The sequence below is a fragment of the Vibrio cincinnatiensis genome (assembly GCF_022113815.1).
Taxonomy (GTDB): domain Bacteria; phylum Pseudomonadota; class Gammaproteobacteria; order Enterobacterales; family Vibrionaceae; genus Vibrio; species Vibrio cincinnatiensis_A.
Genome location: NZ_SGOM01000008.1, coordinates 1 through 57,671, shown reverse-complemented (window position 1 = coordinate 57,671; position 57,671 = coordinate 1). Strand labels below are relative to the sequence as shown.

Genomic DNA, 57,671 nt, shown 5'->3' with positions numbered 1-57,671 from the left:
GAGATTTCAACTTCACTCATACCTAATGCCAACCCCATTCGGCGCATAATATCCCCGATTAAAGTACTTTCTGCTCCATGAGCTTGTAGCATTTGTCCAGCTTGAGCAATTAAACGAGAAACGGCCCTTTGTTTAGATGTCATGATTCCTTTCCTAACGACCTAGAGAAACAACCGTTCTATTTTGCAATAATTTTCATCACAACAACATGATTTAGAATATAAAAAAGCCGCAATCAAAATTGCGGCTAAATATTTTCAGTATTTAACAAGCTAACGATAAGGTTCAGAAATTACTCTCGAACATAGATAACATGCCCGTCATCTTCTTCGTCATCCCAATCGTCCCAATCATCATCTTCTTCAGTGACAACATCGTGGCCCGCCATCGCGTCTTTATGGTAATCATCCCACATAAACTCAACTTTTTGCTCAGCCGATAACGCTTCCTGCTCACGAGGAAGTGTTTCCATAAAGTCAGCCAGCTTCATGCATAACTCTTTGGTTCCTTGACGATTAATAGCAGAAATTTTGAAATATTGATCTTCCCAGCCCAATGCATCAAGCACATTTTGGATGATCTCATCGGCTTCATCTTCAGACATCAAATCAACTTTATTGAACACCAACCAACGAGGCTTCTGAGCCAGCTTTTCACTGTACTGCTCAAGTTCGTCCAAGATCGTGAGTGCATTTTGCACAGGATCACTTTGATCAACTGGCATGATATCGATCATGTGTAATAGCACACGGCAGCGTTCCAAATGCTTCAAGAAGCGAATGCCCAAACCAGCACCATCTGCCGCTCCTTCAATCAGCCCAGGAATATCTGCAACAACAAAGCTTTTCTCTGGAACGACACTCACCACTCCCAAGCTTGGAATCAAGGTCGTAAATGGATAATCCGCCACTTTCGGCTTTGCCGCTGAAACGGCGCGAATAAATGTCGATTTACCGGCATTCGGCAAACCCAGCATACCCACATCGGCTAATAAGAGTAGCTCTAAGCGAATTTCACGAACTTCACCTTTTGTGCCCATAGTCTTCTGACGTGGCGCTCGGTTCACTGAGGATTTAAAACGGGTATTACCTAACCCATGCCAGCCACCCTTAGCAATCATTACTTTCTTGCCATGTTCAGCCACTTCACCAATCACTTCATTTGTGTGAATATCGACCGCACGAGTACCAACAGGAACGCGTAAAACCTTATCTTTACCCCGTTTACCCGTACAATTACCCCCACGTCCATTCTCACCACGTTCGGCTTCATAGAAGCGCTGAAAACGGTAATCGATCAATGTATTGAGGTTTTCATCGGCGAGCATATAAATATCACCACCGTCACCACCGTCACCACCATCCGGGCCGCCTTTGGTCACAAATTTTTCTCGCCAAAAGCTAACAACACCATTACCACCATCGCCGGCCTGAACTTTTATTACCGATTCATCAACGAATTTCATTTCTTACTCCGCATTACTTGCGTGCAATATCATTGGATACCCATGATATCTATTTTAGCAGAAGCCTAAGGGGAGTGAGCAACACCCTCCTTTTCTGCTTAGGAACACATAACAAGTCACCCATTGATTCATAGATGCCGTGTTATCTGCTCTATCTATAAACAAAAAACCCTACCAAAATGGCAGGGCTTTTAAATTCAGCGAGAAACTAAACTTATTCAGCTTCGATGCTAACGAATTTACGGTTCTTAGGACCTTTAGTCTCGAACTTCACTTTACCATCAGATAGAGCGAATAGAGTATGGTCTTTACCAATACCTACGTTATTACCAGCGTGGAACTTAGTACCACGTTGACGAATGATAATGTTACCTGCTAATACAGATTCACCACCAAAACGCTTAACACCAAGACGTTTACTTTCTGAATCGCGGCCGTTACGAGTAGAACCACCAGCTTTTTTGTGTGCCATTGTTAAACTCTCCTAATAACTTAAGCGTTGATACCAGTGATTTTCACTTCTGTGAACCACTGACGATGACCTTGTTGCTTACGAGAGTGTTTACGACGACGGAACTTAACGATTTTGATTTTATCGCCACGACCATGTTGTACCACTTCAGCAGTCACTTTACCGCCCTCTACAAGAGGAGCACCAACTTGAATTTCTTCACCGTTAGCAACAAGAAGAACTTTATCAAATTCCACTGTTGCACCAGTTTCAACGTCTAATTTCTCTAAACGAAGAGTTTGACCTTCGCTTACACGGTGTTGTTTACCACCAGATTGGAAAACAGCGTACATATTTTACTCCGCTCTTTCCGCACAGCCTATGCTTGTAATTTGAGCAAAAAGGGTGTGCGCTAAACTAATCATCAATAGGGCGCAGATTCTACGTGAATGACGTTCCTATGACAAGCCATATTTTAAAAAAATTGGCGAAAAGCTAATCGCCAAACAAAAGTGGCGCAATCATGCCTTTAAGCCATGTATTAATCAATGTTTTTTAGTGTATTATTCAATAACTCAAGAAGAACATTATGCCTTACACGCTCTAACTTCAGCCGGATTTATAATGGATTTTAAAGCTATCCAATCGCTTACTGCCGATGACATGGCAAAAGTGAATGAAACGATACTTGCTCAACTCAATTCTGATGTCTCACTTATCAACCAACTGGGCTTTTATATTGTCAGTGGCGGGGGAAAACGCCTACGCCCCCTACTTGCCATTTTGTCGGCAAAAGCATTAGGTTACCAAGGTGAGGGGCACACGCTCGCTGCCGCCTTTATTGAGTTTATTCATACCGCAACCTTGCTACACGATGATGTTGTGGATGAATCCGATATGCGCCGAGGTAAAGCCACGGCAAATGCCATGTTTGGTAACGCCGCCAGTGTGTTGGTCGGCGATTTTATTTATACCCGCTCATTTCAGATGATGACGGAATTAGGATCCATGAAGATCCTCAAGTTGATGAGCCATTCCGTGAATGTGATCGCTGAAGGTGAAGTGCTGCAGTTGATGAATTGTAATGATCCTGATACGACTGAAGCAAGCTACATGCAGGTCATCTATTCTAAAACGGCTCGTTTGTTTGAAGCCGCCACCCAGATTGGCGCAATATTGTGTGATGCTCCACCTCTAATCGAACAAGCTCTACAAAATTACGGTAAGTATTTAGGCACCGCTTTCCAACTGATTGACGATGTCATGGATTACACTGCCGATGGTAAAGAGATGGGTAAAAATGTTGGTGATGATTTAGCCGAAGGAAAACCGACTCTTCCCCTGCTCCATGCGATGCGCAATAGTACAGGTGAACAATCTTTGATGATTAGAGAAGCTATTGAACAAGCCAATGGAATGGAAAAACTGGACGCTATTCTAGCAACGATGCAGCAAACAGGTTCTTTGGAGTACACGACGGCTAAAGCGCTAGAAGAAGCCGATAAAGCCATTGCTGAGCTGTCTATTCTGCCAGAGAGTGACTATAAACAAGCGTTAATTGCGCTGGCACATATGGCGGTAAAACGCAGTAAGTAGTCATTAAGTAAGCGCTCTATCCTCACTGTTTTTAGAGACCGATAGTCATAAAAAATGCCGCTGTAGAATCAGCGGCATTTTTATTCATTTCGACTCGCCGTTCGTTTATTTAACGAATTCGATACCAATCTCAATATCTTTATTAAGCGTTTCTAGCATGCCATCAAGAGCGGCTTGCTCATAAGCACTGAGTGTGCCATAGCTGAGAAGCTCTTCTACGCCATTTTTACCCAGTTTAACTGGCTGTGCGAAGAATGGAGCATGCTCACCATTCCCTTCCACATAAGCGTATTCAATTACAGATTCACCTTGCAGTGCTTTCACTAAAGAAAGACCGAAACGGCAAGCAGCTTGCCCCATAGAAAGCGTTGCTGAACCGCCACCCGCTTTGGCTTCAACCACTTCAGTACCCGCATTCTGGATACGTTTAGTCAGTGCTTCCACTTCTTCTGCGGTAAATTCTACGCCATCAACTTGAGAAAGCAGAGGGAGAATAGTGACACCTGAGTGACCACCGATCACAGGAACACGAACATCACCTGGATCTTTATCTTTGAGTTCAGCCACAAATGTTTCAGAACGAATAACATCCAACGTAGTAATACCGAAAAGCTTCGCTTTGTTATAAACACCCGCTTTTTTCAACACTTCCGCAGCAATAGGAACGGTTGTATTGACTGGGTTAGTGATAATTCCCACACAAGCGTTTGGACAAACAACAGCGATGCGCTCAGCTAAAGACTTTACAATACCTGCGTTAACATTAAAGAGATCCGCTCGATCCATACCCGGCTTACGAGCAACCCCCGCAGAAATCAGCACAACATCAGCACCTTCAAGTGCAGGGGTAGGATCTTCACCCGCATAACCTTTAATTGAAACAGGGGTAGGAATGTGGCTCAAATCTGCTGCAACACCAGGGGTAACTGGGGCTATATCATAAAGGGCAAGATCTGAACCAGCAGGAAGACGGTTTTTCAATAACAGGGCTAGGGCTTGACCGATGCCGCCAGCGGCACCAATAACAGCGACTTTCATCGTAGATCTCCTTGAGAGTTAATCTCTTATAAATGTTTTGGTAGGGTAGGTTTATCCGACCTCAAAAAGCTATAGCAAGTACAACTTGATTACAATCAATTAACTTCAGCTTTGCGACTTTGCGCAACTCCCTGAAGCCGTGCTACAACTTAAGGTGCGATTATGGGGTTATTATTACTTAATCACAAAAGTTTATCCCCTATCTAAACCAAAATAGACCATTTTTACAGTGACCTTTTAGACAGTTTTGTACGATAATTTGCCACTCTATCATCGGCTATGTGAAAATATGCATTCATGGTTGATTCAGCGAAAGTAAGAAGAACAATGCGCCATATGGATAAACAAGATAATTTAGTTCGTGCTTTTAAAGCGCTGCTAAAAGAAGAGCGATTTGGCTCTCAGAGCGATATTGTCGATGCCTTAAAAAATGAAGGTTTCGATAATATTAACCAATCAAAAGTGTCACGCATGTTGACCAAATTTGGGGCGGTTCGTACTCGTAATGCAAAAATGGAGATGGTTTATTGCCTCCCTGCAGAACTCGGCGTTCCTACCGTATCTAGCTCTTTACGCGAGTTAGTTCTGGATATTGACCACAACAGTGCCTTAGTTGTTATTCATACGGGCCCCGGTGCGGCGCAGCTCATTGCTCGTTTGCTGGATTCTCTGGGTAAATCAGAAGGTATCTTGGGGGTGGTTGCGGGTGATGATACTATTTTTATTACTCCTACGCTCAATATCACGACAAAGCAATTATTCACTTCTGTGTGTGAACTCTTTGAATATGCGGGTTAACCAAAGTTCATTCCGCTAATCGATAAAATTAAGATAAAGAGGTGGAAAGGTGACCTACACTGCGTGATCCACCTCACATCTTAAACAAGTTATCAATAAACATGACCTCTTTTTTAACTCTTTAGTCATCAATTACTTATCTGATTTATTAGCCAGAAAAACCCCCTTCTCTCGCCTATCAGTTTCGCTATATTATTTTACAATTCTATAATTACTTTGCCATTTTTTGCTATTATTCAGTCACTTTTTCGGTATATGGATTGAAAAAGCTTCGGTTTCTCGATGAAGAAACGCCCTAACATTCTCTATTGAATTTTGGGGTCATAACAAAAAGGAAGGGACATTCATGGTATTGAATAAAATCATTAAGATCGGTGCAATTACCGCAGCGATTATGGGGTCAAGTGCCACCTACTCTCAGGAATTTATTACCATAGGTACAGGCTCTGTTACTGGAGTTTACTATCCAACAGGAGGTGCTATCTGCCGCTTAGTGAATAAAGATCGTCAAGATCATAATATTCGTTGCTCTGTTGAAGCAACCGGTGGTTCCATTTACAACGTAAACACCATTCGAAGCGGTGAGTTAGATTTTGGTATTGTACAATCAGATTGGCAATATCACGGATATAACGGTACCAGCCAATTTACCGAACAAGGGCCAAATAAAAACCTACGGGCAATGTTTTCTCTTCATACCGAACCTTTTAACATTATTGCTCGCACCGATTCAGGAATCCAAAACGTAAAAGATCTTGAAGGTAAACGAGTTAATATAGGTAACCCGGGGTCAGGCGACCGTGCAACCATGCAAGTGGTGATGGATGCATTTGGATGGACGAATGATAGCTTTAAACTCGCCGCAGAGCTTAAAGGCTCTGAGCGTTCACAAGCCTTGTGTGACAACAAAATTGATGCCTTTATCTACATGGTTGGTCATCCAAATGGTTCAATCAAAGAAGCCACCACCTCTTGCGATGCGAAATTAGTCTCCGCAACAGGCCCACAAATAACAAAAATTGTTGCAGAACGCCCATACTATGCCTATAGCACAGTACCTGCAGGTATGTATCGTGGAACCGATACTGATGTCACCAGTTTTGGTGTTGCAGCAACATTGGTGACCAGCACAGATGTGTCCGATGAAGTGGCTTATAACGTCGCGAAAGCAGTATTTGAAAACTTCGATACCTTTACTCGCCTGCATCCCGCTTTTGCAACGCTAAAAAAAGAAGAGATGGTTAAAGCAGGGCTTTCCATTCCTCTCCATCCTGGTGCTGAAAAGTACTATAAAGAAGTGGGTCTATTGAAATAATGGCTTAGCATCCACTCCTCCTCACCATGATCATTCATGGGAGGTTAGAAAAAGCTCGGAACTATCCGAGCTTTTACCACAAACAACCCTTTGGCTTTCACTCAGTTTGTAAAGCCACATTTCTATGACTACCTAATTAAAAACCATCAATAATAAGGATAACGTACATGACGCAGGCAAATATCCCGTCACAAGATGTGCAAGAGATGGTTGCACAGGCAGATACCGGAGCAAGGAATCCTAAAGGATTGCCCGGTCGTATTTTATGGTTTGTGCCCCTTTGTTGGTCACTGTTCCAACTTTGGTATGCCTCACCCCTGCCTTTTATCTTTGACTTCGCGATTCTCAATGATACTCAGGCCCGTTCAATCCATTTAAGCTTTGCCGTCTTTCTCGCATTTACGGCTTACCCAGCATTAAAAAATTCTTCTAGAGATCACATTCCGCTCGCCGATTGGTTGTTGGCATTGGCAGGAAGTTTCTCAGCGGCTTATATTTATCTTTTTTACGCCTCATTGGCCGGACGCTCTGGAGCGCCCACTACGCCGGATATTATAATCGCGGTGACAGGTATGCTTCTGTTACTGGAAGCCACTCGCCGAGCATTAGGTCCACCACTGATGTGTGTAGCCGGGTTATTTCTCTTTTACACTTTTGCTGGCCCCTACATGCCTGACGTGATTGCTCATAAAGGCGCCAGTGTACAAAAAGCCATGTCCCATTTATGGCTGACAACAGAAGGCGTTTTTGGTGTTGCTTTAGGGGTTTCCACCTCTTTTGTCTTCTTATTTGTACTATTTGGCGCAATGCTAGATCGAGCAGGAGCTGGCGCTTACTTTATTAAAGTCGCCTTTTCTTTACTCGGCCATATGCGTGGAGGGCCAGCAAAAGCAGCCGTTGTAGCTTCAGGGCTATCCGGATTAGTGTCAGGTTCTTCGATTGCCAACGTTGTCACCACCGGAACTTTTACCATTCCATTAATGAAACGCGTCGGTTTTCCAGGTACTAAAGCAGGAGCCGTAGAAGTTGCCGCCTCCACGAATGGTCAGCTAACACCACCGATCATGGGGGCTGCGGCTTTTTTGATGGTGGAATATGTCGGTATTTCCTATGTTGAAGTCATTCGAGCAGCGTTACTGCCTGCGCTGATTTCCTATATCGCCCTTATCTATATTGTACATTTAGAAGCTTGTAAGGCAGGAATGACAGGCCTTCCACGACGCAGAACCACAACATTAATGCAAAGCCTACTCTCATTTACAGGCACTATATTGGGCCTATGTGTGTTAAGCGCCACTGTTTACTATGGTGTTGGGTGGACGAAAGAGGCATTTGGTGCTGCGGCAACACCAATAGTGGGAACCGCTCTATTGGTTACGTATCTTCTCTTAGTGCGAATCGCTGCAAAGTTTAGCCATGAAAAAGAACTCAACATTGATGAAAACATACAAGAGATCCCAGAGGTTGGTCCAACGGTTAAATCTGGCCTACACTATCTGCTGCCAATTGTTGTTTTAGTCTGGTGCCTAACGGTTGAGCGATTTTCACCTGGGCTTTCCGCATTTTGGGCGACGGTATTTATGATCTTCATTTTACTGACTCAGCGCCCCTTGATGGCTTGGTTTAATCAGACGGGGGATGCCTCCACTCAAGCCAAAGTAGGAGTAAATGATCTGCTGGAAAGCCTCGTCTCTGGTGCCAGAAATATGATTGGTATTGGGGTCGCTACCGCTGCTGCCGGAACCGTTGTTGGTGTGGTCACCCTAACGGGGATAGGCTTAGTCATGACGGACTTCGTTGAGTTTGTCTCTGGGGGCAATATTATCTTAATGCTGCTCTTTACTGCCGTGATCAGCCTATTACTGGGAATGGGCTTACCAACAACGGCCAACTATATTGTGGTTTCCACCTTAATGGCTCCTGTTATCGTCACGTTAGGTGCACAAAGTGGCTTAATTATTCCATTGATTGCAGTCCATTTATTTGTATTCTATTTCGGTATCTTAGCGGATGATACTCCTCCTGTCGGTTTGGCCGCTTTTGCTGCTGCAGCTATCGCTCAATCTGACCCAATTCGTACGGGTATTCAAGGCTTTGCCTATGATATTCGAACCGCCATTTTACCCTTTATGTTTGTGTTTAATACGCAATTATTATTGATGGGGATCGATACTTGGTGGCATCTTGCTCTCACTATAGCCTCCTCCATCATTGCGATGCTTTTATTTTCGGCCGCAACACAGCGTTGGTGGTTTACCAAGACCAAATGGTGGGAAGTGCTCGCTCTGCTACTGCTAACATTTACCTTTTTCCGCCCCGGTTTTTGGTGGGATATGGTCTACCCTGCCCAAAATATTTACCCTGGCACTGATCTTGAAACTCTTGTTGAACAAGCCCCTGTTGGTCAATCAGTAACAATGATAGTCGCAGGAGAAACCTTAACTGGAGATTACGTTTCCAAAACCGTTCTACTCCCTTTTGATGATAGAACAACCAGTGCTGCGCAACGCATTGCTTCCATGGGGCTAATGATCAATAACGAAAATAATCGAATGTTGATTGATATGGTTGAATTTGGTAGCCCAGCAGAAGCGGCGGGCATTGATTTTGATTGGGAAGTCCGTTCGGTGATTGTGGATAGTGATCGGCCGATGAAAGAATGGGTATTCCTCCCTGCAATACTATTAACTCTACTATTAGGCTGGAACCAAAAAAGGCGAGCGGCTAAACAAGCAATGACCGCTTAATATATTGATAAGAATCAGACCTATACCCAAGAAATAATGACATTCTTGGGTATAGTCTTTATGAGCACTAAACACAGAGATAATGAATTATGTATCACCATATCTTGCTTCCTGTCGATTTAAATGAACAAGGTTTTGCGGATAAAGCGGCCCAACTCGCCGTATGGCATGCCCAACAGAGTGGAGCAAAAGTTCACCTATTAACCGTTTTACCCGGTATTCATATGTCCATGGTTGCCACTTACTTTCCACGTGACGCTGCAGCAAAGATGAAGCAGGATGTGCGGGAAAGGCTAGCGCAATTTGCTCAGCAAAATATAACCGCTGACATTGACTATCAACTGCATGTCGCTGAAGGAAAACCATACACGACCATTCTGGAACATGCAGCCAAGCTTAATGCCGATCTTATTATTATGCCGAGCCATAAACGCTCAAAAATGGATAAGGTCATGTTGGGGTCGGTGGCAAGCAAAGTGGTTGAACACTCCCCCATTCATGTGCTGGTTGTCAAACCACAAGGATAATACTCAGGCGCCTAATGCGCCTTTTTTGTTCGTTATTGCCTATCACATTAATTGCTCAATTCTTCTTTTCTTTTTGAGAATAATTATCAATAATGATTACATCAAAAAGAAATAACGTTGAGTAGACATTATGAAAAAGACATTAAGCTTTGCTGCTATACACTTTACTATCGCTTTCACTGTTGCTTATGTCCTGACTGGCGATATTATTCTTGGCAGTTTGATTGCTATGTTAGAACCGATGGTGAATACCGTTGCTTTTTACTTCCACGAGCAAGCATGGACCAAACACCCGTTCTTACAACGCTATTCAGGTAAACCACAGATAAAAACAGCCAGCTTTGCTGTGATTCACTTTAGCGTTGCTTTTAGTATTGCTTACCTATTAACGGGTAGTTGGTTAGTCGGTGGGGTCATGGCCATGATTGAGCCAAGCTTTAACACTTGTGCCTACTACTTCCATGAAAAATTGTGGCAAAGTATGCATCCGCAAGCAAAAAGTTCAGATCACCACCACTGGGGCTGTGCTCATTAATTTTTAGGTGTTACAAAGGAAAATGTGTCACGCTGAGATGCTCACTTAACCCTAATTGTAGCTCTATTTTTTGCCCGTCCAACTCAATCTTGATCGGATAAAGATCATTAGGATCTGGGCTCTCTGGCTGATAATGCTTGGGAGCTTCAACCTGAAAAAGAGCACTCACCTGATCACTACGGATATCAATCGGAAGTTGATATGTGACATGATCAAACCGTACCGATGCAGAAATCAACCCAGCAGCATACGGTTTGAAAAATAAAGTAATCAGTAATTCACATCCTCCACCATAGTGCCAAATCTGTTCGGTGGTAACATGCTCTAATCGGACATGACGAATACATTGCAAATAAGGCTCTCGCCATATCCCCATTCGCTCATCGTAGCGTTGTGGTGTCAGCTTCCCCAATAAACATTGATCGACTTCTTCCTTGTCAATCAACAAATCCTCTTCTGGATAAAGAAACAAAATCTCTATTCGATTTTTACCCAGATTAAGCAAAGCACGAATCTCTTTTTTATAGACAGCCTGCGTTCCATCACAGTCAAATAAGGCAACACCATTCAAGCGAATTTCAGCATGATAATCAATGCCTTCTAACACCAAATCAATCGCAGGGTAGCTTAGAAGGTGTTCATCAACCTCAATATCATGCATCAAATGCCATTCTTGTTCTGCAATGCTTGCTTCATCAAGTGATACGGGCAAAGCCGAACTCAGTGGACCGGGAAAACAGAGATCCTCTTGAGGAATAGATAAATCAGTCAGGGGAGAAAGTTGCCAAAATCCGGCAAGGGAAAGCTGCATAATCGATATCATATCTAATGAATTTTCGCCATATATACATGACCTAGATCAAAAATACCAGCCAAGGGGCTGGTATTTATCATGCAGGAAAAGTCTTATTTACTCTTCGTCGTCGTCATCTTCTTCGTTGTATAGAGCATCTTCACCTTCGTAGTACGTGCCCCATCCATCGTAGATCACATCAAATTTTTCAGCCAGATTCACCAGCTTCTCAACTTGTTCATCAATCGCTTGAGGGTTTAAAACTGACGACATTGTCGCATCAAAACAAAGGAGTTTATTACCGTCTTCATCTTCAGTCTCTTCCGCTTCCAGAACTTCAAAACCAAGTTTAAACGCTTCCACGGCCGCTTTTTCTAATTTTTCAAAGTCCTCTGAAAAAAAGTGGTGTTCAATTTCATATAAGGCTTCTGGATCACTGCCGTCATCGAGTAGCGCTTGAATAATATCACGAGTCTCTTCTTTTTGAATTTCAATGAATGCTTCAACAGAGAGATAGTCATCTTCATGAGACATAGCTGTGGCTCCAAGTAAATAGGCTCAAATTTTTGTGCGACGAAATATCGCACGGTTCCTGACAAATTGCCACCGACAAAATGATCTTCTACCGATCTTTTCTCTCGAACTGGTCAGGAACTTATGGGTAAATCTCAGATTTTACTTATTCCGTTCCACCAACGGTTAATGCATCCAATTTCAAGGTTGGCTGCCCAACCCCAACCGGAACACTCTGCCCGGCTTTACCGCACACACCAACACCACGATCAAGACTCAGATCGTTGCCCACCATAGAAACCTGCTGCATTGCCTCGATGCCGGATCCGATCAAGGTCGCCCCTTTAATTGGATGCGTGATCTTACCGTTCTCAATTAAGTAAGCTTCGGATGCAGAAAAAACAAATTTACCCGAAGTGATATCCACTTGCCCACCACCAAAATTAGGGGCGTAAACGCCTTTTTTGACGCTGGCAATGATCTCTTCAGGCGTATGTTGCCCTGGTAACATATAGGTGTTGGTCATACGTGGCATAGGTAAATGAGCATAAGATTCGCGGCGACCATTTCCTGTTGGTGTCACCCCCATTAAACGGGCATTCAACTTATCTTGCATATAGCCCTTGAGAACCCCATTTTCAATCAATACATTATATTGACCATTCACCCCTTCATCATCGACGTTAAGTGAGCCTCGCAGATCTTTTAATGTACCATCATCTACAATCGTACATAGATTTGAGGTGACTTTCTTGCCCATTTTCCCCGCAAACATCGATGAACCTTTACGGTTGAAGTCCCCTTCTAAACCATGCCCTACAGCTTCGTGCAGTAAAACGCCCGGCCAGCCAGAACCAAGCACCACCGGCATCGTTCCCGCAGGCGCAGCAACCGCGTCTAAGTTAACTAACGCTTGGCGAATGGCTTCATCGGCATAAGCAAAGGCGATTTTTTGCCCATTCTCTTCATTAAGAAAGTAGTCATAGCTAAATCGACCGCCTCCCCCCGCACTACCACGTTCTCGACGATCACCTTTTGTTGCCAACACCGAAATAGACAAACGTACTAATGGGCGAATATCTCCAGCATAAGTGCCATCAGTGGCGGCCACCAACATCTGCTCATGTACCCCACTTAAACTGATCGATACTTCCTGTACACGGGGTTCTTTAGTACGAATATAGGCATCGAGCTGCTGTAATAATTCGGTTTTTTTTTGTTTCTGCCAACTTTCTAGCGGATTAGTGGCAGCATAATAGTGCTGATGATCGGTGCGATGAAATGCTTTTACTTGAGCGTTTTTCCCTTGTTGAGCAATACCACGTGCGGCTATCGCACTCTGCTTTAAACCATCTAATTGAATTTGATCAGAATAAGCAAAACCCGTTTTTTCTCCACTTACCGCTCTCACACCGACGCCACAATCAATATTAAATGAGCCATCTTTAATAATACTGTCTTCTAAAACTAAAGATTCATGCCAGCTAGACTGAAAATAAATGTCTGCATAATCAATATCACGAGTGACAATACTGGCTAAAGTATCAGCAATATCTTGTTCACTGAGCCCTGTTGGGGTTAGCAATGCCTCTTCTATACGGGTAATACTCATAACGGGTTCTTTTTCTCTATCAATTGATTATAAAAACGTGTGTGTTCCATAACGGGCATAGCACGGCGAATAGGCTCAGTCTGTTCAACGTCTATATCCACGACTAAGCATCCAGCCTCTTGGCCGAGTGAAGCGACGACTTCCCCCCATGGGCTGACGACCATTGAGTGCCCCCATGTTTCACGACCACAAGGATGAAGCGCCGTTTGACCGACAGCAACCACCCAGCACTGCGTTTCTATCGCTCTTGCCTGTAATAAAACTTGCCAGTGCGCTTTGCCCGTTATCGAGGTAAAAGCGGCAGGAACGAATAACACTTGTGCCCCTTGTTGGCGTAATTCGGAATATAGCTGAGGAAAACGAAGATCATAACAGATGGACAAGCCTAACATACCGAGCGGTGTATCCACTACTACCACTCGATTACCAGGAGCAAAAGTTGCAGATTCACGATAACAGCGATGCCCATCCGCTACATCGACATCAAACAGATGTAGCTTGTCATAATCCGCTATCACCTTGCCTTGAGGGTTAAACAATATCGAGGTACTAGTGATACCGTCCTCACGACGAATTGGAAAACTGCCCACCAACAGCCACACTTGATAACGACAAGCCAACGCCGATAATTGTTGCTGGATCGGCCCTTGAGCAAGAGGCTCTGCATGGTGATGATAATCTAAATGTTGCCCAAACAAGAGTGCATTTTCTGGTGTCACAACCCACGCAACCTTCTGCTTAGCCAACGACACCAACTGCTGTTCAAGGATCTGAATATTGTCACAGACCGATGCCCCCGATGTCATTTGTATCAAACCTATCCGTGCCATACTGAGCTCCCTCTGGTTATTTTTTCAGTTTTTCTGGTAACTGAAATTCCCCTTTACTGCGCGATAACTCTTTAACGGTTGGAGAATCCATTGGGCCTATCACTTGATAGTTCACTTGTGTAAAAACTTCAACAACAGGCGAGATAACCGTTGTTATCGCCAAAACATACAAAGCAGTGGCTGGAGTAACAGCAAACGCAGTCATCACCGGAATGCCCGAAGTGATATCAGGAATAAAATTTACCTCAGCATCGACCATTCGCGTATTTAAGTCCGCCATGCCTTTAATGGTCATTTCTCCGGCAATGGCGTCCATTTTTATATTATTGGTCACAAAAATACCTTGGGAAAACTCGCCACTTCCCGTGATGCGATTAAATGCCATCCCTTTATCAAAGACATCACTAAAGTCGAGCTGCATCTTACGAATGATCGAATCTAGGCTAAAAATACCCAGCAGTTTTGATGCTCCACTGACGTTAGAAATAACCCCTTTACCTAACTTAGTTTCTAAGTGGCCTTGTAAAGTATTCACTTTCATGGACCAAGGCGCACCTTGCCATTGTGTTTGGCTACTTATCTCAAACGGAGCTTTTTGAATACCAGAACTGATCCCAAATCGCTCCATTAAATCACTGTTATTTTCCCCTTTCATATCCAGGTTCATTGTGGTTTGGCTACTGTTTTCTGTTAGTGTCCATGCACCATTGATATGAATTTGATTGGTTCCACTGGCAATATCAATTCGCTTCCATTCCAAGGTATCTCCTTGACGTTGAAAATCCATATTGAGCGTACCCACCTTATAACCTTGCAACCAGAAGTCCTCTATCACCAAAGTTAAATTCGGCATCAAAGCATGAAATTGCCGGTCAAATTCAGAGATCAATGGCGCATCTTGTTTGAGTCTATCCACAAGCAATGGACTTCCATCATCGCTTTCAGCCTCCAGTTGCGGAAGGTAAATATGCAAACGTTGCAACGAGACACTCAAATCATAAGGCTCAATATAGCTGGCCTGCCCTTGAATTTCTTGGCTATTAATCTCCGCTTGCCAACCGAGATTCTTTTGGCGAGCTGAAAAGTCAACATCATGCCACTCTAACTCTGCTAACGTGAGATCTTTCACATTGAGATCAATACGTTCAGGCAGTGGAATTGTTGGTGTATTCAGTTTAGCTAAAGTGGTATGCGAAACGTTCGTCGAAGCCTGTTGCATCAGCGCCAACCATTGATCAACATTAAACTGATCGCTGCGTATTTGTGCATGATGCCCCACGACAGGGCTAATTTTAAAGCTGCCTTGCCCAAGCAAAAGATAGGTCGCGGTAAGCTCAGGGGTTGGCTGAGTAATATCAATTTCCGCTTGATATTTTGCCTCTGGAAGCTGCAAGCGAGCGGAAATAGATTGTTGATTCCCTGATGCTTGTAAACGCGCCTCTCCGGTTCGATTAAGAGATTTACTCAATGGATAAGGATAACGGCTAGCAATCGAACGTAGATTCACTTGTGTGTCAATTTGGTAGGTAAAGCCGACATCTGTTAATTGAATATCAACGCCCATTTGCCAAGGTGCATGGCCTGAAAGTGGCGCTAACCACGCCTCTCCAACATATGGTTTCAGTGGTGACGTTTCCCAGTCACCCACTAAGTCAATCGCAACATTATAGCCTTGCTGAGCACTTTCTCCTTTAAAATCAAAGGAGATTGGTTGTTCCAATAGCTGAGCAGATAACCCAGCCGCCGTGACAATATCATTATCAAAATGGATGCGTCCCGATACCATTTCTAACGTCATGGGAGGTGTATCAATTTCCACATGGTTCTGTTTTAAATCAGCCCATCCCCACGCGCGAACATCTTTATCACTATCAAATGGAATACTTAGCTGAAATTCAGAATTGACCAAACCACTCACGTCAATCGTAGTAAGGGCAGCTCCTACGGAATCGACTAATGGCGTAGCCGTCATATAGTCTCGTACCGCATTACCTTGCCCAGCAACAGCGGCACTGATATCTAACTTTCCATCACTTGCAAGCTGTGCAATTTGTCCAACGATACGTTGTGCTTTTACGCCCATCAAAGTAGCAGAGCGAGAATCAAGATACATGGCGTCATTTTCAAATAACAGATCGAGTTGTAAATCGGTAATGGTTGGCCAAGCGGTATCAAAACTAAATTTCGCCTCTTTTAAACCAACCCAAGCTTGAAAGACGCCTTGGTTATGCGTATAGGGGAAATCATTTAATGCCCCATACCAAAGTAATTTAGCTGTTTTTACTTTACCTCCCTGAATCGACGTTGAGAGGTAATCCGTCAAATCTTGCCCTAAGGCTAACGTCGGTAAATAACGCCACGTCGCCCCTGCGTTGTATAAATCGGCCTCAGCGTAGAAGGAAAGGAAAGGTGAACGTTGATGAGGAAAATCAAGACGAAACGCCCCTAACACTTGTAAATCAGGTGTCGCTGCCGTGACTTTATCAGCCCATAAAGCCCATCCTTGTTCATCTTGTTGCCAGATGAGATCAACCGATGCTTGACGAATAGGTAGTGGAGCTTGAAAAACATCCCCATAAGGAAGCTTGTCATCAATCAATGATGCGTGAATGACCGCTTTATCTGATGTCCCTGCAATATGAGCTTGCAAATGGTGCACTTCCGGCAGCAATGCCCATTGGTTGATGGCACCTTGATTCAGATTGAACGAATAACGAAGAGGCTGATCACTTTGCTTTGCAATACGAAGATCATCCAATCTTCCGCGAGGATTCAATTTGGTTAGCCAAGTCCGAGCTTCTTTTTCCTTCGGTAACAAGGCCATAAAAGGAGACAAACTTTCCAGAGCTAATTGGGAAATGTTCACTCGCCAGCCATCAGGCTGCCAATCAAACGCCACATCAAGGCTTGGCCATGGGGTATCATTGGTGCGCAAATTCAATGCATGCGCACTGACTTGCCACCCTTGTTCCGTAGGAGAAAGCTGCAATATTCCTGATTCTAATAACAGTTCGTTTTGCTTTTGACCGTGCCAAGATATTTCAGATGGTTTCAACTCAACATAACCGTCAACAGGTTGGTTATGTTTCAGGGTTGCCCAAGCATTAAAGCTAACAATGCCGCGCTCTATCCCGACTTCATCCGTTAGGTATCGAGTTAACCAAGGGCGTACTCTCAGCTTATCAGCACTCACATAAAAGTGACCTGAAATATCTCGCAGTGAGCCGTGATCTTGAAAGTCAGCCCGTACATTTAATGAATTGATTTCACTATCGACTAAACTAACGATCCCTTCTGCGCGGTGTTGTTGGCCTTGGTTTTTCCAATGCAGTTTTTCGATCTCAATCTGACGAAGATCACCCGCCATGGTTTGATAAAGAATGGTGGAATTTTGGATAGAAAAATCATCCAACTGGCGCAAAAAAAGAGTATCTAAACGCTGAAGTATTCGACCTTGTGTATTCGCTGGACGAGTCGGATCCGCTTGGCCTAATGCCAACCAATCCACGGATTGAATATCTAAGGTCAGTTGATGAATGATCAAATTGGCAACCACAGGCTGGCGCTGCAGTAGACTTTGCAATAGATCAAATTCCACATCAATGCGTTCAGTCTGAAACTGGATCTGGCTGCCATCTGGCAGATTTGCCTGTACGCCTTGTAGCGCTAATGAAGGGTGTGTATTACGCCAAAAACCACGCACATCCGAGATAACCCATTGGATTTGAGTCTGCTCACTCGCCCAATGCTGAATCTCATCTTTGAAGCGGTTCATTTCTGGCAATAACACACGTAAAGTGGTGACAGCCAAAGCCAACACCACTAACAGGCTAATCAGTAGCCATAACACCATCCGCCCAAGGCGAGTTACACTCGAAATCACCCGCAACCCTACTTACATCATGACAACATCAAATTGCTCTTGAACATACAAAGATTCCGCTTTAATACGCACTTCTTTACCAATAAACACTTCAAGTTCAGCCAGAGAATGGGACTCATCCCCTTGTAATGTTTCCGCAACCGCAGGAGAGGCATAAACAACAAAGTTATCCGCGTCATAAGCGCGATTCACCCGTGTAACTTCACGCAGAATTTCAAAGCACACGGTTTCCACCGTTTTGACTGTTCCACGTCCTTCACAAGTTGGACAAGTCGAACAAAGTACATGTTCAATGCTTTCTCTAGTACGCTTACGCGTCATTTCGACTAAGCCTAAGTGAGTAAAACCGTTAATATTGGTTTTGACTCGATCTTTACTTAATGCGGCTTCTAGCGAGATCAATACTCGTTTACGATGTTCATCAGAGGCCATATCAATAAAGTCGATAATAATAATCCCACCAAGGTTACGTAACCGTAGTTGACGAGCAATCGCCTGAGTCGCCTCAACATTGGTATTAAAAATCGTTTCTTCTAAATTCCGTCGCCCCACAAACGCACCGGTGTTGATATCAATGGTTGTCATGGCTTCGGTCTGATCAATGATCAGATATCCTCCCGATTTCAGTTCCACTTTTCGCTCAAGTGAACGCTGAATTTCATTTTCGGTATCGTACATATCGAAGATAGGTTTATCCCCTTCGTACAACCCTAATTTATCCGTCAGCTCAGGAACAAATTCAGAAGTGAATTCAATGAGGTTATCGTACTCAATGCGTGAATCGACTAAAATTTTCGTTAAATCGGTTCCAACAAAATCTCGTAAAATTCGTTGTGCCAGCCCCAATTCGCCGTATAAAGTGGAACGGGTTTTATACTTCGTCCTTCGCTCCATGACTTTACTCCACAGGCGTTTTAAGAAAGCCGCATCTTGTGCTAACTCTTTTTCATTTGCCCCTTCAGCGGCGGTACGAATGATAAAGCCACCATGCTCGTCACAGTAGTGAGCCACCACCTTTTTCAGGCGCTCTCTCTCATCTTCGCTTTCAATACGTTGCGAAACGCCTACATGACTGGCTCCGGGCATATAAACCAGATAACGGGAAGGTAAAGTGATATCCGTCGTAAGACGAGCACCTTTGGTACCGAGAGGATCTTTGACAACCTGAACAACAATGTCTTGCCCTTGCCGTACAAGCTCTGAAATATCTCGAACTTTAAACTGCTGTTTTTCGTTCTCGGATACACATTCGGTATGGGGAACAATATCAGAAGCATGCAGGAATGCCGCTTTATCTAAACCGATATCAACAAAGGCAGCCTGCATACCCGGCAACACCCGGCTGACTTTTCCTTTGTAAATATTGCCAACAATACCGCGTTTGGCTTCACGTTCTATGTGGATTTCTTGTAGAACTCCACCTTCAATCATCGCAACCCGAGTCTCACTCGGCGTCACGTTTAACAACAACTCTGCACTCATGAGCGCACCTCAATGATTAAAATTATAAAAATTCGTGCAAGAGCTGGTCAGTTTCATACAGAGGTAACCCGACAACGGCGTAATAGCTACCTTCAATCCTAGTTACAAACCTTCCACCCAATCCTTGAATTGCATAACTGCCAGCTTTATCGCATGGCTCACCGCTTTGCCAATATTGTTCAATTTCTTGCTCAGACAACGGCTTAAACCAGACATCCGTTGTGACAACCATAGAACGATGCTGTTCAGCACTGGCCACAGTGACCGCCGTCATTACTTGGTGGCGAACCTGAGACAGTTGCAATAGCATACGACGCGCATCCGTAAAATCCTGTGGTTTTTCGAGAACTTGTTCATCCAATACCACAATCGTGTCTGAGCCAATAACGATAGAATCCGGCTCCGATAAGGCCAGCCCAGCCAATGCTTTATCTCGTGATAAACGTTCTACATATTCTTGGGGAGGTTCCCCAGTCTGGCGAAATTCTTCTACATTCGGAACCACAATATCAAAGGAGTAGCCCAATTGAGTGAGCAACTCACGGCGTCTTGGTGAACCGGACGCCAAAATTAATTGTTTCTTGTTCATTTTATATGCCAATGACGCCGAACTCGGCGCAACAATAAAAACATCCATGGCCAAAGTATACAGCTAATCACCCCACTCCAAAGTGAGAGAGGATTAAATGCCACATCTTGAATGAGATACTCACCACAGAAAATAAAGACTTCTAACCCCATTGCCAGTAATGCAATAATGATCGCTTGCTGCCACAGCGCCATATTGCGTAGCACAAGAAAGTTCATCGCAACTAAATAAATGACGATTGACATCATCATACCGCGAATACCTAACGTCGAACCGAGCAATAAGTCCCACAATAGCCCCAGAGTAAATGCCGTCCCCACATTCACTCGATGTGGTAATGCCATGACCCAATAACAGGTCACCAACAATAACCAAGAGGGACGCAGTAAATCGAGTGTACCGGGCCAAGGAATAGTTTGAACCACTAAGGCTAATAAAAATGAGCCCCAAATGACCATACGACTTGTCCAATCACTGTGAGCCATGATCACTCTCCTCTGTCATCTGCTGTGGATTGGCTTGTAATACTTTTTGTTGACGATCTTCATTGGGCCAAATTAATAGCAGGTAACGTAAACGATTAAAGTCCACCACGGGTGAAGCTTTTATCGAGGCAAATTCACGCCGAGTATCTTTATCTACATGAGAGAGATAGGCAACGGGATATCCTTCTGGATAAACGCCCCCCAAACCGGAAGTTACCAACATATCGCCCACTTCCATATCGGTACTGGTTGCAATATGTTCTAACTGAATTTCATCCGTCTGCCCATTACCAGAAGCAACGACTCGAATATCATTACGAATATTTTGTACCGGTATTGCGCTATTTGGATCAACCAGTAATAACACTCGGCTATTATGGGCGGCAACGAAAGTGACTTGGCCGACGATTCCTTTTTCATTAATAACCGGCTGACCTTCATACACTCCATCTACTCGCCCTTTATCAATCACCACTTGATGACGATAAGGTGAAGTATCGACCCCCATTACTTCAGCCACGACTTTTTTCTCATCTCGAACAAAAGAGGATCCGAGCAGCTTGCGTAAGCGCTGATTTTCTTCACGATATTGATCGAGCAAGATCAAATCACTTTTGAGCGCTAACACTTCTCGTTTCAAGCCACGGTTAGACTCCATCAATTGCTGACGGGAACTAAATCGCTCGTAGAAACCATCAAACATACTGCGTGGTAAGTCCGCCGTATATTGAATGGGAGCAACCAAACTGTTGAGAAGAAAGCGAACTTGAGAAAATGCATCTAAACGACTATCAGCCAGCATGAGGCTGGCTGATACGATTACTGCAAAAAATAGACGTAGCTGAAGAGAAGGCCCTCGACCAAATATTGGCTTCATCTTAAACAATCCTAGATTTGTATTCTGGCACAGTTACCCATACCAGAAAGCCATTATTCGTCGCTAAACAGATCGCCACCATGCATATCGATCATTTCTAAAGCTTTACCACCACCGCGAGCAACACAAGTTAATGGGTCTTCAGCAATCACCACAGGGATCCCTGTTTCTTCAGTCAATAAACGATCAAGTTCTTTCAGTAATGCGCCACCACCGGTCAACACCATGCCATTTTCAGAGATATCCGAAGCAAGCTCTGGTGGGCATTGCTCTAAAGCAACCATCACCGCAGACACAATGCCTGTTAATGGCTCTTGTAAGGCTTCTAAAATTTCATTGGAGTTCAATGTAAAGCTGCGAGGCACCCCTTCAGCAAGGTTACGGCCACGGACTTCAATTTCCAGAACTTCATCGCCCGGGTAAGCGGAACCGATTTCATGTTTGATCTTCTCTGCGGTCGCTTCACCGATCAAACTGCCGTAGTTACGACGAACATAGTTGATGATCGCTTCATCAAAACGGTCACCACCAATACGTACCGAAGAAGAATACACCACGCCATTTAGTGAGATAACCGCTACTTCTGTGGTACCACCACCGATATCGATCACCATCGAACCAGTCGGCTCTGAAACACGCAACCCAGCACCAATGGCAGCGGCCATCGGTTCATCAATCAAATACACTTCACGAGCTCCAGCTCCCAGTGCAGATTCACGAATGGCACGACGCTCAACTTGGGTTGAACCACAAGGTACACACACCAAAACCCGTGGGCTTGGTTTCAGTACACTATTGTCATGCACTTGACGAATAAAGTGCTGAAGCATTTTTTCGGTAACATAAAAATCGGCGATAACGCCGTCTTTCATAGGACGAATAGCAGAAATATTACCCGGTGTACGACCAAGCATTTGCTTCGCCGCATGTCCGACTGCGGCAACCGTTTTACCACCACGGCCTTTATCTTGGCGAATAGCAACAACGGAAGGCTCATCAAGAACAATACCTTGTCCTTTTACGTATATAAGTGTGTTGGCTGTACCTAAATCAATCGATAGGTCATTGGAAAACATGCCACGAAGTTTTTTGAACATGATCTTCGTTCGTCCTGCAAGATGAATAAAATGAAAATTGCACTAAATGTACCAACGCCTTGCAATCACAGCAAGGCGTTGATCCATAAACATGGAGGAAAACCCACAATTTCTAACAGATTTCTAACTTGAGCAGAAAAATAAGGGCTTAGATTGGTCCATTCTAAGCCCTTGTGTGAAAATTCGATAGTCTAATTATGTTAGAAATCAGCTAGTGGCCTGTTAACCCCGGCTCACCACGGAAAATAACCCGATCATTACCACGGAAAATACCAAAAGTAACCACGGTCGAAGGATCTTCATCACCTTTTGCTCGCCAGTTATAACGAAGCCAAGGCTGTTTTAAATATCCAGATGGACACTCAATCGATGTTTCACCTACCTGAGCCGATTTCTGCTGACTGTCATTATTTGTATCATCATCATCAAGGCGCAGCCAGAAACGAACTTGCTCTCGAATATTTTCTGTATCTGAAGAAGGTTCAGCCTTAATCGCTGAACTTTCCCCTTGAACCACTGGCACTAGCCCCACAGCCCCTGAGAGTTTGGATAGGGAAGCGTTATCTGAATAAGACCAAATAATTTGTTTACAGATCAAATTCTCATCCGTAGAAAATGTCGAGCCCTTATCTTGAGTATTGGTCACAAAACGACTCCCTTGCCAAAACTCAACACGAAGCGGGACAGCAATAGGCTCAACGGAAGTACCGCCCACATCCATTAGCCGCATACGTCCATAGCGAATATCTGGCTGAGTTGTAAACTGTTTTGCTGTATTCGAAGCCAAATCCAAGGACGTAAAATCGACATCATCGACTTTATCTGTCACACGCAAACCGAAACCGCTTTGGTAAGGTCCATCGACACTGGTGATATAAGGCGAGGTCGATTGCTGTTTTTTTAAGAACGTAAAATTATTATTGCTGCTGATAGAAAGCTGCGCACCAGACCAAGCTATCAAACCATACTCATTCAACCCATTCCAGGATTGCAGATGGTAGTCCTTAATTCTATCGTTGAGCTCTTCAACTCCGCCGTTCTCTAACTCCTTGACCGCCAGCAATTCGATATTCACAATTAAGGGTTCAGAAAACGCGCTGTAGTTAGCTGTAGCCTTACCCTGCTTATTTTGTGCTTCTACGGTAAAAATGTAAGGAATCGTTTGATTCATATATACAAAACCATCATGGCCATCAGCATATTTCCAGTCATTACTAATTATCTCTAAATGATCTGGATAAAAACGACCAATATTGCGATAACCTTGGTTAACCGTCATACCAAGATAATCCCTCTCAAGATCGGCATTTACCCGTAATACTCCAACCTCATCCCAAGCCAAATTATGAAAAGGCAAATAACTGCTATCTATTCCATCACGGTTAGTCAACTGCAAAGAACCACTTAATTCGCCATTATTGCCATCTTCTGGTTCTGCGACGTTATGAGTTAATAAAACCTTCGCTTCTAGGGAAGCGTCCGTAGCAAAAAAGTTTTGTGTCACGGGTGAGCTACAATAGGCAGACGTTTCGATTTCGCGGTCTCCCACTTGTGGATCGCTGTTATCACCAGAACTGCTCACCCAGCGTAGTGGGCGAATATGTAAATCAAATGGGCTGCCAGCCGAGGCAAACCCCACACTATTTCTATCCTCAATATTGCCATCCATGCTCTTACCATCGGAAGAACAGATCGCAAAAGTCCACGGACGAGAATAGACCGTAAAGCTACCTTGTAGTTTACCTTTACCTTCTATCGGACAATTATATTTAGGGTCGCTACAGTCAAAATTTGCATCCGTCATGGTCACGGTACGAATACCCGACTCTTCCATCACGAGCTTCTGACTATCGGCGGTAACATTGCCAGCATTAAAATTCGGTGAAAATGTCACATTACCTACGCCATTAAGTGGAGCTTGCCACTCGCTGGTCACCATTGGTTGGCCATTATAGGCCATGTCAACCACATCTCCCTCATTACAGGCTAATACTTTGACCGAGACGTCCTGAGGTTTATTGGCAATAACATACTGATCTTCTGCCGCAAATTTATAGGGCACAAAGTGATAAGTTCCGATTGCAGAACTACTGTCTCCCTTTGGATTTAATGTTCCCGTAATGGTGAAGCTTTGACTCACTGAGCTAGAAAGATCAAACCATAATTCACCATTGCCATTCGGAGTATAATTCCCATTACTTCCCGTACCTTTACCAGAAACCAGCGTTAGATTAGCAAACGGAGAAACATTGATTGATCCCGTAAATTCTCCTGTGGGTTTGCCTGCATTATTAACTTGAAACTGTAATAACTGAGTTGAACAAACCAATGAATAATCAACTGAAGGCTGAAGTGTTAATTCATATTCATCTTCCACTTCAGGTTCATCAGCCTCCCAACATTCAGGCCCATCAGTCACTTTTTTCATAGTTAAGCCAGATGCTACCGTTAAAAGATTGGTTGTAATTGAACCTTCCATCACTAGTGAATTAGGAATTTCAATTTCTTTCGCTAATAAATATCCTTTCAACTCTCCATTTGAACGTAATAAAAATTTAGCCTTAGGTCCATAAATAATAGGTAATACATAGTCACTAGAATTTTCTATATATTTAAATTCAAGGGGATTGGATGGAGTAAAACTATCTACAATATTTACTTTTGCATTACTTTCAAATGAAAAAATTGCGCTACCTGCCCCCTCAATACGACCAAAGCTAACAATAGAAAGTTTAGAAAAATAGACTGTTATAGATTTCCCTGAAGCATCATATTTGAAAGTTTCAACTTTCCTATCACCCAAAAACTTTAATATTAGATCTTTATCACCCCATGTAGATAACTCTAATTCTTTCAAATCCTTATAAAGGGTAATAATAACCAAGTCTCCATTTTCTTCATATTTACAAGTAACAGAATTAGCATTGCAGATATTTTTATAGCTTAGAGGCTGCTCCTCACCCTTACTAGTATTGACAATTTTAACACTATTCTGATCTAAAAAATCGATATCCAACGGCGCTGGTGTCTCAGCTTTTCTCTGATTAATGAGTTTATCTTCATTTCCGGGATAACATCCCATTCCATTACAAACAACTGAATTAGGATCTTCATATGCAAAATAGGAGTTACCAACTTGATCAAATCCAACCTTTAATACATTCCATGTTTTATTTGGATCCCATGATTGGCTCATTTGTAAAATATTACGAGGATCATTAACATAGGCATCAGTCCATCCACTAATTGGAGATGGATTTTGAATATTTAAATTACTGGGTGGAAAATCAGCATAATCAGAGCTACCTTCAGTAATCCAACTTTGTATCGGTTGTGGAAAAAATTCACATTGATCAAACGGTGGTGGTTCCTCTGGTTCAACAGATGATTCTTCACAAGTTAAATCATCAACATCCAAACCAGTATTTGAATAAACACTTAACTGACCACTAGCAATTTCTTTCTTTTGTTGCTCAATAAAAACCCAGTTATCATTTGCTGACGACTGTCGTTTTAAATAATATTTAAGAATATTATTATTACCATCATTAATTATTCTTACTTGATAATGAATATCTTTAATTAGTCCTTGCTCATTAAATATATAATCACTATCTTTTTGTTCTTTTTCGGTGTACCAAAGTGTTTGCCAACGCTTATTGCCTTTTTTAATATAAACTTCCTGTAAATTCCCTGGAGAACCAATAACATCAAATTGGATCGTAAAATATTTTTGCCCTTTCAGATCACATTGTTCAGCCAATACACTTTGACTAATAAAAAGTAAAAAAGAAAACGCAATTAACCAATATTTCTTCATTTTTTACTCCTTAACCACGATATCTTGCACACGTTCAACTTGATATTGCTCACTGCCACAGATCACTCGACTTTCCAATTTATACAGTTTTTGATTATTTAACTCGCCTAAAAATTGGCATTGGCCTGTCCCTCGACAGCCTTCATATTGATTAATTAGCGCCTCAGTACCAGCAATAGACGCCACTCCACCGATTTCCGATGGACATAATGAACTAAATGCACTAGAGCGTGACAATGGATAAACAAAAGTTAATGCCAGCTCATTAGATGAGTGAGCCGCAAACCAAGCTTTGGTCCCGAGCAAGTCTCGTGACAATGCATCATGGTTTGACCATTCAAGGCGTGTTAAAGCGGAAGCGAGAAACCCCATCACCACTAAGACAAAAATGGCGACAATGTACAGATTACCCGCCTGCTTTTGGATTTTAGGGAACATTTAATACCTGCGCATCTTGTTCAAAATGGCTTGATTCGCCATTTTGGCTAAACGTCAAAGCGAGATGGACGATACCACCACGCTGTAAAGTCGGTTGATCGTAATCAAAGGCCGCACTCTCGATATTATCCGTAACTTTGACATATTCCCCATTGGCTTGTTGACGAGAAACCGTGGTGCCTTGCTTACAATAAGTCACTTTATCTTGATAAATATAAAATCGATTGGCGACAGATTGGCTATCTAACGGGCGGTTCAGGGTTAATGTTGTACTGCTACCGGCTAAGCTTGGAATTGCACGATTAGCCCCCGTTAAATCATCCTGAGAACTCGGGTTTATCACCATATTTAGCCCAGAAAAATTGATGTTGGACTCTTTACTATTGCCCACTAAAAATTCTAGCTTTTTATCATCTGCATCATCTAAAGCGTAATATCCCGAATAGACAATGGGAAAGAAAGAAAGGCAATTGCCTCCACTTTCTAATGAAATACTATTAGGGACGGCATGACGGATCTCCCGGGTGATTTTTTCCAATACGAACTTGGCTTGGGTTTGTAAACGCTGCCGATTAACCGTATCCACATAGCCCTTACTGCCTAATTCCACAAAGCCGGCAATAGCCAAAACTAAGATGGATCCCACAATCATGGTTAATACCATTTCGATTAAGGTAAAGCCCTTTTTTTTCATCAATAATTCCCCCGATAAGCGACAAGGGGAAAACGGCCATATCGACCCACATCAATATCCAGTTGAATACGCTTCAGGTTTGTCGGTGTGCTTGAAGGCTGAAAATCGCTATCGACATAATCAACCGCCACAAACACCGTAAAGTGCGTGTAATTCGCGGCAATATCCGCACCAAGGATGTTCACCAGTGAATCAACCGGAGTCATTCCTTGGCAAGACTGAGGCGTATCGCCATACCAACAACCGATATAGTCATCCACATCATTAAAGGTATCCGGTGAAGTTTCATCACCCTCTCGCCCTAAGGAATCACTACAAAGAACGTCTACGTCTTCTCCGCAACGTTTCTTTCCACCATCAAAATCACTGTTGTGATCAAAGCCACGCGCCAAAATTTGGCTCAATAAGCTCTGCCCTAAATGCGCCGCTCGAGTTTGATAATGAGGAGTGGCGGAACGCTCGATCTGTGGGTATAAAAAGCTAATTAAAGTCACCATCGCTATAGCAATAATCACCATGGCGACAATACTTTCAATCAAGGTAAAGCCTTGCTGGCGAGACATTAACACTCTCCTTGTTTGGCAATATAGCCTTGGGCATTAATACACACCCCAGCGCGACTGGATGGAGAAGTAATGGTGATAATAACATCACCGAGCGGTTGATTACTTTCGCTCACCGGGTTACCCAATAAATCAAAAAAAACGGTCTCATTGCTGAAGGAAGGAGAAAGAGAAAATGTTAAATTTTCTTCACGAAGTACATCGCTACGACGAGTATCCTGATCAGCCGAAAGTTGGCAGGCCGCGACTGAGCCCAAGCAAGATTGACTGACCATTAAACGATAATGACCATTTTCCGCTGGGCTTGATAAATTAGATTGCATTCGATTGACTTGAATTTGCCGAATAATAGAGATGGCTTGCTCTTGGGCGACATAAGCAGAAAGCGAATCTTTCCCTAGATAACGGCTGGCGGCATAAGCAGAAATAATCGATATCAGCAGAATAACAACGATCAGCTCCACTAAGGTAAAACCCGATACTTTATTGGTTATTTTACGCATGGCTGTCTCGTGTGTTGAATAAATTTAATAATATACTGGAATCACTGCACTTGGGGGCTTTCACTCCTCAAACCAGATAATCCCTACATTGACTTTATGCCTTGTTCGAAAAATATCGTTCGTATTTATAAAACCACCACCCCTACGTTGATAGAGGTGGTGAGAAAAATAGTTAACGGTTAGCCATTAACACATTAGCATGCATTATCTTTTAGGATTTCTATCGCTGGCTGAGCACCAGAAGTAGCCTCTGTATATGTCAGATAGCAATTTGTCTTTTTAATTTCAGCTACATCGCCCTCGATAGCTGAATTTTTAAAGGTTACCACCAATGACTTAGTTGCCGAATCTTCCGCTACGGTCCAATCCGACATCTCAGCCATAGCAGCAACAATGCCTGTAGAGGTCGCTGCTGGATAACCATATACAACGTCAACCTTATCGCCACTGTCTACCGTAATGGAATCAGACTCTTTTTTCTCAATACCTTTAATCGCCGCTTTACCATAAGTAATACCTGCCGCACCTTTCATAGCACCTTGTAAACCTTTAAGAGACGCTTCACGAGCATCTCCTTGTAGGTTTAAAAAGCGCGGCGCTGCGGTGACCGCCAAAATACCTAAAATTACAATCACGACCACTAATTCGATTAGGGTGAAACCGCCTTGTCTTTTCATCGTTACTCTCTCTTTAATATCAAAAATCCATCGGATTAATTTAAGGTGACCGTGACACGGCCAGTTTTTAGTTCATAAACAAATTGATGTGCACTATTTCCTTCTTGCTGGATATAAGTGCAGGTCCAATCTGAGCCATTCGCTTGAGCGGTATAGCGCAGGTTATCATTACTGTCCCCCCCAGCGGCAGCCACTTGTGGCGGGTTTTGCAGTAAATTTTCCATTAAATCAACACACTGTTGATCCGTAATACTGGTAGGGAAACTGCCACCATTATTCAGAGCGACTGGGTAACCATCACGAAACCCCGTTTCAGCACCACTACTATCTTTTGAATGTGTGAGCCAAAATTCCACTCCGTCATAGTCAACCGTGTTGTATTTTTGCCCCCCTTCTGACACCGATGGGCGAGCTTTAGCTTCCCATTGAGCGCGAGCAGACAAAACACCGGTTGCAAAACCACCGGCTACCCCTTCAATACTGGCTTTTTTTGCTTCATCCGCAACATCAAGAAAACGAGGTAATGCTGCTACGGCAAGCAAGCCAACAACAACAATAACGATCACTAACTCGACCAAGGAGAAACCCGATTGTTTTTTACTCATTACTCACCTACTTTTTGGGGATATTATAAGGCGTTCCCTACCAATAACGTTCATCATCCCTACAAATTATCATCTGTTCTCACATCTGAGACAACTGATGTAAACCTATTGTTTTGTAAAATAATTATTACCGATTGCTCTTCACTATAATTTAGCTGACAACGATAACCCTCAGGTATTTTTTGCTCTTCAATTCCTAACGGTTGGTTAAGAATCGTTTGCTCAGGATATAACCAGTTTAAAACCTGAGGGCAGCGCTTACCATCCACTGGGTTGGGTAATACCCAGCCAAAATCAGAAAAAGTCACCTCTTGCCCCTGCCATAACAACCGCTGAGGCTGACCTTGCAATAGCCACTGCTGTTTATAGTCATTCGCACGTTCAACAATTTCACGATTAGCAAGCTCTAGTGCTGTTCGCTCTAACTCTTTTTGTATTGGAGGCCAAGCGCGCAACAAATAGACTAACAGTATGCCGATAACCACCAGCCAAACCATTAATCGAGCTCGCTTGATCATCATTCATTCTACCCTTTGATGGCATCAAGCATGCCCCACATGGGTAAGAAGATGCCCAATGCTAAGATCAGAACCATCCCCGCGACGATCACCAACAAAATAGGCTCAATCCGCGCGGTTAGCGTTTTGAGATCATAGTCAACTTCACGGTCATAAAAATCCGCGACCTCAAGTAATAACTCATCAATTCGCCCGGTCTCCTCACCCACAGCGATCATTTGAATCACTAAGGGAGTAAAAACATCCGCATTCATCGCCGTGACTGATACGCTGCTACCTGCCTCAATCTCACCTTTCATTTTCAATAAGCGAGACTCTAAAAATTTATTTTCTAGCGCTTCCGCTGAAAGCGCCAAAGACTGGTTCAAAGGCACGCCAGACTTAAGCATAAGAGAAAACGTACGAGAAAAACGTGCTAACTGAGCCCGATTCACAATGCCACCAACAATAGGCATTCTTAACCGAAATTTATCCCATTTTTCTCTGCCCTTCGGTGTTCCTAACCAAGATCGAAAAGCAAAGATCCCCCCCACAATAGCTCCGATAATCGCCATCCAATAATTGACAAAAAAGTTCGACATGCCAATCAAGATCCGTGTGGGCAAGGGAAGCTCAACACCGAACCGATTAAACATCGTGGCAAATTGTGGGATCACTTTAATGTTTAAGATAAACATCGCAATACCAATAAAGCTGATCACAAAAGTAGGATAACGCATCGCGGTTTTAATTCGCTTACGAGTTTCCACCTCTTGTTCATAGTAGTTCGCCAGTTGCATTAAAGCCTGATCTAAGCGACCCGTATTTTCACCAACATTGATCATCGACACAAAAAGTGGACTAAAGACCTGAGGATGCATCTGCATTGATGCAGATAATCCACGCCCATTAGTGAGCTCACTAGCCACTTCTTCCAATGCTTGTTGCAACTGTTTATTGGTGCAGTTTTGAGTCAGCCCTCGCATTGAGCGTAATAAGGGTACGCCCGCTTTGGTTAAGCTGTACATCTGGCGACAGAAAATCACTAACACTTCCAGCGGTACCGCTGGCGCGAACCAAGACTTCCAATCCATTTGAGGGGCATTGCCAGATTTTTTAGCTACGATAGACGTCGGAATAACCCCTTGGCTCAATAAGGTTTCCGCTGCCATTTCTTCACTAGGTGCGTCAACACTTCCTGATGCTTTACTGCCATCAGGGTTTCGGCCTAGGTATTGATAGCTTGGCATATTCTTTCCTATTACCTACAAGTAAATGGGTTGGGCTGCGCCGGACGCGTCCCCTTCACCAAGTGCCATCACTTCATCCAAACTCACCACCCCTTGCAGTGCCAGTTCCATCGCAGAAGCCAACAACGGTTTGTAATTCTTTGACGAACGTGCAGCATGAGCAAAACCTAACGTATCATTCGCCCGTAGAGAATCCATCATAGATTGCTCAAGTTCTAGCATTTCAAACACACCAATTCGACCTCGGTATCCGGTCAGGTTACAGCTCTGGCAACCTCGACCATGGACAAACTGCCCTGAAACTTGATTGGGGAAACGTACTGCCAGCCATTGTTGACGAGCATCGTCGAGTACATCATCGGTTTTACAATCTGGGCAAACTTTACGAATTAAGCGCTGAGCGATCACCGCTCTCACCGCACTTGCAACTAAGTAGCCGGGGGCGCCCATATCAATCAAACGCAGAGCACTATCAACCGCATCATTGGTGTGCAATGTGCTGAGCACTAAGTGCCCCGTTAATGCTGCACGCAAGCCAATTTCAGCCGTCTCTTGATCGCGCATCTCCCCCACCAGAATAATATCTGGGTCTTGACGCAAGAATGTCCGCAACAAAGTTGAGAAATCGAGGCCAATTTTCGGGTTAACCTGTACTTGGTTTAAACGTGAGATCCGATATTCAACCGGATCTTCTGCGGTAATAATTTTCTTACCCGCTTCATTTAATTCTGAAAGAGCACCATACAGTGTCGTGGTTTTACCCGACCCCGTTGGGCCTGTGACCAAAATCATGCCATGTGGGCGTTTAAGCTGTCGTCTCAGCCGTTGCAGTAAATCATCAGGAATGCCGGACTCTTCTAATTTACGAATACCACTGGTCTGGTTCAGTAAACGCATCACCACAGATTCGCCATACTGTACAGGCATCGTGGACAGACGAATATCGACCGATTGGCCTTTTGCCCTTACGTTAAAGCGTCCATCTTGTGGCAAACGTTTTTCAGAAATATCCAAATTTGCCATCAACTTCAAACGTAAAACTAATGCTGATGCAATGTTAACCTCATTGAGCAAGGTTTCATGCAATACCCCATCAATACGCTGACGAAGACGCAGGAGGTTGGCATCTGGCTCAATATGAATATCCGAGGCACCGACTTGAATGGCGTCTTCAAACAAGGAGTTAATCAGCTTAACGACCGTTACATCATCGGATTCATCACCCGCAATACTGTAGTCAAACGCTTCCGTCTCTTGGTGCTCAGCTTGCAGTTGCTCTGCAAACGATGCTATCTCTTTGGTTCGACGATAATAACGATCAAAAGCATCAACCAGTTGTTTCTCTGGTGCAATAACATATTCAAACTGATAGTTAGGCAATTGAGTCAGTAAAGATTCTTGCGCGAAAAGATCCGCAGGATCACTCATCACAATCCGCAGCATGTCTCCGTTGCGCCCAATCACTAATGCGCGCAAACGACGAGCATGAACTTCAGGCAACAGCTGTACAGCATCAATATCAATGTGGGCGCGGTTCAAATCAATCAAAGGCAGTGATAGCTGCTGAGATAAGAAGGCTAACATTTGCTGTTCAGTCAAAAAGCCCAATTCGATCAGTGTGCTGCCTAATTTACTTCCCGTCTGCTTTTGGGCAACCAGTGCTTGCTCAACTTGTTGCTCAGTGATGATGCCTTCTTCAACGAGAAGGTCACCAAGCCGTTTTCTTAACTTAATTTGCACCTTGGCTCTCCTCTTGACGTGTTAGTAATTGCAGACGCTCACGGATAAACGCATGAGATTGAGCAGATAAACCCACTTTCGTTAAGGCTTCTTGATAAGATGCTTTCGCGTCGTCATACATTAACGCTCGTTCTTGTTGAATAGCCAGCCCAAGCCACCAACGACCATTATTGACCTCTTTCTCTGTCAATAATTGATAACTTTCCAAGGCAATATCATTAAATTTATTTTTTTGAGCCAATGCAGCACGCAAAGAAAGGTATTCAACCGAAACCGCATCAGGAACGTAATCCAACGGTGATAATGCCGCTTCATTCTGGCCTTCTTTTACTAATAATTTCGCTAATGCAATACGCAGCGTTTCGCCATCATGATTCAACTCAACGCCTCGCTGTAGTAATTCAAATGCCTTTCTAACATCGCCTTTCCCATAATAAAGGGCCGCTAATTTTTGTCGAACTTGCTCATTTTGTGGGGTGTAGCGCAGCGCTTCGCTATAAGCGCTCACGGCACTGTTAAAGTCATTACTGTCTAACGCTTTATTGGCTCGTGATACAGCCTTACTTGACAGTTCTTGAGGCGTAAGTTCTACGTGTTCAACCACCATAGCTTTCGCCGGCTGAGTGGGCGCTGAAGAAGCAGACGTTGATGTTAATGTGACAGGTTTTGATGCCGGAACTGGAGCGGCAACCGAGGCTAATTGAACCTCAGGTGACGACGCGGGCGTGGCTAATTCGTCGACGACAGGTGCCAAGCGATAGACCGCCACTTCTGGCGTCTGAATATTTTGGGTCGGTGAATAAAACGCATTAGACATCGTTGGCGATGCCAGCGGGGAATCCACCACAACGTTAGGCATCACATCACTGGCTTGCTGAGACACAGCCCACCCACCCACGGCTAAGCTAAGGCCAAAACCACCAACCACCCAGACCCATGCAGGACGAGATTTAACGGCGGCCACATTGGCTCTTTCAATATGATCGAGTGTTTTGCCCTGTTTTGAAACTAATTGTGACAGTGCTTGATTCATGACACTCATTGATTGCTCCATCCCCATAAAAGAGGCAGTTTAAATTTAGGTTTACAGGTATCAAACGTATCGTGAATGGCATGATATAAATGCGCGTTTGATACTTCGTGCTGCTGAGCATAAAACGCAAGCAGCAAAGCCTTATGGCAGATTTGATTTAATAAGCGAGGAATGCCTTTACTGGCTCGCCATATCGCTTTTTTTTGTTGATGACTAAACAGAGCCTTTTCGACCCCAGATTTACGTAATCGGTTATCGATATAGGCCAACGCTTCTGAAACCGATAATGGTCTGAGTTGGGCGCTAAACGTAATACGTTGGCGAAGCTGCCTTAACTGATGCTGTGCTAGACGTTCATCTAATTCAGGCTGCCCAAGCAACACCATTTGCAATAACTTACTCTGCTCAGTTTCCAAATTGCCAAATAGGCGTAATGTTTCCAATGCATCGTCCGATAATGCTTGTGCTTCATCCACGATGGCAACCACTCGCTTTCCTTGAAAATGCCACTCCATTAATCGAGACTGAATAGCCTCAATCAACTGAGTTTCCGCCACCGAAGATAAATTGAGCTCCGTTGCGACCGCTCGCCGCAGTTCCATGCCCGACAACGCGGGATTTGGCAGATAAATCCACTGAATGTCGTCATCTAAATGAGTCAGTAACATGCGACACACCATGGTTTTCCCCGTTCCCACTTCACCGGTCACCTTAATAATGCCCTCTCCCATCGCAAGCGCAGCACTCACCGTTTGAATGGCTTCATAGTGTGGTGCTAACCCTAAAAAGAGAGCGGTATCCGGTGTTAAATGAAAGGGAAACTGCTCGAAACCATAGTGTGCTAGGTACATAACTGTTTTAATTTCACACCTTATTCAGAGTCAGGAAACCACTCTTGCATGAGATCTCGTGAACGTTCTAACTCTTTTTGCCACGTATTCACACCAACCACTGTCGGTTTAAGCAAAATCACCAACTCCGTTTTTTCCGTTAGCTCAGTCGTGTTACGGAAAAGGTGCCCTAAAACCGGAATATCCCCCAAGAATGGGACTTTGGAGACTCGGTTATTGGTGTTAGTTTTCATTAATCCACCAATCACCACCACATCTCCATCTTGTGCTCGAATCACTGAGTCAGACTCACGAATGGAACTCCGTGCCAGCGGTAAGGTATATAGCTCAGCACCAAACTGTATCTCCTTGGTTTGCTGCTCAACCTCAATAACCGAAGGATGAACATGCAATAAGACATTCCCTTTATCATCAATTTGTGGTGTTACATCCAAAGAAATACCTGAGAAAAATGGAGTCAGCTCAACATCAGGAGACGCATTGGAATTGTCGCCATTCCCTACCACACTGGTTAAATCCGTCACATAATATTCATCGGTACCAACCTTGATGACTGCTTTTTGGTTATTTGCCGCTGTAACCCGAGGGCTAGACAGTACATTCAAGTCCCCTTGTGTGGCCATAAAGTTCAATACGGACTCAAAACTCCCATCTGAAATCGTAATATTGGTTTGCCCACCTAGCAGTGAACCAATGGAGTCTAACCCCGGTAAGCTTGAGGTTCCCGCTCGATTTAAGATTACTTTTCCATTGCTTATCGACATATTGGACCAATTGATCCCCTGTTGATAACCGTCCGTTAACGTTACTTCTAATATTTTAGCCTCTAGAATTACCTGACGTTGCATACGTTGCTGTGAAACATCAAGAAATTGGCGAACTTCACGAATTTCATCAGGATACGCCCGAAGCGTAAGAATACCGGCTTGAGGTGTGACCACCACACTCTGCCCAGCACCGGAACCTATCAGGTTCGTCACAGCGCTCTCTAACTGTGGCCAAAAATCACTCTCATTTACCGTTTCAATCTCGGTTCCTCCCCGAGTCGAAGAGGCATTGTTTGAACTGCTAGAATTACTCGAGTTACTCGAATTACTACGATTAGAAGAGGACGACGAATTGCTCGAACGGTTATCTGTATTGGTGATCGTGCCTGTCGTGATCGACGTTAATGAACGCCCACTACGCTTAAATTGTAGATAATCCACGGGAATAGAAACCGTACGTAGGCCAGATGGGTAGACTTGAATCACCTTACCGATCTTTTCAACTTCGTAGCCATACAAGTCACGAACCACATTCAAGGCTTCATCTAAAGTGACATTCGATAAATTGACGGTAATACGCCCTTCAACCGCAGGATGAATCGCCACACTAAATTCGCTATTTTTCACTAAACTGGCGAAGAAGGCCTTTGCTTCCACACCATTCGCTTGGATTCGAAAACGCTGAACATTTTGCTGTGAAGCTTGAGTTTGCTCGTTCAGATCAGGCATAAGATCCGCTTCTACCGATTCAGGAAGTTCTTCCAGAGATCGGCTATTGGCTTCATTGATCGACTGATTGAGCGATTCTTTTATTTCAACCGGATCTCGATGCCCCATTGAACAGCCCACCAAAGCGGTCACTACGACACCGATAACAATTTTACGCATAACTCTCATACCTTAATTTTTGATGTCTAGTGAGAACAGCTGAAGTTCCCAACTTTGTTTTCCACGTATCAAAGTAACGTCCGATTCGGTTACTTGGGACACTCGATAGCCTTGAATGGTTGATCCGACCGACACAACTTGATCATTTAATATTGCGTAGCATTGTTGCTGACACACGATACTTTGTAACTGAGGCAATGGAGCCTGACGTACCTTCGTTGTTGAAGGGGTGCGCCATCCTAACGGAGCAGTCGGATCTTGTGTTGCCAAAGCAGAATGGCTAAGCAGAAGTAACATTGTTAGTAGCGTTGTTTTACCCACCAATAAACTCCTTACGCGAACCCAGGGTATACACTTCCAAGACCAATTGGGCTTGTGGGTATTTCACCACCTGATACTGAAAACGTCGCCAGTAATAGTTAACGGGTAAGTTTTCCAATGCAGCTAAATAATCCCGAATTGCAAAGTAATTACCTGTCAGCTCAATTCTGACAGGGTGAACAAAATACGAGCTGGCATTGGCATCATCATCTTGCGGATTAATTGGCTCTGCTGGTAATGATGTCAAGCTAACCAATTTTAGTTTGTTACTTTTATCTAATACGTCTTGTAATACTTGCGCCATCTGTGACGGTGACACTAAGGTTTCCATCACTTCATCAAGCTGAGCAGTAAGCTGCTGATTCTGCGCTTTCAATTGATCCAACTCGATATCAATTTCTGCGTCCGGATTTTTACTCAATTCATGCTGCAGTTGCTGCACCGCCATTTGCATGCTTTGATTGGATGATTGCAAATTTGAAAGCTTATTGGATTGCAGTTGATGGCTCACCAGTAAAGGATCGATCAGCGCAATCTGTAATGACATAACCATCACCACAAAACCGCACCCGCCTATCAGCCACTTTTCACGCGGCGAGCGCTGATTAAACACTTGATTTAATTCATTCCAACGCTGTTTCATCACTTCGCCTCTTGTTCTGTTTTCAACTCAAAGGTCACGATATCATTTTCATCACGTCCAATGATTAACCGTTCAAAACTGCGCCCCACTAAATGTAACTCTTGTTGGAATTGTTCAATCCAATAAGGGATCACTTTCGCTTCACGAGCCAACCCTTGAATATCAAACCGCTGAGGATCAATATCGATCTGCGTTAGCGAAATATCTCTACGTGCTAGTTTTGCCAGCGCTTCCATCACGCCGGAATAACCTTCACGTTGAGCATGATCAAACTGATTGATCGAATTTAATGAGGCCTGTTGAGCGGCAATTTCTTTTTTCATTCTCGCGGCAGCGGCCACTTTATGTGAGGATGGAAGATGTCGAGCTTTTTGCTCTTTTAACGCACTCAGTTGCGAAGAAAGTGCCGTAGACTGCTGCTCAGCTAATTTGACCTGTTCTTCCAGTTTCATCACTTGATACTGGTACACAGCGGCCACCGCCAACATAAGCACCATCACACCCACCAGAACCGAACTTACGGTCGCTAGAGAAAAGTAATCTTTCTTTGGCTTCAAATGGCTTTGGTAAAAATTTAAAGCATCAATCGGTACAAACTGAGCATAGTGAGCCAGCACAATCCCCGATAAAGGTTGAGGCTCTTCTTCTGCCAGTGTGCTGACCTTAACATTCAAGCGCTCATTTAGCGCTGCAACAAGTTCGGCATGATCTTCACCATCACAGCACACTTTGAGTTGATGAAGCGCCATCCCTTTTAACTGTGAAGACAAGTAATCAATCGAGCGCTGTAACTCCAACGCTAAACTATCAAACTGTAAACCCGCACTAGCGACACCCGTAATAGGTGCAACCACGCCTCGCAACGTTCGTTGAAAATAACAACGCTGCTCAACAAAGGCATCAAATTTAAAGCTTCCGGCATTATTACGCTGTAGTAATAAAAACTGGGTTAACGGTGCCGAGCTATTCGCCCAAACTTCTTGTTCTGGTAAAACGCGCCCTAATTGACAACCCAAATTTTGCAGTAATTCAGCTATCTCTAAAATGACTTTCTTAGTAATAACATACGCTTGAACTTTATTATTACCACTGAGTGGATAAGCGTCTGCGACCACCTCGGCTGGCTTCTCATTAATCAAATCTTTCAATAAGAAAGGCAGAGCCGATGGCCACTCTTCACGTGCAATAAGCGGCTTATCAATCTGGTAGCTTTGATAAAGCTGAGAATGCAAAACAAGATCAATCACTGCCCCTTTCACATTGGCAGTTTTCAAAGCATTAATCAGAGCCTGCGACCAGTTAACATCAGCAAGAGGGTAACGTTCAGGCAAAGCCAAAGCGTCAGCTGATGAAAAATAAATAGCATCAGGTTGAATGACAGCAAAGAGCGAGTGACCTTGCTCTTTTTTGCCGATCATTTTTTTTATCAGTGCATCAATTTTCATTTATTACTACTTAGTCCGCCATCGGTTTCTTTTACCTGGCTTAACATAAGGCTGATTGATTGAAAGAGGAGGAACCGACAAAGGTTGCTCTGCGTCAAACAACCGTCCTTGAACGCCATTAACACCTAAAGAGAGTAAACATTGCCACTCTGCTTCATTTTCAACCCCAACCGCAATCACTTGAGTTGGTGTGCCACTACAAACCCCGATCAAACTGCGTACAAACAGTTGATTTTCATGGCGTTGGTGAATGTTTTTTATCAAACTTCGATGGAGTTTGAGATAATCAATACGTAAATCTTTAATATAGTGAGTGGTCACTATCGTGCGTCCAGCTTGTCCCACGACTAACTGACATCCCAAACCGCTGATCATTTTTAGGACGGGACGCATATAGTCAAGGTGCTGAACTAATCGGCCTTCCGCAAACTCAAAGGAAAGTCTTGAGCGTAAAGCACTGGGTAATTGCATTAATTCATTGCGAAACCATCGCCAATAAAGCTTATCAGCAAAGGGGACAATGTGGAGATTAACCGAATAGTGCTCTGTTATTTGTTCATCTCGAATTAATTCTAGAGCACGAATAAACACAGCCCGATCCAAAATCATTTCATATCCCACGGTTTCTACAGCAGAAATGAAACGGGAGGCTTTGAGTAAACCTTGAGCAGGATCGTAAATGCGCGCAAATAGCTCATGATGCACTAATGTTAAGTCATTCGATGAGGTAATTAAATAGCACGCCTGTCGGAATAAGCTGATTTTCTCAGGAAGGAGAATTTGATCAAATAGCGTTCGCCAACGAACACTGCCCCGTTCATCCTCTGCCTTCGCCACTTTTTTAAAACGACTCCAAGCATTTCCCCCCTGCATCTGGGCGCTACGTAAAGCCGTTTCGGCTTCATCAATAATTCGACCTCGTCGCTCCCCTTCTTGATACATACTCATGCCTATGTGAACCCAGTTATCACGATCTAAGGGAAGTGGAGGAATGATCTTTTCAATAAATTTAAGGCATTGGCTGGCAACATGGACCACCTCTCGGGAACCTTGGTGAGGCATGAATATCGCAAATACCGATTCATAATAACGAGATAAAATCACATCAGGATAGCGAGTAATAATGTTGGAAATACATTCCCCCACTTCAACCACTAAGTCATCCACCACTCGCTGACCCAATTCTTCTCTCACAACATCAAGTTCATCGAGCCGGACCATAATCACTCCGCCACGAGCCCCACTTTCCAATAAACCAGACTCTAATTTACTGTCGAACAACACTCGGTTCGCCGCTCCAGTTAATTGATCAAGAAAGGTTTGACTACGAATAAAACTGTCAAAGCGGCTTCGTTCTTGTCGAGCATCTTGTAATTCTTCGATTAAGCGGTCCATCGCTTCACTAGCGGTATAAGGCCATTCACGAGCATCACCTTTAGCATATTGCTCCACCCGCCCCGCCAGAATCATTCGCCCTCTCTCTTCAAGCAATTCTGAACCCAATAATTGCGCTTTTAACCACTTAACGCCTTGTATTAAGCAAAAAATGATCAAAGCAACCGCAAGGGAAATGGAACCCATCGTTCCCATTGAATAGTTGTAGCTCAAATAAGGAGGCACTGCTTTGAAATGTATGTTGTACCCTTGATTATGAGATAAAGCGAAGTCGGCTTGGTACAAACGTTCTGGTGCTATCTTGGAGGAGGTATCGTTAAAGCGATACACAATGCCAGCCTCAGAAGAGAGCTGCATTTCGACGATGTTCGAGGCTTGTAACATTTTTGGCATCCAACGTTGCATTGAATCCGTTGCCTCAGGATCTTTAAGTTCTTTGTCCACTACATCAACAATACCGTTCAGATAGTGATTCAAATACTCTTGCCCCATTTTTTGAAAAGAGAGGGTTCCCCCTAGAAAAAGAATAAACATCGCACTTGTTACGATTAAAGTAACAAAAGCGACTAAACGTGTACTCAATTTAAGAGTTGGGGTATAGCGCATGAAACTGAATTTCCTTCTCACCCACTGATTGAGAAAATGGAGCTAATATACCACTCAGTATGGTTAAAAAACCAATAAACTCGCTGCATAAGCGATAAGCAGACAAGTGACGCGATAAAGCATTCAGTAACTATATAAAAAAGCCGCGTATTTCGCGGCTTTTTTTACAAATAGAGTCCTAGAATGGGATGTCGTCGTCAAAATCCATAGGTGGCTCATTATATTGAGGCTGAGCTGGTTGAGAAGCCGCTTGTTGCTGCTGCGGTCTAGGAGAATGAGCGGCAGGTTGCTGTGGCTGTCCCCAGTTACTTTGCTGGCCTTGGTTCATGCCACCTTGTGCTGGAGCTCCGCCTTGCTGACCTCGGTTACCCAAAAGCTGAACTTCACCCGTTGGCCAACGAACAACCACCTCTGTGGTGTATCTTTCTTGACCTTGCTGATCTTGCCATTTACGGGTCTGTAGCTGCCCATCAATATAAACTTGTGTGCCTTTTTTGGCATACTCACCAATAAATTCAGCAGTTTTACCGAAGACAGAGACACGATGCCATTCTGTTTTTTCACGTTGTTCGCCGGTCGCTTTATCACGCCAAGTTTCTGAAGTCGCCACAGTCAGATTGACCATCGCATCACCACTCGGCATATAGCGAACCTCTGGATCCTGACCTAAGTTGCCGATCAGGATAACTTTGTTCACACCACGGGTTGCCATTGTTTGCTCCGTTTTCCATATTGGATTTAGAAATAGTTTGCAAGAATACCACGCTTTCTTACCAGTACCAATCACCTCTCGAAGTGTGCCGATCAGAGAGCGGATAATCGATAGACACTATCGATTTTTTACGACCATTCTCACTTTTTTCAGTTTTGATAAAATCCTCATTTACTTACCAAATTGAAAAGCGACGCAAAATAAACATTCAAATTTCACATCAGGCCTTATTTTTCGGCATGGTTAGCACCCTATTCAATCTTCGCCATACTCAAGGATGCAGTCATGCCAAGATCAAACTATGCACGAACCATGTACTACCTCACGTTAGATGAAAAAAGTGCCACCCCTCCTCTTCTTCACCAAGCCATGGAACAGCTTACAATTCCCATTCCCCAAATTGAACCAGAGCAGCTTGTTAGTACTTACCAACATTCAAAACATAAAATTTTGTTGCTTGATTACCAGCAACATGAAGCGCTCAGGCAGCGTCTCGGCCCTTTAAAATTAACCAGTTCTCACCTCGAAACCATTCTCTTTAATGTAGATAAGCGCTTACACACTGATACGTTATTAAGTTTTGGGAACTTGAAAGGCGTGTTCTACCAAACGGCAACCGCTGATAAATTAGCAAATGGACTGGCAGAAATCATCAATGGACAAAACTGGCTACCACGCCATGTATCGAACCAATTACTGCATTATTACCGTTACTTTTTCCAAGATCATCAAATCAAAGCAGCCATTAACTTGACCGCGAGAGAGCTTCAGATCTTACGTTGCTTACAAACGGGAGCCTCCAATATGCATATTGCTGAAAACTTATTTATCAGTGAATTCACAGTAAAATCCCATCTGTACCAAATATTTAAGAAAATATCCGTCAAAAACCGGACTCAAGCGATTGCATGGGCCAACCAACGTCTCTTTTCTTAATTGAGCTTATCAGCACATTTTCAGTCAACAAGGTTGAAAATGTGCTAAATACTCAAAACAGAACATGATAAAGTTGCAACACTCTTGTCATTCATGACTCAACATAGACAAACTTCACGGTACTCTCTTGTGTAACATAGGCTTTATAAGCTAAGCCAAGGTTGCCAGCGAATACCACCTCTTCAAGAAGTTCAAGAAGGGTTACCGTTATTTTTTCTATTAATAATTCATAACAACAGGGCTTTTACTATGATCAAAAAATGCCTTTTCCCGGCAGCTGGCTACGGCACCCGTTTTCTTCCCGCCACCAAATCCATGCCCAAAGAGATGATGCCCGTCGTCAATAAACCTCTGATTGAATATGGGGTTGAAGAAGCGATTCAAGCGGGAATGACAGGCATGTGTATTGTGACTGGGCGCGGAAAACACGCCATCATGGATCACTTCGATATGAACTATGAATTGGAACATCAAATTCGTGGTACCAACAAAGAAGAGCTGTTGGTTGATATTCGACAAATCATTGAAACTGCACAATTTACCTATATTCGTCAGCGTGAAATGAAAGGCTTAGGCCATGCCATTTTGACCGGACGAGAATTAGTTGGCGACGAACCATTTGCCGTCGTATTGGCAGACGATTTATGCGTCAATGAACAACAAGGTGTTCTGGCGCAAATGGTGGCGCTTTATAAACAATTTCGTTGCTCAATTGTTGCTGTGCAAGAAGTTCCTGCTGATGAAACACATAAATACGGTGTGATAGCCGGAGAAATGATTAAAGACGATCTTTTCCGTGTCGATGATATGGTCGAGAAACCAGAAGCAGGTACTGCACCAAGTAATTTAGCCATCATTGGTCGCTATATTCTTACTCCTGATATTTTTGAGCTAATTGAACAAACGGCCCCCGGTAAAGGGGGAGAAATTCAAATTACCGATGCTTTGCTCAAGCAAGCTAAAGCGGGATGTGTTCTTGCCTATAAATTTAAAGGTAAACGCTTCGATTGCGGTAGCGTAGAAGGCTATATTGAAGCCACAAACTACTGTTACGAACATTTATATCAAGAAAACGAACAGCAAGTGACTCTAGCGAAACAGTCTACGACAAAGTCTTAGTCATTGATTGACCGCCTGTCAATAATGCCATCCATACGATGGCATTATTTTTTTACTGTTTTTTTATCCAGTGATTCTTTGCACAAATCTCACTCTATGTAATACTTGAGCAACTTGGCATTACATTGAGTTGATCTGATGGACACAATCGAAGTACGTGGCGCTCGTACCCATAATTTAAAGAATATCAACCTGACGATTCCCCGTGATAAATTAATTGTGGTCACAGGTTTATCGGGCTCAGGTAAATCCTCTCTCGCCTTTGATACTCTTTATGCAGAAGGGCAACGCCGTTATGTGGAATCCCTTTCCGCCTATGCAAGGCAGTTTTTATCTTTGATGGAAAAACCAGATGTAGATCATATCGAAGGGCTTTCTCCTGCTATCTCTATCGAGCAAAAATCGACTTCTCATAACCCACGATCAACCGTGGGAACCATCACGGAAATGTATGACTACTTGCGCTTACTGTACGCACGAGTCGGAGAACCTCGCTGCCCAGAACACCATGTTCCTCTTGCTGCACAAACCATCAGCCAGATGGTCGATCAAGTCCTAATGTTACCTGAAGGTTCAAAAATGATGCTGCTGGCTCCCATCATTAAAGAGCGTAAAGGGGAGCATGTTAAAACCTTAGAAAATTTAGCAGCACAAGGGTTTATTCGAGCACGAATTGATGGAGAAACCTGTGATCTTTCTGATCCCCCCACACTGGAATTGCACAAGAAACATACCATTGAAGTGGTGGTTGATCGCTTTAAAATCCGATCGGATCTCCAGCAACGTTTAGCCGAATCCTTTGAAACTGCGCTTGAATTATCAGGGGGGCTGGTCGTGATTGCCCCTATGGAGGGCGAAGGTGAAGAACTGATTTTTTCAGCCAATTTTGCCTGCCCTCACTGCGGCTATAGTATGCGAGAACTGGAACCCCGCCTATTCTCATTTAATAACCCAGCCGGAGCGTGCCCAACCTGTGATGGATTAGGTGTACAGCAATATTTTGATCCAAGCCGAGTCATTCAAGACGCAAACTTAAGCCTTGCACAAGGGGCCATTCGAGGCTGGGATCAAAAGAATTATTACTATTTTCAAATGCTCACTTCACTGGCTGAACACTATGATTTTGATTTGCATGTCCCCTTTAATAAATTACCGAAACGTATTCAAGAGGTAATTTTACAAGGATCGGGGCGCAGTGAAATTGAATTTAAGTACATTAATGATCGAGGGGACACTCGGGTAAAACGTCATCCTTTTGAAGGAATTTTGCATAACTTAGAGCGTCGCTATCGAGAAACAGAGTCTAATTCCGTACGTGAAGAGTTAGTAAAATATATCTCGACCAAACCCTGCGCCAGTTGCCATGGTACACGTTTACGCATTGAAGCTCGGAACGTGTTTATTAATAACACGGCATTGCCCGAAGTGGTCGAACTCAGCATTGCCGATGCATTAACCTTTTTCCAATCACTCCAATTAGAAGGTCAACGAGCACAAATTGCCGATAAAGTCATGAAAGAGATCAATGACCGCCTGCAATTTCTGGTCAATGTTGGTCTGAATTATCTAAACTTATCACGAAGTGCTGAAACACTGTCTGGTGGTGAAGCCCAACGTATACGCTTAGCGAGCCAAATTGGAGCAGGGTTAGTGGGCGTTATGTATGTGTTGGATGAACCTTCGATTGGCCTTCACCAACGAGACAATGAACGCTTGCTTAAAACCTTAATCCATTTAAGAGATCTCGGTAACACTGTTTTAGTGGTCGAGCATGACGAAGATGCCATTCGTATGGCGGATCATGTCATTGATATTGGCCCTGGGGCTGGCGTACATGGAGGAACGATTGTCGCAGAAGGGGATGTTGAAAAAATCATTGCCACGCCCGATTCACTGACGGGCCAATATCTAAGTGGCGTGAAGAAAATCGAGGTTCCCAAGCAGCGCGTTGCACGAGATCCTAAGAAAATCGTCCAGTTGATTGGTGCTTCAGGCAATAACCTAAAAAATGTCACCCTCTCACTTCCGGTGGGTCTATTTACTTGTGTTACCGGTGTCTCTGGCTCGGGTAAATCCACCTTAATTAATGATACCTTTTTTAGTATTGCGCACACAGCATTAAACGGAGCAACAACCGCGACACCGGCACCTTATAAAGACATCAAAGGGCTAGAACACTTTGATAAAGTTATCGATATTGATCAAAGTCCAATAGGTCGTACACCTCGTTCTAATCCTGCCACCTATACGGGAATTTTCACCCCAATCCGAGAGCTTTTCTCTGGTACTCAAGAGTCTCGCTCACGCGGTTATAAGCCCGGTCGATTCAGTTTTAACGTACGAGGAGGACGCTGTGAAGCTTGTCAGGGCGATGGCGTCATCAAAGTTGAAATGCACTTTTTACCCGATGTATACGTCCCTTGTGATGCATGTAAAGGAAAACGTTACAACCGCGAAACATTGGAAGTTCGCTATAAAGGGAAAACTATTGATGAAGTTTTGGATATGACCATCGAAGATGCTCATACCTTTTTCAAACCCATTCCCGTTATTGCACGCAAATTACAAACGTTAATCGATGTAGGCTTATCCTATATTCGGTTAGGACAATCGGCGACCACTTTGTCTGGAGGCGAAGCACAAAGGGTTAAACTGGCTCGTGAGCTATCTAAGCGGGATACAGGAAAAACCTTGTATATCCTTGATGAGCCGACAACAGGGCTGCATTTCCACGATATTCAACAGTTGTTAACAGTTTTGCACCGTTTACGCGACAGAGGGAATACTGTGGTGGTTATTGAACACAACCTTGATGTGATTAAAACCGCTGACTGGATCGTTGATCTGGGGCCTGAAGGAGGGCAAGGTGGCGGATTAATTATTGCCGAAGGAACTCCGGAAGATGTGGCGCAAGTCGAAGGATCACACACAGCACGCTTTCTAAAACCAATATTGGTGGGATAACCCTATATTGAGATAAAAAAAAGCGTTAAAGTACAGAAACCAGTCGCTTAGTACTGGTTTCTTTTTTTTCATTATAGATAGTGAGACTTATGGCAACCTTGCTACTGAGCGGTACACAGCTTGAGCCCCAAACACCGAAAGCTCCGTTAAATAAAGCATTTCTTCTCGCGGTGGGATGTGCTTATTTAGTGGCGATGCATTTTTTCATGCCAAACCCAGGAGGCTCAGGGTTGGCTTTATCTTTTAATCCCACCACTTGGATTGCCGTCAGCATTGCCATTGCCATCGGCCTATATCAATTAGCTACAGAGCAAATCATACGCTATTCGAAACTCACCTTAATTTTATTACTGTGTTGTATTATTCTTTCTCTTCCCATCCTCTACACAAATGCTTATTGGCAAGGAAGTCTCGGTCGGTTGACTGGGTTATGGGCCGGCTTTGTTTTCTTTGTCGTGTTACAGCAATTCCATTTTAGCAATAAGCACAAGCAACGGCTGCTTTGGTACATCATACTCGCATGTCTGATTGAGGCGCTGTGGGGGTTATTCCAATACTTTTTCTTACCTCCCAATAACCCATTCGGATACGATGCCATCGCCAATCGACCTTATGGCATATTTCAGCAACCCAATGTGATGGCCAGCTTTCTAGCCACTGGATTGATTCTCTCCGGCTATCTACTGGCTCGCCAACCTAAAAAATACAACAAACATCTTCGAGAAGTCGGTTTACTTTATTTAACGCCCCTACTCACCCTTCCTTTACTGGTTGTTTTAGCCTCACGTACTGGCTGGTTGGCAACCCTGATTGGTGTGATATTGCTCTTACCTTATTTATACCGTTTCTCTCCCAGACAACGTTTTATCAACTGGCTGATGGCTACGCTAACAGGCATTTTACTGGGCTTTGTTGCTATGTATAGCCAAAGTGCAGGTGAGCAGGTCGCTCAAAAATTAGGGATAAAGAGTGCTCGTCAGTATACCTTCCCACAAACATTAGATATGCTGATTGAAAAACCCTTCACTGGTTATGGGTATGGGAATTTTGAAGCGCAGTATATCCTTTACACAGCCCGACAACATCAACTCAACCCAAGCTACCCTTCCGGCCTTGCTGCGATGGATCACCCTCATAATGAACTCTTATTCTGGGGAGTAGAAGGTGGGTTATTGCCTTTAGTAGGGATTGTGCTCGCGGCTGGATTTATCTTAATCCGATTACGTTCAGCGAAAAAAGGGACAAGACGAGCCATGCTCGCCTTATTGGTTCCAATCACCTTGCATAGCCAACTAGAATATCCGTTTTACCACTCAGCCATTCATTGGATAAGCTTCGTTATTTTATTATTTTGGATAGAACAACGAGTCGCAAAATACCATATTATCCCCTTTAGCCAGATCAGTAAGTCTTTATTACGTGTAACAAGTTTAATGCTGCCGATAGCCACCAGCCTTTACATGGTCAGTGCCTTACACAGCAATTACATCTTGACTCAATTTGAAAAATCTCACCCTAGAGATCCAAACATTTTACAAAAAGTCACCAATCCTATAGTGTGGAAAGAACGCTTTGACTGGGATATTTATAGCACTTACTTGAACATTGGCTTGCATCAACAGCAAGCAAAATACATCCAGCCTTATATTGATTGGTCACAGCAAATCATCAGGCATAAGCCACGCCCAATGTTTTATCATAATTTAATTTTAGCTTATCAAGGCATAGGGGATTATAGCCGAGCTGAACAGATTCGATTCGAGGCTGAATTTCTTTTTCCTGAATATGATTTTAGTTTGCAACTCGACCAACGCCCTACCGAAAGCTCGGCAAGTTCATCGGCGGGTTAATGTGATATTTACCTTCTCCAAGCGGTTGCCAACCACTTGGAGAAGAGCTTCTTTATCGGATAAGGACTTCTTCTAATGCTTTAAGACAAAGAGCAATATTTTCTGATCTTGCGCCATATCCCATCACACCGATCCGCCACGTTTTACCCGCTAACACGCCCAATCCAGCCCCTAGTTCTAAATTATATTCATTAAGAAGGGAATGACGAACCTCCACATCGTCAACGCCTGAAGGAATATAAACGGCATTGAGTTGAGGCAGGCGACTGGCTTCATCAACCACAAACGTTAGCCCTAATTTTTCTAGCCCTTGTTTGAGTTTTGTATGCATCTGTTGATGGCGGGTCCACGCATTTTCTAACCCCTCATTTTTGAGTAACAATAACGCTTCATGTAACGCATATAAACTATTCACAGGGGCCGTATGGTGATAACTGCGTTTTCCTTCCCCACTCCAATACCCTAAAACTAAACTTTGATCTAAAAACCAACTTTGAATGGGCGTTGTTCGAGATTGAATTTTCTCTATTGCTTTAGGCGAAAAAGTCAAAGGGGCAAGCCCCGGTACGCAAGAAAGACATTTTTGACTACCGGAGTAGACGGCATCTAATTGCCATTCATCCACTAAGAGTGGAACCCCTCCTAAAGATGTCACGGCATCCACAATCGTCAGCATATTATGCTGTTTCGCTAATTGACCTAATGCTTGTGCATCACTTAACGCGCCCGTTGAGGTTTCAGCATGCACAAAAGCTAAAATTTTCGCATCAGGATGCCGCTTTAATCCTTCCGCAACTTTATCCACAGAGACAGGCTTACCCCACTCGTCATCAATAACGACAACCTCCCCTCCACAGCGAACCGCATTTTCCCGCATTCGCTCGCCAAACACGCCATTACGACAGACAATGACTTTATCGCCAGGCTCAACTAAGTTAACAAAACACGCCTCCATTCCCGCACTACCGGGAGCGGAAACCGCAATAGTGAATTCGTTTTTTGTCTGAAAGGCATATTTTAATAACTGTTTAAGTTCATCCATCATTCCAATAAAAAGTGGATCAAGGTGACCAACCGTTGGACGACTCAAAGCCTGTAATACTTGTGGGTAAATATCTGATGGACCGGGGCCCATGAGTATACGATGAGGTGGGATAAAACTGCGGATGCTCATAGCCGCTCCTTGCTTTTGAAAGTAAGAACATCAAGGTTAATGCAAATCTTTCTTGGTCACAATTCGACTGAAGTCTAGAGGTCAAACCAGTTTCACATTTTGGTCATTTTTATTTTCATTTTATCAAACATTTACGATTGACATTCATGAGACAAAACCGTTCAATGAATAGGCTATTTAAGCAGAAGAGGAGCACTGCCCAGGTAGATGTTTTGTGGAGCCTCAACTCCAAAACAGGACATTCAGGGGGAGCAGTGCCGAGATAAACCAAAGGTGAGGCTTTGATTTATCGGTTGATTGGGCTGAATCCTATCAACTGTCATCAGAATCCACTGATGAAGAGCTTCTGAGGAAACCTACCAGTTGTTATCCCTCTACTTTGCTCTAAATTGTCTCTCTTCAAACATTGGAAGTTGGTTTACCAACCATTTTATTTATAGGAAATATCGGGAGAAGTGCCGTGAGCGTATTCAATGTGGCCAAATTTGGCGGAACCAGTGTCGCAAACTTCGAAGCGATGAGCCGTTGCTCAGCGATTATAGAACAAAATCCACAAACCAAACTTGTGGTGATCAGCGCCTGTTCTGGGGTAACCAATTTATTAGTTGAACTCGCCAATGGCATTCAAGCGCCTGAAGAGCGTCAAGCCATTATTCAAAAACTGACAGAAATTCATCACTCGATCATCGAGCAACTGTCAGATGCAGCAACAGTTGCAGCCGAGGTTGATACGATCTTAGAGAGTGTGGCCAGTGCAGCAGAAGCGGCATCATTCCAAACCAGCAAAAAGTTGACCGATCACTTAGTCGCCTGTGGTGAATTAATGTCGACCCATATTTTAACACAATTGATGTGTGAACGTGGCGTCAACGCTCAACGCTTTGATATTCGCCAAGTCATGCGGACCGATACTCACTATGGCCGAGCCGAACCACAAGTCGAGGAGCTAAAACAATTAGCGCAAGAACAGTTATTACCACTGTGCCAACAACACGTCGTAATTACTCAAGGCTTTATTGGTTCTGATGAACAGGGCAATACAACTACTTTGGGACGCGGAGGAAGTGATTATTCCGCCGCGCTGATCGCAGAATCTCTACACGCGTGTGGTTTAGAGATTTGGACCGATGTTCCCGGCATTTATACGACGGACCCTCGCATCGCTCCGAAAGCATCTCCGATTGCTGAAATTAGTTTTAGCGAAGCCTCGGAAATGGCAAACTTTGGAGCCAAAATTCTCCACCCATCGACCTTAGTACCAGCACTTCGTCATGGTATTCCTGTTTTTGTCGGTTCATCCAAAGAACCTGAAAAAGGGGGAACATGGATTCGCCAAGAAGTAGAAAGCTCCCCACTATTTCGTGCATTAGCCCTGCGCTGTAATCAAACAATGGTTACGTTACGTAGCGCTAAAATGTTTCATGCTTACGGCTTTTTAGCCAAAGTTTTTGAAATTTTAGCGAAACATAAAATCTCTGTAGATCTCATCACAACCTCTGAAATCAGCGTCTCTTTAACGTTAGATAAAACAGATACTTCTGGTGGAAACCCTGAATTACCGCAAGCGGTACGTGAAGAGTTAGCAGAGCTGTGTACCGTTGAAGTGGAACACGACCTCTGCTTAGTGGCATTAATTGGGAATAAAATGAAAGAGCGCCCTGGGTATGCTAAACAGGTGTTTGGAGCACTAGAAACTTTTAACCTGAGAATGATCTGTTATGGTGCCAGTGCCCATAACCTGTGTTTTTTAGTCAATAGCAACGACGCCAAACAGGTGATTCAAAAACTGCATCAAGAACTGTTTGAGCAAGCATAATCGTTCAGAAAAACTAAAAAAAGAAGGTCACCGATGGTGATCTTCTTTTTTATTCAACCGTTAGCCGTTAATATTTGGGCCTAACCACTTCTCGGCCATCACACTATCCCACCCTTTTCGTTCGGCATAGCTTTGCACTTGATCTTCTTGGATCTGAGCAATGGCAAAGTAACGTGAGTCTGGATGAGAGAAATACCAACCGGAAACAGAAGAACCGGGCCACATAGCATAACTTGTCGTCAACGACATACCAATCGTTTCTTCCACGCTCAACATCTCCCACAAGGTTCCTTTTTCCGTATGTTCAGGGCAAGCTGGATAGCCAGGAGCAGGGCGAATCCCTTGATATTTTTCTCGAATCAACTCGTCATTAGCCAAGTTTTCATCAGGCGAATAGCCCCAGATTTCCTTACGAACTTGTTCATGCAAGTATTCGGCAAAAGCTTCCGCTAAACGGTCAGCAACCGCTTGGATCATAATCGCGTTATAATCATCCCCTTGTGCTTTGTAGGCATCCGCTAACTCTCTCTCACCAATTCCTCCAGTAACAGCAAAAGCACCAATCCAGTCTTTTTTACCGCTGGATTTCGGGGCAATATAGTCCGCTAAGCAATAGTTAGCCCCCTTTGGTTTTTCTGTTTGCTGTCTTAGATGGTGCAGAACATACGCGACATCTGAACGAGTTTCATCGGTATAGACTTCAATGTCATCACCCACACTAGCGGCAGGAAATAGTCCACAGATCCCTTTGGCTTGTAAGATACCTTCCCGTTCAACCCTATCAAGCAGCTCATTTGCATCATTAAATAGACGTTGAGCCTCTTCCCCCACTTCTTCATGCTGCAAGATGGTGGGATATTTTCCCATCAAAGACCAAGTCATAAAGAAAGGCGTCCAATCAATATAATGCCGTAAAGTCGCAACAGAGCAGGTTTCAAAAACATGGATGCCCGGTTTAGCTGGAACTGGAGGCGTATAAGCTTGCCAATCTATGGTCGCTTTATTGGCTCGTGCTTTTTCTAGGCTCACAGGACGAGTTTTCGGTTTCTTTCTCGCATGTTGATCTCGGGTGCGCTCATAATCTAAATTCAGTTTTTCTACAAAAGCGGGGCGCAATTCATCGGATAATAATGAGGAACAGACCCCAACGGCCCGAGAAGCATTATTGACATAAACCACAGGATGACGGTAGTTCTGTTCAATTTTTACCGCCGTGTGTGCTTTCGATGTGGTTGCACCACCAATAAGAAGAGGCAACTCAAAACCTTGTCGTTCCATTTCTTTCGCTACATGTACCATTTCATCCAGCGACGGAGTGATCAACCCTGAAAGACCGATAATATCAACCTTCTCTTCACGAGCAACCTTTAAGATCTGCTCACAAGGGACCATAACCCCAAGATCAATAATGTCATAGTTATTACATTGCAAAACCACACCGACAATATTTTTACCAATGTCATGTACATCCCCTTTCACCGTGGCAAGCAAGATTTTGCCATTGGTCGAGCCGGCTTGTTTCAGCGCATTAATATAAGGTTCTAAATAGGCGACGGCTTGTTTCATGACTCGTGCAGATTTTACCACTTGGGGTAAGAACATCTTTCCTTCACCAAACAGATCACCCACCACGTTCATCCCATCCATTAATGGGCCTTCAATCACATCTATCGGTCTGGAAGCTTGCTGACGAGCTTCTTCCGTATCTGCGACAATAAACTCAGTAATACCTTTCACCAAAGCGTGTTCTAAACGCTTTTCCACCGGCCAAGTTCGCCACTCTAATAGTGCCGGATCATCAACCTTACCTACTGCATTTTCTCGGTACTGTTCTGCTATCTCTAATAAACGTTCTGTTGAATCTGGTCGACGGTTAAGTACGACATCTTCCACCGCTTCACGTAAAGACAAGGGGACATTGTCGTAAATTTCAAGCTGACCGGCGTTAACAATGCCCATATCCATGCCATTTTTAAAGCAGTGATAGAGGAAAACGGCATGAATCGCTTCTCGAACATAGTTATTACCACGAAATGAGAAGGAAACATTAGAAACGCCGCCAGAAATCATCGCATATGGTAGGTTGTGCTTAATATCCGCAACGGCTTCAATAAAATCAACCGCATAATTATTATGTTCATCAATGCCTGTTGCCACGGCAAAAATATTAGGGTCAAAAATAATATCTTCCGCAGGGAAGCCCACTTCATCGACTAAGATTCGATAAGCATTGCTGCATATTTCAACTTTTCGTTCTTTCGTATCGGCTTGGCCGACTTCATCAAACGCCATAACAATTACAGCCGCACCATAGCGGCGGACTAATTTGGCTTGTTCAACAAATTTATCTTTCCCTTCTTTTAGAGAGATAGAGTTCACAATGCCTTTGCCTTGAATGCATTTGAGACCAGCCTCAATCACCTCCCATTTAGAGGAATCAACCATAATCGGTACTTTGGATATTTCAGGTTCAGAAGCACACAGCTGTAAAAATCGAACCATGCAAGCTTCGGCATCCAACATCCCTTCATCCATATTGATATCGATGATTTGTGCACCATTAGCCACTTGTTCTCTGGCAACCTCTAATGCTTCGTCATATTGTTCTTCTCTAATGAGCCGTTTAAAACGTGCTGAACCCGTGACATTAGTCCGCTCCCCCACGTTAACAAACAAGGTGTCTTTACCAATATTGAGTGGTTCTAAGCCAGATAAACGACACTCCACGTTGAGTTCAGGTAAAGCTCGTGGGGTTATCCCTTCCACCGCTTTCGCCATTGCAGCAATGTGCTCCGGTGTTGTTCCACAGCACCCCCCTACTAAGTTTAAAAAACCAGAGGCTGCCCATTCCGCAATATGCTCAGCCATCTCTTCCGCAGAGAGATCGTATTCACCAAAAGCATTCGGTAAACCAGCATTAGGATGGGCAGAAACATAGCTTTCAGAGATCCGAGCCAGTTCTGCAACATATTGTCGAAGCTCATCCGGCCCTAAAGCACAGTTAAGACCGAAAGAGAGTGGCCGAACATGGCGTAGGGAATTGTAAAAGGCTTCTGTGGTTTGGCCTGAGAGCGTACGGCCGGAGGCATCAGTGATCGTCCCAGAAATCATTACGGGGAGAGTAATACCTAACTCTTCAAAGACGGTATCCACAGCAAATGCACAAGCTTTCGCATTCAGAGTATCAAAGATCGTTTCAATCAAAATAAGGTCACTGCCACCTTTGATTAAAGCACGGGTCGATTCTGAATAGGCAATCACGAGTTGATCAAAAGTAATGTTTCGATATCCCGGATCGTTAACATCAGGTGAAAGAGAACATGTCCGGTTGGTTGGACCTAATACACCGGCGACATAACGGGGTTTATTCGGTGTTTTAGCCGTCCATTCATCGGCCGCTTCACGTGCCAATTGGGCAGCGGCGAAGTTAATTTCCGCACTGAATGATTGCATGTCGTAATCAGCCATGGCAATCGTGGTTGCATTAAAGGTATTGGTTTCAAGAATATCCGCCCCCGCTTCTAAGTAAGCGGAATGAATATCTTTGATCAACTGAGGCTGAGTCAGTACCAATAAATCATTGTTACCTTTTAAATCACAATGCCAGTTTGCAAAACGCTCACCTCGATAATCCAGCTCTTGCAACTGATATCCCTGAATCATGGTGCCCATGCCACCATCAATCAATAAAATACGCTGTTTGAGTTGCTCTTCAATTTTTTGTCTTATATTACTTCCCACTGTAAAGCCTCACTCCATTTTCTTTACTCAACATCCTACCATAGATTAATTAGAAATCTAGACGTCTAAAATCTTATTATTTTCCTCACGAATCATCACTCATATGGCGCAGAAAAGGTTTGCTATTTGTTCACAATCCACCGAGAATTTCACTCATATTTTGTTACATACTGAGAAAACTATGTCGGTCTACTACACATTATGCTTCTTATCGGCAGCCGCAATGATGATTGCTTTTATTAATAGCAAAATTGTCAAAATGCAAACAACCATTGCAATTACCGCAGGATCAATGATGCTGTCATTATTAATCATTCTTGCTGGGCAAAATGATTGGTTCCATCTCACACAAATTGCAACAGAGACCATCACTAGCATCAACTTTGAAAGTTTTCTACTTAAAGGAATCCTTGGATTTTTACTCTTTGCTGGCGGACTGGGTATTAAGCTACCTAACCTAAAAGATCAAAAGTGGGAAATTACGGTTTTAGCCTTAGGTGCGACTCTCTTCTCTACCTTTTTTATTGGCTTTGCCCTTTACGTTTTCTGTCAGTTTATCGGAATTCAGCTTGATCTGATCTATTGCTTACTGTTTGGCTCTCTGATCTCTCCAACAGACCCCATTGCTGTACTCGCCATCGTCAAGAAACTTGATGCGCCTAAACGGATCTCTACTCAGATAGAAGGTGAATCCTTATTTAATGATGGGTTTGGTTTGGTGATTTTTGTGACCTTATTCATTATTGCCTTTGGTCATGAAACTCCGACCATCCTCAGTGTCAGCGCTCTTTTTGCTCAAGAAGCAATAGGCGGTATTGTTTATGGCTTCTTTCTTGGACTCTTATTCCATTATTTGATTAGTGCCACCAATGACCACTCAATGGAGCTATTACTGACCATCGGTATTCCCACAGCAGGCTATGTTTTTGCTGATGTTATCCATGTTTCTGGTCCATTAGCGATGGTGGTATCGGGTATTATGATTGGTAATTGGACCCGTTTTATCGGTTTTTCAAAAGAGAGTGAAGAACATTTAGACCACTTTTGGGAGTTAGTTGATGAGTTTTTAAATGGCGTATTATTTCTATTGATTGGTATGTCAATGCTACTGTTTGAATTCCATAAAGAAGACTGGATATTGATGGCATTTTCAATACCGCTAGTACTTGCTGGCCGCTACTTAAGTGTATTTATCTCATACCTAGGCTTTAAACGTTACCGCCGCTATAATCCGTGGTCTATAAACATCCTTACTTGGGGGGGATTACGTGGTGGCTTAGCTTTAGCAATGGCCTTATCCATTCCTGCTGGGGTCATGGTGATTCCTGATAAGTTAATTGATGTAAAAGAGATTCTAATGGTAATGACTTATGCCGTTGTCGTTTTCTCCATTTTAGTCCAAGGCTCAACAATTACTCCCATGATTGAAAAAGCGAAAAAAGCAGAGCAAAAACTTGAAACTGACACTAACAATACAAGTCAATAACTCGAAACAGATATAGAAACTAATTCTACAGAAAGCAGGGTTACAGAGCCCTGCTTTTTTATATCCAGAAATCATACTCCAACTTTTTCAAGCTGTAACTCAGCGTCCAATTGTACTAAGAGCTAAGGGATTAGGATGGCACAGAAATACTATTGTGAAGAACGTTACCGTCATCAAACTTCTCCTACTCACCCAAGCAAGCTCCTATTGAATTAGTGTGAATCGGATTCAGACAAGACTCTCTAACAAACCAAGGTCTTATAGATACTTACATCTTTGAGGATAACAGCAAGGTTCCCTAGACGATGGAACGTCGACTAGGATTGAGCTTTGAATAGCAGCCTTAAGTGCAGAAAATGTGTCACAAAGAGAGGGGGAACCGGTGAATATGTCAGATGGGTATACCAATCGAAGTGATAAACGCAGAAACAAAAAATCCCCAGCATTACTGCTAGGGATTTATGTCAGTGGCGGAGCGGACGGGACTCGAACCCGCGACCCCCG

Annotated in this window: 47 protein-coding genes and 1 riboswitch (1 of these 48 running past the window's edge); of the genes, 12 read left to right on the top strand and 35 right to left on the bottom strand. The window is 43.6% G+C overall.

All coding sequences use genetic code 11. The annotated features are described in order from the left end of the window. From EXA13_RS11275 to rplU, 4 genes are all read right to left on the bottom strand, one after another. Positions 1-143, bottom strand: partial view of a threonine/serine exporter family protein gene (locus tag EXA13_RS11275; RefSeq protein WP_238115798.1) — the 5' portion only. The gene continues 619 nt to the left of window position 1, outside the view; the window shows 143 of its 762 coding nt (coding positions 1-143); it begins with the start codon at positions 141-143; its stop codon lies beyond the left edge, outside the window. A gap of 149 nt (positions 144-292) precedes the next feature. Continuing rightward, positions 293-1,465 (bottom strand): Obg family GTPase CgtA, encoded by a 1,173-nt coding sequence (gene cgtA / locus EXA13_RS11270; protein WP_238133277.1) that lies wholly within the window; start codon positions 1,463-1,465, stop codon positions 293-295. A gap of 214 nt (positions 1,466-1,679) precedes the next feature. After that, positions 1,680-1,937, bottom strand: coding sequence for a 50S ribosomal protein L27 (rpmA, locus tag EXA13_RS11265; RefSeq protein WP_078926511.1), 258 nt, complete (start codon positions 1,935-1,937; stop codon positions 1,680-1,682). Positions 1,938-1,957: 20 nt separating this feature from the next. Then, positions 1,958-2,269 carry a 50S ribosomal protein L21 gene (gene rplU, locus EXA13_RS11260; protein WP_078926510.1) on the bottom strand — a complete coding sequence of 104 codons (312 nt, stop codon included), beginning with the start codon at positions 2,267-2,269 and terminating at the stop codon, positions 1,958-1,960. A 271-nt stretch (positions 2,270-2,540) separates the two neighbouring features. On the opposite strand from rplU, the gene ispB reads away from it, so the two are divergent. Continuing rightward, positions 2,541-3,512 carry an octaprenyl diphosphate synthase gene (ispB, locus tag EXA13_RS11255; RefSeq protein ID WP_238133276.1) on the top strand — a complete coding sequence of 324 codons (972 nt, stop codon included), beginning with the start codon at positions 2,541-2,543 and terminating at the stop codon, positions 3,510-3,512. A 105-nt stretch (positions 3,513-3,617) separates the two neighbouring features. Here the strand turns inward: ispB and mdh are convergent, their stop codons facing one another. After that, positions 3,618-4,550 carry a malate dehydrogenase gene (gene mdh, locus EXA13_RS11250; RefSeq protein ID WP_238133275.1) on the bottom strand — a complete coding sequence of 311 codons (933 nt, stop codon included), beginning with the start codon at positions 4,548-4,550 and terminating at the stop codon, positions 3,618-3,620. 327 nt (positions 4,551-4,877) lie between these two features. On the opposite strand from mdh, the gene argR reads away from it, so the two are divergent. The 5 genes from argR (at position 4,878) to EXA13_RS11225 (ending at position 10,472) form a co-directional block, all read left to right on the top strand. Then, the gene (argR, locus tag EXA13_RS11245) at positions 4,878-5,348 is read left to right on the top strand and encodes a transcriptional regulator ArgR (protein WP_238133274.1); all 471 of its coding nucleotides are present in this window, start codon (positions 4,878-4,880) and stop codon (positions 5,346-5,348) included. 346 nt (positions 5,349-5,694) lie between these two features. Continuing rightward, positions 5,695-6,663 (top strand): TAXI family TRAP transporter solute-binding subunit, encoded by a 969-nt coding sequence (locus EXA13_RS11240; RefSeq protein ID WP_238133273.1) that lies wholly within the window; start codon positions 5,695-5,697, stop codon positions 6,661-6,663. 167 nt (positions 6,664-6,830) lie between these two features. Then, positions 6,831-9,410, top strand: a complete 2,580-nt coding sequence (locus EXA13_RS11235) for a TRAP transporter permease (RefSeq protein WP_238133272.1) — start codon at positions 6,831-6,833, stop codon at positions 9,408-9,410. 89 nt (positions 9,411-9,499) lie between these two features. Beyond that, positions 9,500-9,937, top strand: a complete 438-nt coding sequence (locus EXA13_RS11230) for a universal stress protein (protein ID WP_238133271.1) — start codon at positions 9,500-9,502, stop codon at positions 9,935-9,937. A gap of 130 nt (positions 9,938-10,067) precedes the next feature. After that, a complete protein-coding gene (locus EXA13_RS11225) occupies positions 10,068-10,472 on the top strand; it encodes a DUF2061 domain-containing protein (RefSeq protein ID WP_238133270.1) in 405 nt (134 codons plus the stop codon). A 10-nt stretch (positions 10,473-10,482) separates the two neighbouring features. Here EXA13_RS11225 and EXA13_RS11220 read toward each other — a convergent pair whose 3' ends face one another. The 28 genes from EXA13_RS11220 to EXA13_RS11085 form a co-directional block, all read right to left on the bottom strand. Beyond that, positions 10,483-11,283: a glycosyl hydrolase 2 galactose-binding domain-containing protein gene (locus EXA13_RS11220; protein ID WP_238133269.1), complete on the bottom strand. Its 801-nt coding sequence runs from the start codon at positions 11,281-11,283 to the stop codon at positions 10,483-10,485. Positions 11,284-11,382: 99 nt separating this feature from the next. Continuing rightward, entirely contained in the window at positions 11,383-11,799 is a 417-nt protein-coding gene (gene rraB / locus EXA13_RS11215) for a ribonuclease E inhibitor RraB (RefSeq protein ID WP_238133268.1), read from the bottom strand. A 145-nt stretch (positions 11,800-11,944) separates the two neighbouring features. Then, positions 11,945-13,390, bottom strand: coding sequence for a metalloprotease TldD (gene tldD, locus EXA13_RS11210; RefSeq protein WP_238133267.1), 1,446 nt, complete (start codon positions 13,388-13,390; stop codon positions 11,945-11,947). After that, on the bottom strand, positions 13,387-14,220 hold the full coding sequence (locus tag EXA13_RS11205) for a carbon-nitrogen hydrolase family protein (protein ID WP_238133266.1): 834 nt from the start codon (positions 14,218-14,220) through the stop codon (positions 13,387-13,389). The genes tldD and EXA13_RS11205 overlap by 4 nt, the downstream gene beginning before the upstream one ends. A 16-nt stretch (positions 14,221-14,236) precedes the next feature. Further along, the gene (locus EXA13_RS11200; protein ID WP_238133265.1) at positions 14,237-18,103 is read right to left on the bottom strand and encodes a YhdP family protein; all 3,867 of its coding nucleotides are present in this window, start codon (positions 18,101-18,103) and stop codon (positions 14,237-14,239) included. 12 nt (positions 18,104-18,115) lie between these two features. After that, on the bottom strand, positions 18,116-19,585 hold the full coding sequence (gene rng / locus EXA13_RS11195) for a ribonuclease G (protein WP_238133264.1): 1,470 nt from the start codon (positions 19,583-19,585) through the stop codon (positions 18,116-18,118). Between the two features lie 22 nt (positions 19,586-19,607). Beyond that, positions 19,608-20,174, bottom strand: coding sequence for a Maf family protein (locus EXA13_RS11190; protein ID WP_238133263.1), 567 nt, complete (start codon positions 20,172-20,174; stop codon positions 19,608-19,610). Then, positions 20,171-20,659: a rod shape-determining protein MreD gene (mreD, locus tag EXA13_RS11185; RefSeq protein ID WP_238133262.1), complete on the bottom strand. Its 489-nt coding sequence runs from the start codon at positions 20,657-20,659 to the stop codon at positions 20,171-20,173. Before mreD ends, EXA13_RS11190 begins: the two co-directional genes overlap by 4 nt. Next, the gene (mreC, locus tag EXA13_RS11180) at positions 20,646-21,536 is read right to left on the bottom strand and encodes a rod shape-determining protein MreC (protein WP_238133261.1); all 891 of its coding nucleotides are present in this window, start codon (positions 21,534-21,536) and stop codon (positions 20,646-20,648) included. Before mreC ends, mreD begins: the two co-directional genes overlap by 14 nt. A gap of 53 nt (positions 21,537-21,589) precedes the next feature. After that, entirely contained in the window at positions 21,590-22,633 is a 1,044-nt protein-coding gene (locus EXA13_RS11175; RefSeq protein ID WP_078926493.1) for a rod shape-determining protein, read from the bottom strand. 211 nt (positions 22,634-22,844) lie between these two features. Then, entirely contained in the window at positions 22,845-26,453 is a 3,609-nt protein-coding gene (locus EXA13_RS11170) for a DUF6701 domain-containing protein (RefSeq protein WP_238133260.1), read from the bottom strand. A 3-nt stretch (positions 26,454-26,456) separates the two neighbouring features. Continuing rightward, complete coding sequence (locus tag EXA13_RS11165) at positions 26,457-26,891, bottom strand: MSHA biogenesis protein MshP (RefSeq protein WP_238133259.1); 435 nt, start codon at positions 26,889-26,891, stop codon at positions 26,457-26,459. Beyond that, positions 26,881-27,585: a PilW family protein gene (locus EXA13_RS11160; protein WP_238133258.1), complete on the bottom strand. Its 705-nt coding sequence runs from the start codon at positions 27,583-27,585 to the stop codon at positions 26,881-26,883. Before EXA13_RS11160 ends, EXA13_RS11165 begins: the two co-directional genes overlap by 11 nt. Next, positions 27,585-28,148, bottom strand: coding sequence for a type IV pilus modification PilV family protein (locus EXA13_RS11155; protein WP_238133257.1), 564 nt, complete (start codon positions 28,146-28,148; stop codon positions 27,585-27,587). Before EXA13_RS11155 ends, EXA13_RS11160 begins: the two co-directional genes overlap by 1 nt. After that, a complete protein-coding gene (locus EXA13_RS11150) occupies positions 28,148-28,651 on the bottom strand; it encodes a prepilin-type N-terminal cleavage/methylation domain-containing protein (protein WP_238133256.1) in 504 nt (167 codons plus the stop codon). Before EXA13_RS11150 ends, EXA13_RS11155 begins: the two co-directional genes overlap by 1 nt. Positions 28,652-28,845: 194 nt before the next feature. After that, positions 28,846-29,328 carry a type II secretion system protein gene (locus EXA13_RS11145; RefSeq protein ID WP_238133255.1) on the bottom strand — a complete coding sequence of 161 codons (483 nt, stop codon included), beginning with the start codon at positions 29,326-29,328 and terminating at the stop codon, positions 28,846-28,848. A 35-nt stretch (positions 29,329-29,363) separates the two neighbouring features. Next, positions 29,364-29,933, bottom strand: coding sequence for a prepilin-type N-terminal cleavage/methylation domain-containing protein (locus EXA13_RS11140; RefSeq protein ID WP_238133254.1), 570 nt, complete (start codon positions 29,931-29,933; stop codon positions 29,364-29,366). Positions 29,934-29,992: 59 nt separating this feature from the next. Further along, entirely contained in the window at positions 29,993-30,454 is a 462-nt protein-coding gene (locus tag EXA13_RS11135) for a type II secretion system protein (RefSeq protein ID WP_238133253.1), read from the bottom strand. 5 nt (positions 30,455-30,459) lie between these two features. Continuing rightward, the gene (locus tag EXA13_RS11130) at positions 30,460-31,680 is read right to left on the bottom strand and encodes a type II secretion system F family protein (RefSeq protein ID WP_238133252.1); all 1,221 of its coding nucleotides are present in this window, start codon (positions 31,678-31,680) and stop codon (positions 30,460-30,462) included. A gap of 15 nt (positions 31,681-31,695) precedes the next feature. Next, complete coding sequence (locus EXA13_RS11125; RefSeq protein WP_238133251.1) at positions 31,696-33,420, bottom strand: GspE/PulE family protein; 1,725 nt, start codon at positions 33,418-33,420, stop codon at positions 31,696-31,698. After that, positions 33,410-34,462, bottom strand: coding sequence for a tetratricopeptide repeat protein (locus tag EXA13_RS11120; protein WP_238133250.1), 1,053 nt, complete (start codon positions 34,460-34,462; stop codon positions 33,410-33,412). The genes EXA13_RS11125 and EXA13_RS11120 overlap by 11 nt, the downstream gene beginning before the upstream one ends. After that, positions 34,459-35,304 (bottom strand): ExeA family protein, encoded by an 846-nt coding sequence (locus tag EXA13_RS11115; protein ID WP_238115834.1) that lies wholly within the window; start codon positions 35,302-35,304, stop codon positions 34,459-34,461. Before EXA13_RS11115 ends, EXA13_RS11120 begins: the two co-directional genes overlap by 4 nt. Positions 35,305-35,324: 20 nt before the next feature. Further along, positions 35,325-36,959, bottom strand: coding sequence for a pilus (MSHA type) biogenesis protein MshL (gene mshL, locus EXA13_RS11110; RefSeq protein ID WP_238133249.1), 1,635 nt, complete (start codon positions 36,957-36,959; stop codon positions 35,325-35,327). Between the two features lie 12 nt (positions 36,960-36,971). Beyond that, the gene (locus EXA13_RS11105; RefSeq protein ID WP_238133366.1) at positions 36,972-37,256 is read right to left on the bottom strand and encodes an MSHA biogenesis protein MshK; all 285 of its coding nucleotides are present in this window, start codon (positions 37,254-37,256) and stop codon (positions 36,972-36,974) included. Positions 37,257-37,272: 16 nt separating this feature from the next. Continuing rightward, positions 37,273-37,923: a type II secretion system protein GspM gene (gene gspM / locus EXA13_RS11100; RefSeq protein WP_238133248.1), complete on the bottom strand. Its 651-nt coding sequence runs from the start codon at positions 37,921-37,923 to the stop codon at positions 37,273-37,275. Next, positions 37,923-39,368: an MSHA biogenesis protein MshI gene (locus EXA13_RS11095; RefSeq protein WP_238133247.1), complete on the bottom strand. Its 1,446-nt coding sequence runs from the start codon at positions 39,366-39,368 to the stop codon at positions 37,923-37,925. Before EXA13_RS11095 ends, gspM begins: the two co-directional genes overlap by 1 nt. A gap of 6 nt (positions 39,369-39,374) precedes the next feature. Continuing rightward, positions 39,375-41,369 carry an RNase E specificity factor CsrD gene (gene csrD, locus EXA13_RS11090; RefSeq protein ID WP_238133246.1) on the bottom strand — a complete coding sequence of 665 codons (1,995 nt, stop codon included), beginning with the start codon at positions 41,367-41,369 and terminating at the stop codon, positions 39,375-39,377. Positions 41,370-41,547: 178 nt separating this feature from the next. Beyond that, on the bottom strand, positions 41,548-42,081 hold the full coding sequence (locus tag EXA13_RS11085) for a single-stranded DNA-binding protein (RefSeq protein ID WP_238133245.1): 534 nt from the start codon (positions 42,079-42,081) through the stop codon (positions 41,548-41,550). Positions 42,082-42,366: 285 nt separating this feature from the next. Between EXA13_RS11085 and EXA13_RS11080 the strand changes: the two genes are divergently transcribed. From EXA13_RS11080 to EXA13_RS11065, 4 genes are all read left to right on the top strand, one after another. Next, on the top strand, positions 42,367-43,017 hold the full coding sequence (locus tag EXA13_RS11080; RefSeq protein WP_238133244.1) for a LuxR C-terminal-related transcriptional regulator: 651 nt from the start codon (positions 42,367-42,369) through the stop codon (positions 43,015-43,017). A 249-nt stretch (positions 43,018-43,266) separates the two neighbouring features. After that, complete coding sequence (gene galU, locus EXA13_RS11075) at positions 43,267-44,136, top strand: UTP--glucose-1-phosphate uridylyltransferase GalU (protein WP_238133243.1); 870 nt, start codon at positions 43,267-43,269, stop codon at positions 44,134-44,136. A 138-nt stretch (positions 44,137-44,274) separates the two neighbouring features. Beyond that, positions 44,275-47,100: an excinuclease ABC subunit UvrA gene (gene uvrA, locus EXA13_RS11070; protein ID WP_238133242.1), complete on the top strand. Its 2,826-nt coding sequence runs from the start codon at positions 44,275-44,277 to the stop codon at positions 47,098-47,100. Between the two features lie 89 nt (positions 47,101-47,189). After that, a complete protein-coding gene (locus EXA13_RS11065; protein WP_269136926.1) occupies positions 47,190-48,950 on the top strand; it encodes a PglL family O-oligosaccharyltransferase in 1,761 nt (586 codons plus the stop codon). Positions 48,951-49,002: 52 nt separating this feature from the next. Here EXA13_RS11065 and EXA13_RS11060 read toward each other — a convergent pair whose 3' ends face one another. Next, positions 49,003-50,124 (bottom strand): pyridoxal-phosphate-dependent aminotransferase family protein, encoded by a 1,122-nt coding sequence (locus EXA13_RS11060; RefSeq protein WP_238133240.1) that lies wholly within the window; start codon positions 50,122-50,124, stop codon positions 49,003-49,005. Positions 50,125-50,301: 177 nt separating this feature from the next. After that, positions 50,302-50,478: riboswitch (Lysine riboswitch) on the top strand. Between the two features lie 106 nt (positions 50,479-50,584). On the opposite strand from EXA13_RS11060, the gene lysC reads away from it, so the two are divergent. Further along, positions 50,585-51,940 (top strand): lysine-sensitive aspartokinase 3, encoded by a 1,356-nt coding sequence (gene lysC / locus EXA13_RS11055; protein ID WP_238133239.1) that lies wholly within the window; start codon positions 50,585-50,587, stop codon positions 51,938-51,940. A gap of 60 nt (positions 51,941-52,000) precedes the next feature. Here lysC and metH read toward each other — a convergent pair whose 3' ends face one another. Continuing rightward, the gene (gene metH / locus EXA13_RS11050) at positions 52,001-55,681 is read right to left on the bottom strand and encodes a methionine synthase (RefSeq protein ID WP_238133238.1); all 3,681 of its coding nucleotides are present in this window, start codon (positions 55,679-55,681) and stop codon (positions 52,001-52,003) included. Between the two features lie 181 nt (positions 55,682-55,862). Here metH and EXA13_RS11045 point away from each other — a divergent pair, with 181 nt between their 5' ends. Further along, positions 55,863-57,167, top strand: coding sequence for a cation:proton antiporter (locus tag EXA13_RS11045; protein WP_238133237.1), 1,305 nt, complete (start codon positions 55,863-55,865; stop codon positions 57,165-57,167). The last annotated feature ends 504 nt before the right edge of the window (positions 57,168-57,671 follow it).

Bases quoted from the DNA above. Each gene is read 5' to 3' on its own strand.
- EXA13_RS11170 (WP_238133260.1), bottom strand. From the start codon at position 26,453: ATGAAGAAATATTGGTTAATTGCGTTTTCTTTTTTACTTTTTATTAGT.
- EXA13_RS11130 (WP_238133252.1), bottom strand. From the start codon at position 31,680: ATGCCAAGCTATCAATACCTAGGCCGAAACCCTGATGGCAGTAAAGCA.
- EXA13_RS11080 (WP_238133244.1), top strand. From the start codon at position 42,367: ATGCCAAGATCAAACTATGCACGAACCATGTACTACCTCACGTTAGAT.
- EXA13_RS11135 (WP_238133253.1), bottom strand. From the start codon at position 30,454: ATGATGATCAAGCGAGCTCGATTAATGGTTTGGCTGGTGGTTATCGGC.
- mshL (WP_238133249.1), bottom strand. From the start codon at position 36,959: ATGCGTAAAATTGTTATCGGTGTCGTAGTGACCGCTTTGGTGGGCTGT.
- mdh (WP_238133275.1), bottom strand. From the start codon at position 4,550: ATGAAAGTCGCTGTTATTGGTGCCGCTGGCGGCATCGGTCAAGCCCTA.
- EXA13_RS11105 (WP_238133366.1), bottom strand. From the start codon at position 37,256: ATGTTACTTCTGCTTAGCCATTCTGCTTTGGCAACACAAGATCCGACT.
- EXA13_RS11140 (WP_238133254.1), bottom strand. From the start codon at position 29,933: ATGAGTAAAAAACAATCGGGTTTCTCCTTGGTCGAGTTAGTGATCGTT.
- EXA13_RS11160 (WP_238133258.1), bottom strand. From the start codon at position 27,585: ATGAAAAAAAAGGGCTTTACCTTAATCGAAATGGTATTAACCATGATT.
- ispB (WP_238133276.1), top strand. From the start codon at position 2,541: ATGGATTTTAAAGCTATCCAATCGCTTACTGCCGATGACATGGCAAAA.
- mreD (WP_238133262.1), bottom strand. From the start codon at position 20,659: ATGGCTCACAGTGATTGGACAAGTCGTATGGTCATTTGGGGCTCATTT.
- EXA13_RS11085 (WP_238133245.1), bottom strand. From the start codon at position 42,081: ATGGCAACCCGTGGTGTGAACAAAGTTATCCTGATCGGCAACTTAGGT.
- EXA13_RS11230 (WP_238133271.1), top strand. From the start codon at position 9,500: ATGTATCACCATATCTTGCTTCCTGTCGATTTAAATGAACAAGGTTTT.
- rpmA (WP_078926511.1), bottom strand. From the start codon at position 1,937: ATGGCACACAAAAAAGCTGGTGGTTCTACTCGTAACGGCCGCGATTCA.
- galU (WP_238133243.1), top strand. From the start codon at position 43,267: ATGATCAAAAAATGCCTTTTCCCGGCAGCTGGCTACGGCACCCGTTTT.
- rraB (WP_238133268.1), bottom strand. From the start codon at position 11,799: ATGTCTCATGAAGATGACTATCTCTCTGTTGAAGCATTCATTGAAATT.
- EXA13_RS11190 (WP_238133263.1), bottom strand. From the start codon at position 20,174: ATGAACAAGAAACAATTAATTTTGGCGTCCGGTTCACCAAGACGCCGT.
- cgtA (WP_238133277.1), bottom strand. From the start codon at position 1,465: ATGAAATTCGTTGATGAATCGGTAATAAAAGTTCAGGCCGGCGATGGT.
- EXA13_RS11235 (WP_238133272.1), top strand. From the start codon at position 6,831: ATGACGCAGGCAAATATCCCGTCACAAGATGTGCAAGAGATGGTTGCA.
- csrD (WP_238133246.1), bottom strand. From the start codon at position 41,369: ATGCGCTATACCCCAACTCTTAAATTGAGTACACGTTTAGTCGCTTTT.
- EXA13_RS11120 (WP_238133250.1), bottom strand. From the start codon at position 34,462: ATGAGTGTCATGAATCAAGCACTGTCACAATTAGTTTCAAAACAGGGC.
- gspM (WP_238133248.1), bottom strand. From the start codon at position 37,923: ATGAAACAGCGTTGGAATGAATTAAATCAAGTGTTTAATCAGCGCTCG.
- EXA13_RS11220 (WP_238133269.1), bottom strand. From the start codon at position 11,283: ATGCAGCTTTCCCTTGCCGGATTTTGGCAACTTTCTCCCCTGACTGAT.
- EXA13_RS11155 (WP_238133257.1), bottom strand. From the start codon at position 28,148: ATGTCTCGCCAGCAAGGCTTTACCTTGATTGAAAGTATTGTCGCCATG.
- EXA13_RS11165 (WP_238133259.1), bottom strand. From the start codon at position 26,891: ATGTTCCCTAAAATCCAAAAGCAGGCGGGTAATCTGTACATTGTCGCC.
- EXA13_RS11115 (WP_238115834.1), bottom strand. From the start codon at position 35,304: ATGTACCTAGCACACTATGGTTTCGAGCAGTTTCCCTTTCATTTAACA.
- mreC (WP_238133261.1), bottom strand. From the start codon at position 21,536: ATGAAGCCAATATTTGGTCGAGGGCCTTCTCTTCAGCTACGTCTATTT.
- EXA13_RS11065 (WP_269136926.1), top strand. From the start codon at position 47,190: ATGGCAACCTTGCTACTGAGCGGTACACAGCTTGAGCCCCAAACACCG.
- EXA13_RS11150 (WP_238133256.1), bottom strand. From the start codon at position 28,651: ATGCGTAAAATAACCAATAAAGTATCGGGTTTTACCTTAGTGGAGCTG.
- EXA13_RS11175 (WP_078926493.1), bottom strand. From the start codon at position 22,633: ATGTTCAAAAAACTTCGTGGCATGTTTTCCAATGACCTATCGATTGAT.
- EXA13_RS11045 (WP_238133237.1), top strand. From the start codon at position 55,863: ATGTCGGTCTACTACACATTATGCTTCTTATCGGCAGCCGCAATGATG.
- uvrA (WP_238133242.1), top strand. From the start codon at position 44,275: ATGGACACAATCGAAGTACGTGGCGCTCGTACCCATAATTTAAAGAAT.
- rplU (WP_078926510.1), bottom strand. From the start codon at position 2,269: ATGTACGCTGTTTTCCAATCTGGTGGTAAACAACACCGTGTAAGCGAA.
- argR (WP_238133274.1), top strand. From the start codon at position 4,878: ATGCGCCATATGGATAAACAAGATAATTTAGTTCGTGCTTTTAAAGCG.
- rng (WP_238133264.1), bottom strand. From the start codon at position 19,585: ATGAGTGCAGAGTTGTTGTTAAACGTGACGCCGAGTGAGACTCGGGTT.
- EXA13_RS11205 (WP_238133266.1), bottom strand. From the start codon at position 14,220: ATGGCACGGATAGGTTTGATACAAATGACATCGGGGGCATCGGTCTGT.
- EXA13_RS11225 (WP_238133270.1), top strand. From the start codon at position 10,068: ATGAAAAAGACATTAAGCTTTGCTGCTATACACTTTACTATCGCTTTC.
- EXA13_RS11240 (WP_238133273.1), top strand. From the start codon at position 5,695: ATGGTATTGAATAAAATCATTAAGATCGGTGCAATTACCGCAGCGATT.
- tldD (WP_238133267.1), bottom strand. From the start codon at position 13,390: ATGAGTATTACCCGTATAGAAGAGGCATTGCTAACCCCAACAGGGCTC.
- EXA13_RS11145 (WP_238133255.1), bottom strand. From the start codon at position 29,328: ATGAAAAGACAAGGCGGTTTCACCCTAATCGAATTAGTGGTCGTGATT.
- EXA13_RS11095 (WP_238133247.1), bottom strand. From the start codon at position 39,368: ATGAAAATTGATGCACTGATAAAAAAAATGATCGGCAAAAAAGAGCAA.
- EXA13_RS11060 (WP_238133240.1), bottom strand. From the start codon at position 50,124: ATGAGCATCCGCAGTTTTATCCCACCTCATCGTATACTCATGGGCCCC.